Below are 57671 nucleotides of genomic sequence, written 5' to 3'. Positions count from 1 at the left end.
ATGGTTTTAGTGGAACAACCACAGATATGATTCAAAAAGAAGCGGGCGTTTCAAAAGCGACCATGTATGGTTGTTTTAAAAATAAAGAAGCGATGTTTGCTGCGGTCATTGAACGCCAATGTACCAACATGCAAAAACAAATTATGTCGGTTGAGACAAAAGCCAAAAATTTACGTTCAGCCTTAACCGAAATTGGGAAAACTTATCTGTGCTTTATCTTATCGCATTCAGGTTTGGCTTTTTTTAGAGTCTGTATTGCAGAAGCTGTAAGGTTCCCGGAATTATCCGAAAAGTTCTTTGAAGTGGGACCACAACGTCTAGCAAATATTATTGCAGGTTATCTTGAAAAGTCGGTTAAACAAGGAGAAATTGAATTAACGTCTTCTTCGGAAGTCGCAGCAAATATATTTTTATCGCTTTTAAGAAGTGATGCCCACCTAAAATGTTTGACTCATCCTGATTATTTAATCTCAGCTGATGAAATTAGTACTTGGGTTGAATACGCTGTTGATTTATTTTTAAAAAATATTAATTACAAACTAGATTGATATTAAGGAACTTATACCTCCTTAAAAAACCTAAATGTAGAAGTAAAAAAGAGACCAACTTGTGGCCTCTTTTTATTTTTAGATCGCGTTTCTAGTCATCTCACCATTAACCAGTCTTAAAATCTGCAACGGGTTGCTATCTTTTAAAGCCTCTGGCAATAAATTTTGCGGATAGTTCTGGTAACACACAGGGCGCAAGTAACGGTCAATGGCCAAGGTTCCAACTGAAGTACCTCGTGCATCTGAAGTGGCTGGGTATGGTCCACCATGAACCATGGCATCACAGACTTCAACACCTGTTGGGTAGCCATTTATAAGTAATCGACCAGCTTTTTCCTCTAGCACAGGAACTACATCTGCAAACTCAGTTAAGTCAGCTTCATCGGCAATTAAAGTCGCAGTCAGTTGCCCATTCATGCTTTGTAGTGCCTGAATGAGTTGAGCTTTATCTTCAACTTCAATGATGACTGTAGTTGGCCCAAAGATTTCTTCCTGTAAAAGCTGGTCACCCGCCAGTAAAAGCTCAACATCAGCTTTAAACAGTTGCGGCTGCGCCTGATTGCCTTGTTGAGTTTGACCTGCCAAATGCTTAATGCCTTGATGCTGAGTTAAGTGCTCAAGTCCAGCGGTATAGCTTTTTAAGGTGCCGGCATTGAGCATAGTTTGTGCAGACTTAGCCCCCATAATTTCAGTCAGGTTGCTAATGAGCTGACTAAATTCAGCTGATTTAATACCTAAAATTAAACCCGGATTGGTACAGAACTGACCACAGCCTAAAACCACTGAATCTGCCAAGTCCTGTGCAATTTTTTCACCACGGTTTTTTAAGGCTTTGGGCAACATCAGCATCGGGTTAATACTGCTCATTTCAGCAAACACCGGAATCGGTTGTGGACGGGCTGCGGCCATATCACATAAAGCACGACCCCCACGTAATGAACCTGTAAAACCCACAGCCTGAATTAAAGGATGCTTCACTAATGGTTCACCCACGCCATTACCATAGATCATGTTAAATACACCTTTTGGCATATTTGATTTTTCTACGGCACGCTCAATTGCCTGTGCTACAAAGTCTGCTGTGGCCATGTGTCCACTATGGGCTTTCACCACTACAGAGCAACCTGCTGCCAGTGCCGAAGCAGTGTCACCACCCGCGGTTGAGAATGCTAAAGGAAAGTTACTTGCCCCAAAGACTGCCACAGGGCCAACACCGATTTTAATCTGGCGCAGGTCTGGGCGAGGTAAAGGCTGACGCTCAGGCAAAGCGGTATCAATACGGGCACCTAAAAAGTCGCCACGGCGCAACACTTTAGCAAATAAACGCATTTGCCCACTGGTCCGGGCACGTTCACCTTGTAAACGTGCAAGTGGCAAAGCGGTTTCCTGTGAGACAATTTCAAGAAAATCTGTACCTAAAGCATCGAGTTCATCTGCAATGTTTTCTAAAAAAACAGCACGCTGTTCAGGAGATGTATGGCGATAAGTCTTAAACGCTTGACTGGCTGCTTCACAGGCCTGATTCACTTCTTGCTCGGTTGCATGGTGAAACTCATAAGGCAAAGTTTCACCAGTCGTAGCATGAATGCTTTTTAATAAGATTGTACCTTGTGCGCTGCGTGAACCGCCAATAAAGTTGTGTCCGATAATGGTCATAACAAATATCCTGAAATTAATGAGAGTGTCTTGGAAGGTTGTCTTGGTTTACGACTCGCATATATAAAGTTGCGGGTTCCAAACAACCACCAGTAGATAATTGACCTACCATGTTGCGATACATTTCTTGCCAAGGTGTTTGAGATGGAGATACCGTCGGTTTCCATTCACGGCGGCGTTGTTCTAACTCTTCGTCAGAAATGAGCACGTTGACAGAACGTTTATTTAAATCAATACGTAAACGGTCATTGGTTTTAAGTAAGGCAATTCCACCGCCTACAGCCGCTTCGGGTGACATATTTAAAATAGAAGGGCTGGCAGAAGTTCCACTTTGGCGGCCATCTCCTAAGCAAGGCAGTGAATCAATCCCTTTTTTAATTAACTCCGCTGGAGGAGCCATATTGACGACTTCAGCACTACCCGGATAACCCACCGTACCTGCGCCACGAATGACTAAAATACAATGTTCATCAATGTTTAAGGCAGGGTCATTGATACGTGCGTGATAGTCTTCGGGACCTTCAAAAACGATTGCACGTGCTTCGAAACTATTTTCATTGTTTGGATCTGATAAATAGGTTTTTTTAAATGCTTCGCCCACTACAGACATTTTCATAATGGCGCTGTCAAAGAAGTTGCCACTGAGCACAATGAAACCGGCACCATGTTTAAGAGGTTGTTCATAAGGGAAAATGACATCTACATTTGAAGTTTTTGCATTTTTGGCAATTTCCCCAATTGTTTTACCGCTAACCGATGCACAATCTTCGTGTAATACACCAGCTTTTTGTAATTCGTGTAAAACGGCAGGAACACCACCCGCACGATGGAAACCTTCACCCAAATATTTACCCGCCGGCATACAGTTCACAATAAGCGGAATGTTTTCACCCACACGTTGCCAGTCTTCTAAACTCAGCTCAATACCCATATGACGGGCAATTGCAATGAGGTGAGGAGGACAGTTACTCGATGCACCTAAAGCTGAGGCTACTGCGATTGCATTTTCAAAAGATTGTTTGGTCATAATTTTAGAAGGACGTAAATCTTCTAAAACCATTTCACATATTCTTTTGCCAGTCATATAGGCCATTTGCCCACGTTCACGATATGGTGCTGGAATACTTGCACATGTCGGTAAAGACATACCTAACGCTTCTGCCAAAGCATTCATGGAAAGTGCAGTGCCCATGGTGTTGCAATGCCCGACTGAAGGTGAAGCAGAAGTGGTCATTTCCATGAACCCTTCATAGTCAATTTCACCAGTCGCAAGTAAGTTTCTTGCATGCCAAAGCACAGTGCCGGAACCAATTAACTCACCTTTAAAATGACCATCTAGCATTGGCCCACCAGACAACACAATTGCAGGTATATCTGTTGTGGCTGCTGCCATTAAACATGCAGGGGTAGTTTTGTCACAGCCAGTAGTCAGCACTACACCATCAAGCGGATAACCATGCAAGATTTCAACCAAACCTAAATAGGCCAAGTTGCGGTCAAGTGCAGCAGTTGGACGACGGGTTTGTTCTGCAATCGGGTGGACGGGGAATTCCATTGGAATACCACCCGCGTCTCGAATACCCGCTTTAACGCGTTCAGCAAGTTCTTTGTGATGACGGTTACATGGGGTCAAATCACTACCGGTTTGTGCAATTCCAATAATCGGGCGACCTGATTGTAACTCGGCGCGGGTCAAACCATAATTCATGTAGCGCTCAACATATAAAGCGGTCATGTCGGCATGTTCAGGATCATCAAACCATTCTTGGCTACGTAAAAAAATCCGTTTATTTTGATCATTCATTTTTTGATCCTTTCACTCATACTTTTTGAAATTTAGTTTATTTACGGGATGAATCTTGCAATTCAACCGATCGATAATACGTGAAAATTATAGTAATTCACGCTGCTTCAAATTACGCATCAAAGCATTTATTCCAAAATTCCACGGTGTTGCTTTATCACTGGTCATAACCGTGTTGTACAAAGTACCAAGTTTAGGTGAATGAATACGGACGACATCTCCGACTTTATGGGTAAAGCCAGCCCCAGCTTGTTCTCGATCTTGAGTCGGTGCAAATAAAGTACCCAAGAACAAAACAAAACCGTCTGGATATTGATGGTTTTCATTAAGAGTTTGTTGAATTAAATCTTCAGGATCTCGGCTAATTTGCGACATAGAACTTACCCCATTTAACACAAAGTTATCGGTGCCTTGAATTTGCAGTTCAACATCGCAAGTACGAATATCATTTAAAGTAAAAGTATGATCAAAAATGCGAATAAATGGGCCAATTGCACAAGATGCGTTGTTATCTTTCGCTTTACTCAACAGTAAAGCGCTACGTCCTTCAAAGTCTCGTAAATTCACATCGTTACCTAAAGTCGCGCCTAAAATTTTACCTTGGCTGTTGGCAACTAATACGACTTCCGGCTCTGGATTATTCCACTCAGACTTTGGGTGAATACCAATATTTTGTCCTGTGCCTACAGCCGCTAAAACAGGGGCTTTAGTAAAAATCTCGGCATCTGTACCAATACCCACCTCAAGATATTGAGACCACATTTTTTGTTCGATTAAATATTCTTTGAGTTGTAGCGCTTTTTCAGAACCGGGTTCGATTGTTTTTAAATTATCACCGATTACGCCTTGTACAACTTCACGAATCGATTGAGCTTTTTGTGCATCGCCACCGGCTTGTTCTTCAATCACTCGTTCTAACATGCTTGCAGCAAAGGTAACACCTGCCGCTTTAATTACTTGTAAATCAATTGGGGCTAAAAAATATGCCTTGTTGTTATCTGGCTCGGCGATAGTATTGGCAAATAATTCATCAATTGAACCAACTCGTCTTCCTTCAATTTCAGATAAAGCTTTTAAAGGATCCGCACTTTCAAGTAACTCGGAAATAGTATGAAATTTTTCCGAGATATCAAAAACTTGATTGCCTCTTAAAATAATAGGGGATGGACCCGAAATTTGACTTGGAATCCACGCACGGCCAATTAAACATCCTTGAGTTGCATCATCTGGTAATGAGTTCTGGGAATTTAACGTAAAGTTCATTTAAAGCTTCCTTCTTTTATTTGAAATCATGATATGTTTCTTATTTAATAAACACCAATCGTAATAATTTAATTATTAATAACCAGTGGTTATCAAAAAGGAATTTTAAAAATGGCAGATTTGACTTACTCAAGTTTAAATAACTGGCTTAAATTCAAGCATTTGGTTTTATTAGAGACGTTAGCTCGAACCAATAACATGCATTTGGCTGCCGAGCAGATGAATTTAAGTCAACCTGCCGTAAGTAAAATGCTAAAGGAAATTGAGGGCCTTCTTGGGTTTCAGGTCTTTGAGCGGCTGCCCCGAAATATGCCTGTAACGGCATTGGGTGAACATGTCATTCGTTATGCACAACGTGTTTTGAATGACGCAAAGCATTTTGTCGAAGACATCGAGATTTTACGGTTGGGTGGACATGGATTTTTAAAAGTAGGGGGAATATTTGCAGCGACCGCCGTGGTAATTCCAAACTCAATTATCGAAATTAAGAAACAATGGCCGCTACTTTCTATAGATGTTGTTGAACAGACCAGTGACCATTTAATGGAAATGTTGAGTGAACATACTCTAGATTTAGCCATAGGTCGCTTTACCGATGTGACGCAAAGTCAGTTTTTCGATTTCCAGCCGTTAGGCCCTGAACCCTTCTGTATTGTTGTCAATAATGCGCACCCATGTGCCCAGAAAAAGTTTTGTACATTAGAAGAATTATTAAAATGGCCGTGGGTACTTTATCCTAAAGGCACACCCATTCGGGAGCGTATGGAAGGTGCATTTGCCCGAGCTAAAGTCAAAATTCCTTTAAATACGGTAAATACCATGTCGATGCAGACCTTTTTACAGATCTTAAAAGGCGCACCTATGGTGGGCATGTTGCCAGAAGCAATGGTGATTGATCAGGTGAAAGAAGGACAACTACAGATTTTAGAAACAGACCTGATTTTAGATGCCCAAGATTATGGAATTTTGACACGTAAAGATGAACCAGTGTCTGATATAGCCGCAGCATTTATTAATATTTTACTTAAAAATGCAAAACGTAAGTAAAGTCCTCAGCCTCAAGTCATAGAAGACTTGGGGCTTTTAAATTAAAAGAAAGCCTATTTAATTTAGTCAAAGTTTCATCATAAAACTGATATTAAAAAGTTATCAATATTTAGAAATTATTCATTGGAAATTATTGCAGGGACTCCTTATCGTTTAATTCATGATGATTAAAAATCTTTAAGTGAATAAGAATTAGGAAAGGATCCCTGTATGAATGTGTTAATTACTGGCGGCACGGGTTTTATTGGAAAGCAAATCGCCAAAGAGATTTTAAAAACCGGAAGCCTGACTTTAGATGGTAAACAAGCTAAGCCCATCGATAAAATTATTTTGTTTGATGCGTTTGCTGGTGATGATTTACCGCAAGACCCAAAAATTGAAGTGGTGATTGGCGATATTACCGACAAAACCATAGTGGCAAATATTACAGAAAAAATTGATGTTGTTTGGCACTTAGCCGCCGTGGTGAGTTCGGCAGCAGAGGCTGATTTTGACTTGGGAATGGATGTAAACCTTTATGGTCTTTTAAATTTATTAGAAGAATTAAGAAAAAAACAAACAATGCCTCGAGTCATTTTTGCGAGTGGCTGCGCTGTATTTGGTGGTCAATTACCAGAAGTTGTAACAGATGATACGGTGGTTACACCAAAGTCCTCTTACGGTATGCAAAAAGCAGTAGGAGAATTGCTCGTTTCAGATTATTCACGTAAAGGCTTTATTGATGGCCGTGTTTTAAGATTACCGACTATTGTGGTTCGTCCGGGTAAGCCTAATAAAGCCGCATCTACATTTTTTAGCTCAATTATCCGCGAGCCTTTAAAAGGTGAAACGGCGATTTGTCCAGTCCCGCCAGATACTCCGGTTTTCATTACTTCACCACGACGCTGTGTTGAGTCAATGATTAAGGCTGCGTCAATTTCTTCAGAGGCACTCCAAGATAACCGAATTATTCCCTTACCGGGATTGACCGTTACCGTTAAGCAAATGCTTGAGGCTCTTGAAAAAGTTGCCGGTAAACAAGCAACTGATTTAGTGCAGTGGCAAGAAGATAAAACGATTCAAAGGATTGTTCAAAGTTGGCCGGTTCAAGTGAAAGCTGAATATGCCGAATCTTTAGGTTTCCAAGCAGATGAGAATTTTGAAAGCATCATTCAGGCACATATAGAAGATACCCAAAATTAATGGCAGTGATCGCCAATTCATGTGAGAGTTATTATGGAAGATATCAAAAATGTCACAGCTCTCGAAGAGCAGACAATTAAGCGTATTTCGAGTCGAATCATCCCGTTTCTTATTATTTTATTCATTATGGCCTTTCTAGACAGAACCAATATTGGTTTTGCTGCGCTACATATGAATGATGCAATTGGAATTACCCAAACTATTTTTGGTTTAGGTGCGGGTGTATTTTTCTTGGGATACTTTATTGCAGAAGTACCGAGTAATATTTTACTTCATCGGTTTGGTGCACGGATCTGGATTGCCCGAATCATGATTACTTGGGGAATTATTGCCGGACTTATGGGATTTATCCATAGTGGGACTCAATTTATTATTTTACGGTTTTTACTGGGTATTGCAGAAGCGGGTTTTTTTCCGGGGGTTATTTTTTATTTAACCTTATGGTTTCCTGCTAAATATCGTGCCCGTGTCTTCGCGACATTCTATTTAGGGTTACCAATTGCTCAGATTATTGGAGCGCCAATTTCGGTCGGCCTTATGCAATGGGGCAATACCATTGGCTATGAAGGCTGGCGTTTGATGTATGTTTTAGAAGGGATTCCTTCCATTATTTTAGGATTAATCTGTCTAAAATATTTAACCAATAACCCGAAAGAAGCACAGTGGTTAACAACTGAGCAGCGCCAATGGCTCATGAATACGCTAGAGTGCGAAGAAAGAGAAAAAGAGCAATCTGCCGATGCAGCTTTAACAAAAGGTGAACTCATTAAACAAGTGTTTAAAAATCCTTTAGTGTGGATTATGGCAATTGTTTATTTTGGAATTACGTCTGGTTCAAATGCGATGTTCTTCTTCTTACCAAGTGTTTTAGAGTCGTTCCGTAACACCTTTGGTATGCAAATTAGCCTTATCCAAAATGGTTTACTCACCGCTATTCCATATGCATTTGCGGCGGTTGGTATGGTTTTATGGAGCCGCCGTTCTGACCGTAAACAAGAGCGTTATAAACACGGTGCTTGTGCAGCACTTATGGCGGCTTTCGCAATTGCGATTGCTTTGATTGTGAATCAACCGTGGGCAATTATTGTGGGCTTTATTTTGCTCGCAATTGGTGTATTTAGTGCGATTAACATCTTCTGGACTATTCCTGGGCAAACTTTAACAGGAGTGGGTGCCGCAGCCGGTATTGGCTTAATTAACTCTGTAGGTAATTTAAGTGGTTTTACTGGTCCATATTTAACAGGCTATTTATATACCACCACGGGCACCTATACAGTAGCGTTCCTTGCTATTGCAGGATTTGTCGCCATGGGCGGTTTAGGGTTACTGCTTTTGGCAAAGTTAAAGTCTGATAGCCTAAAAGTAGAACAACAGCGACTTAAAGTGCGGACTGCTACGGAGATGAAATAATGGCTCGGATTGGTTTTGTTGGAACTGGCATTATGGGAATGCCAATGGCCATGAACTTATTAAAAGCTGGTCATCAAGTTAAGGTCTGGAATCGAACTTCATCTAAAGCAGAAAGTTTAAAAGAGGCGGGTGCTCATGTTTGTAGTGAATTTGAACAAGTCGGAAAAGATGTAGAGTTTCTGATTTGTATGCTCAGTGATGGAAAAACCTGTGATGAAATTCTATTTCAAGAACGTGGTGCAATTTCACAGCTAAAACCTGAAAGCACGGTCATAGTGATGAGTTCGATACCTGTTGAATTTGCAAAGACACAAAGTGAAAAATGTAAAGAAAGAGGACTTAGATATTTAGATGCACCTGTTTCTGGCGGTGAAAAAGGTGCTCAAAATGCAAGTCTGGCGATTATGGTTGGCGGCGATGCTCAAACATTTTCACATGCTGAACATGTTCTATCTGCCATGGGGCGACCAGTTTTAGTCGGAGATGCCGGCTGTGGAATGTTGGCAAAACTCGTCAATCAAATGATAGTCGCATCCACCATTGCAACCGTGAGTGAAGGTTTATTGCTTGCCAGTAAAGCAGGAGCAGACCTGATAAAACTAAAACAAGCATTAACAGGCGGTTTTGCAGATTCCCCGATTTTGCAACAGCATGGCGAACGTATGTTAAATCGAGATTTTAAACCGGGAGGTACAGCTCGAAACCAGCATAAAGATATTCATACAGCCGTTAGCTATGCTAAATCGCTTGAGTTGAATTTACCTATAGCCCAAAAAGTCAGTCAATTGTTCGAAAATATGCTTGCTGCTGGAGACGGTGAGCTTGATCATTCTGGTTTAATTCGTGAGCTTGAACGAATGAATCATGTGTAATATTGCTTTAATTTTAGCGGTACTTGATGAATAGACATAATCAAGTACCGCTTTTTTTCTGGTATTAATTTTTTAATAGTCCGCGTTTATTGCTTTTATATATTCTTAATATCTACTGACGGAGAAACCCCAAAAAAACGTTTATATTCTCTGGAAAATTGGGACAAGCTTTCATAACCGACTTGCATACTGGTAGATGAAATATCGTATTCTTCGGTCATTAATAAACGCCGTGCCTCGGTCAACCTCATTCTCTTTTGATACTGTAAGGGACTCATTGAGGTTATATCCCTAAAATGTTGATGAAAACTTGATGCACTCATCCCCATTGTGCTTGCCAATTCTTCAATACTAAATGGTTTCGCAAAATTTGTTTTCAGCCATTCAATCGCCTTCACAATTCGATGACCTGTAGTGCCTGCCGCTACAATACGTTTAAGTCGATCGCCTTGCGGGCTCATCAATAAACGATAAAAAATTTCCTTAATAATAAGAGGAGACAAGATGGGAATGTCTTGTGGCGTATCTAGTAATTTTATTAACCGTATAAACGCATCATTCAGCTCTGAATTGACTACTCCAACAGCCATTCCTTTTTTCTCAGTATTTACATCTTTAAAGGGAATATGGGCCTCAAGCATGATTTGAGCAAGTAAATATGGGTCTAGCCTTAGCACAATTGAGAGATAGGGTTGTTCAACAGAAGCTTCAAGCACTTGAGCAATTACAGGCAGGTCAATTGCAGTAAAAAGGAAATGGTTAGAGTCATAAGTATAAGTCTCTTCGCTAAGAATCACCTGTTTTTTGCCTTGAGCAATCATACATAGACTCGCATCCATCATACTGCTACTTGGTTTGGTCAATGTCTCTGCACGATATAAAGTCAGTCCCGTAATAGCTGTTTCGAATGTGCCTTTTTCTCGTGTCCATTGATCGACAAGTTGGGCCAATTCTTGATTATGGTTGGACCTATTCGCCATTCAGATTCTACCGATTACCCTCTGTATTTTTATTGTAGACATTTCAAATAAGAAAAATAGTGAGAAGTGCAACAATTCGGAGGATTAGGCAAATCTGTGAGAGGAATAGAACAACACCTTACAACTTTCATTTTTATACTGTTTGAACAACGCTTAATCCTGCATCCCTCATTTTGTTGGCGCTGAATCAACAGATTTATGCAGCTACCCATATGGTCCAGCTTCCTTTATCTCAAAAGAAGGAAATAACGCAAATGCAAAATTCTTTATCCGAACAGCAACAGGCAATCATACCGATTGCTGCCTATGCTGCAAATGGTGACCTAGCTAAACTCAGTCAATCATTAAAAGATGGTTTAGATTTAGGGTTAACCATTGCAGAAATTAAGGAAGTTTTAGTTCAAACCTATGCCTATGCAGGTTTTCCTCGAAGTTTGAATGCCCTTACAACATTTATGCAGGTGCTAGAGCAGCGTAAAGAAAGCGGTATTCGTGACATAGAGGGTAAGACTAACAGCACTCTACCGAAAGATTATCAGGCACTTTTACAAGGTACTCAGAATCAAACTCAGTTGGTGGGTCAACCTGTAAAAGGTGCACTTTTTGAGTTTGTTCCAGCTATAGATGAGTATTTAAAGGCTCATCTTTTTGGCGATATTTTTTCAAGGGATGTGCTGAATTGGCAAGATCGTGAGATTGCTACTTTGAGCATGCTTTCGGCTCTAGAAGGTGTAGATAGCCAACTTCAATCCCATCTTAATATTGCAAAGACTCAAGGTGTTAGTTCTCATCAATTTGAAAATATACAGAAAATACTTGCTGAAAAAGTAAGTCTGCAAGTGGGTCAAAGGTTCCAAAATGTATTGACCAGTTTTCACAATCAATCGCTCTAAATGAGCTCCCAGCGAAAAAATCGTCTTTATTTACATTAAGCATGAGAGAAAAAAATATGACAACTGAAGTTTTAGGTTATGCCGCGCTGTCATCAGAAACTCCTTTAGTTCCGTTTAAATTTGAACGTAGAACCCCACGTGAAGATGATGTTGTCATTCAAATTGAGTATTGTGGTGTTTGTCACTCTGATCTACATCAAGCTAAAAACGATTGGGGATTTAGTGCTTATCCATTAGTTCCGGGCCATGAAATTGTTGGACGTGTTACCTCAATCGGTCCTAAAGTCACAAAGTATAAAGTTGGTGATTTAGTGGGCATTGGCTGTATGGTCGATTCATGCCGTACTTGTTCTGCTTGTCATTTAGGGCTAGAGCAATATTGTGAAGAAGGTAACATCCAGACTTATGGCGGCGTAGATCGCCATGACCAACGCCCAACTTATGGTGGATATTCACAAAGCATTACCTGTAGTCAAGATTTTGTATTAAAAGTACCTGAAAATCTGGATGCTCAAGCTGTACCACCACTACTTTGTGCGGGTATTACCACATGGTCACCGCTACGTCACTGGAATGTTGGAAAGGGCAGTAAAGTTGCTGTCGTTGGTTTAGGTGGTTTAGGACACATGGCAATTAAACTTGCCAATGCTCTAGGCGCTGAAGTGACACTATTTACTCGCTCAGCAAACAAAGAACAAGATGCAAAACAACTTGGCGCACATCATGTAGTCTTATCAACAGATGAGAATCAAATGAAGTCGGTATTAAATCAATTTGATTTAATTGTTGATACTGTGCCTTATAACCATGATTTGAAGCCTTATATTCCAACTTTAGCTTTAAATGGAACCATTGTATTAGTTGGATATTTAGGTGAAATTAGCGCAAATTCAGTACCTATGATTTTAGGTAGAAAATCAATTGCAGGCTCGGTTATTGGTGGAATTAAAGAAACACAAGAACTACTCGATTTTTGTGGTGAGCATAATATCGTTTCTGAAGTAGAGATGATTAATATGCAAAACATTAATGAAGCTTTTGAACGTATGCTAAAGAGCGACGTGAAGTATCGTTTTGTGATTGATATGAAAACATTGTCTGAAGATTAATTCAGACATTATTTGAGCTGTGCATACTATAGCTATGTGTGCACAGCCCATCAGGTTAATTAATGCAAGCGCTATGATTTAGAAGGTATATATTTACGCATAGCAAAGATAAATAGCTTAAATAAAATACTAAATCCAAAAACAGGTATGCTGAGTCCTAACACGAGGCTCACCGCTATAAACATGATTAAATTATTTGACTCGCTTTTATAGACTTTTTGCCCAATCATTAAATAGTTTTTATTAGTTGGTAAATTTGGCGTTTTTTTTGCTTACTATCTAAGGCGTTATCTAACATACTTAATTTGATTGTTGTATAAATGATGATTCAAACCGTCTTGCTCTCTTATGGTGTTTTTTTCACATGAAAAATGCACTAAATAAACACATCTTTTTATTTTGCACTCTATTTGTGCACGGGGTGCCATAATGAAGTTATTGGCTTCATTACTCACTTTACTCATTTTATGTGGATGTTCCTCATCTGAGCAAAATAGAAAAACTCAAGAAAACTCAACCTCTCATTCAATATGTGTCTTTGATAGTACAAATACAAAAGTCTGTGTAGCCAAACCTGCCCAAAGAATTGTCTCTTTGTTTGAGTCGGGTTTAGATGGCCTCTATATGCTAGGGCAAGGTGACAAAGTAATTGGTATACCTGCTGAAGTATACATTCAACCTTTATTATTTAATGCCTATTCAAAAATAGATAAACGCATTGCTAATAAGCAGCTTGCAGCACCTTCACAAGGAGCCAATGCAACTAATATTGAAAGTCTCGTGTTGTTAAAACCTGATCTGGTGATTGTAGGGAGCGGACAGACTCAAACGATTGAACTGTTACGGCAGTTTGGCATCGCTGTATATGTAATGGAGTCAGGCACCTATAAACAGGTGAAAGAAGAGCTATCTGAAATTGCCGTTCTTAGTGGTGCCCAAAAGCGCGCTCAAGAAATTTTAAGTTTCTCTGATGAAATTGTGGCAGAAGTCGCAGCCAAAACTGCACGTCAGCCAAATAAACAATCGATTTACTATGCATGGTCAGGAGGGCGAATTTTTTCTACTTCAGGACGGGAGTCGATTACCAATGATTTTATTGAGCTGGCTGGTGCTTACAACATTGTTCAGACTGCTGCTAATCAGCCCAACGTAAACCCCGAGACTTTAATTGAATGGAACCCTGACAATATTGTGCTTTGGAATACCAATCCCAAACTGATTTATGAACGAAAAGAATTACAGGGTTTAAGCGCCGTACAAAACCAAAAGGTATTTAATTTGAGTCCTGCATTTATATATAACCCACACACCATCAAAATTATTATTACGGCGATTTATCTAAATCACAGTATTTATCCTGAACAGTCCGATTTACCAGTAAGTGCTTTACAACAGCGTATTTTAACCAAGTTGTATGGTGAGCAACTTGCCAAAGCGTTGGTGTCATGAATATGGAAAAGCTGAAATATTACTGGTTTTACCCTTTACCTTTCCTCATGATTTTTATCTCTTTGCTCATTGGGCCAACTCAAACATTGAGTGCATGGGATTATTTGTTTTGGGGTGTACAAGCGGTCTTTGGTACACCATATTTTGATGCGGAACAATTTAGATTGATGCAAAACATTTTAGTAAATGTCAGGCTGCCTAGAATTTTACTGACCTTTATGGTGGGAGCTGCCTTAGCAACCGCGGGTAATGGCTTGCAAGCATTGTTTCGTAATCCCTTGGTCGATTCTTATGTACTCGGTATTTCATCTGGTGCCGCGTTCGGTGCAGCTTTAGCGCTTTCATTAAGTTGGCTTTCGCCAAATCTATCAGCCTTTATCTTTGGTGTATGCGCTGTTGGCTTAACCTATTTATTTGCACATCAGAAACATGAGAGTCAGACGTCTTTAGTCATGGTAATTTTATCAGGCATGATTGTTTCTGGACTGTTCTTGGCAGGACTTACCGTTATTCAATACTTAAGTGATCCATTTAAACTGCAAGCGATTGTGCAATGGACCATGGGAAACTTACATCAGGCGTCTTGGCAAAAAGTTCAATACGCTGTGTTACCAATCTGTATTGGCCTTGCCGGATTATTTGCGATGCGTTGGCGCCTAAACTTAATGGCACTCGGTGCTGAAGAAGCGCAGGCAGTTGGTGTTAACCCAAGGTGGGAACAGCTTCTTTTAATTGTACTAGTGACTGTATGTACTTCCACATCTGTGGCTGCTGCTGGCATTATTAGTTTATATGGGCTGTTTATGCCGCATATTGTAAGAATGTTGGTTGGGCCAGATCACTGCTACAGTATTCCTGCAAATATGGTGCTGGGCGGCAGTTTTCTACTGTTGATTGATAACTTTTCTCGGGTTTTACTGACGTTTGAAATACCGATTGGCATTTTTACCATGTTACTTGGCGCGCCATTTTTCTTATTATTAATGAAAACACAGAGGACTCATTGGGCATGATTCAAATTGATCAGTTAAATTATGCCTATGGGCACGAGCAGGTCCTTAAAAATATTCATCTGGAGTTTCCCGAAAATCAGTTTTCAGTGATTTTAGGGCGTAATGGCTGTGGTAAATCGACACTTTTTAAATTGATGGCTGGCCTAGAGCCCATAAAAGATGGCTTGATTCGTTACTCTGGAAAACCATTATCGGACTTTAAAGGGAAAGATCGGGCTGCGTTGCTTGGCTTTTTACCGCAGTTTCATAAAACCGTATTTCCATTTTTGGTTAAAGATGTGGTGATTACAGGGCGTGCTGCTTTTAGCAGATATAGACCTTCAAAATCAGACTGGGAACGTGTAGACCAAGCTTTGCTTGATTTAGACATTGAGCATTTACGCGATCGTCCTTATACCGAGTTGTCGGGTGGTGAACGGCAATTGGTTATGATTGCCCGTATTTTAGTGCAAGCTCCAAAAGTTATTTTGCTCGATGAGCCAACCAATCATCTCGATGTTTATTACCAGTCTTATTTAATGAAAAAGTTGCGTCAGTTGTCGCGGCAAAATTTTACGGTGATTGCGATTATGCATGATCCTAATTTAGCTTTTTTATTTGCAGACCATTTGTTTTTTATGCGCCAACATGAGGTGGTTAAGCCTGAGTCTAAAACACGTATCACCGATCCGAAGTTTTTAAAAAGTGTCTACGATGTTGAGTTCCATGAAGCCATGATTCAAGACAAAACCATTGTGATTCCTGATCATTCTTGGCTGTGAATATGTTGAATTATCAGTTAGTAGACAAATCAGACTATGTGTCTGCGGTAGAGTTTGCGCTTTATACAAGAGAGCTGTTATTCCCAGAAATTTATCATGGGCAAGTCCCCAAAGATTTACAAAATTTTGAGCAGCATTATGTCCATGATCCACTGGGCTGCTTCATTACAGTAAAAGACCAAAACCGCATTATTGGCACCATTGCATATCGGGCTTATGACCATCGTTTTGATTTAAATTTACCGTCTAATACGGTTGAGGTGGTTAAGTTATTTGTATTGCCTGAATACCGCCGTAAGGGCATCGCGACCCAGCTATGTGACATGTTGTTTAGCCATGCCAAAAACAGTGAAATTACGACTTTGTATTTGCATACTCATCCATTTTTACCGGCGGCTGAAGAGTTTTGGACTCTACAAGGTTTTGAGGTTATTCAACGCGAATGGATCGATACGTATGACACGATTCATATGAGTAAATCTTTATAGCGTCTTATTATACGCATGAAATCTTTTTTGAAAATGGGTAGGCGGATAACCCATAATTTTACTGAACATTGCGGTAAAAGCTGTCGAGTGTTCATAGCCCAAATTAAAAGCAATTTCCGTAATTGAGATATTCTCTTTTAAGGCATTTAAAGCATAAATAATGCAGACTCGATTACGCCAAGCCTGAAAGGACATACCTGTTTCTGACTTAAACCAACGATGAAAAGTTCGTTCACTTTTATTGTGGTCATTTGCCCAATCTTTAGGGCTGCTATGAATATCAGGATGCTCCATAAACTCAGCACATTGTTTAGATAACAATGTGTTGTGAGGCAAAGGAATAAACAGAGGTAGGGCTGGTGCAGCTTCTAGCTCATATAACAATAAATCGATAAGAGCACCATCACGGCCTGCACGTTGGTAGTCTATAGGCAGTTGATTTGCCTGAATGAGCAATTGATGTAACAAAGGCGAGACTTGTATAACCTCGCAATATGTTGCCTGTCTTGGTGCACTATTCGCTTCTATGTACAAACTATAAGTACTGACTTTAGATAGCCATACCCGATGTGGTTTACCTGCGGGTATCCATACACCGCTGTACGGTAACACGAGCCATTGTCCATCTTCAGTTTCAACTTTCATGAGGCCTTCGGGTGCATATAAGAACTGTGCACGGCGATGGCTATGCGTATCTAATAAGGTATCAGCAGGATAATCTGACCCTAACGCTAGAACTGCTTGTGGTAGATGGTCTACCTCGTTAATTGGAATATTACGCATATATTTTTGGCTGAAACAAATAAAAAATGGCTTTTCTACGTTAGTTTGCCATAGAGCTATTTTATATCATGCCTCTATAAACGTGAGGAAGATGATGATGCTATATGAGCTATTTTTATTTGGACTACTTTCAGGCATAACCACTTGGTTATTTGGTTTTGGCGGCGGTTTTGTGGCTGTACCTTTGCTTTATACAGTCATTATTCAAAAGTGGAGTAATGAAAGTAATATCGGCATACATGCCATGCAAATCGCCGTAGCTACATCAGCTTTTGTGATGCTGTGTTCGGCAAGTTTTGCAACTTTTCGACACTATCGTTCTGGACATATAGATTGGCAAAAAATCCGCTTTTTAGGGGGTGGTATTGCACATGGTGGAATTGTCGGTGCGGTAATGGCCTCATTGTTTAATGGAAATTGGCTTCGCTGGATATTTATGGGCTATGTGTTCATAACCATTCTAGATTGTTATTACCGACCAGGGTTTATAGTGACCTCAAGGCAAAAGCAACACTATGGTCAAAACAGTGAACTCATTAAAGGGGGCATTATTGGTTGGGTTGCAGCACTTTTAGGTGTTGGAGGAAGTGTAATGACGGTTCCTTTATTACGGCGGCGGGGCAGTTCTATGGCAGAGGCTGCCGCTATTGCAAATATTCTCACGCTGCCTTTGTCTTTAACTGCAACGCTGACCTATTGCGTATTGTCACTTTGGCAATCTACATGGACACCCAACGGATTTATCGGACTAATCTGGTTTGAAGCTGCTTTATTCTTGGTTGCTGGAACATGGATCGGACTATATTTTTCAGAAAAATTTATTTCAAAACTACCTGATTTATGGCGGGCAAAGTTATATCCGCTACTTTTAATAATAGTTCTACTCGTCATGCTTTTTGTAAATTAACTTTTTATTTCAATTAATTGAAGAATAATCTCTCTTAAATATCGAATTTCTAAATGCTCTAAAACTGCAAATTTTATGTCTTAAAGGGCGTTGAAAAAAGTTTAAAAATTAGACTTGAAATATATAGTGGCTTTGTGCCACTATATATTCATCGAAGGTCATCAGACAAAAAGAGGATGATATGGCTATCCAGCTTTTAGATGCGGCAAGAAACGAAATTCCAGTGAAATTTACGCAGTTTTCTGGTGGCGAGCGTCATGTTCAAATTGATGAAACAACGTTAGGTTCATTATCTGGCAACGTATTGGTCCGCGCGCAAATGACCTCAAGTCACGATGTGATGGACTATTTGCTACTTGAAAATATATTGCTGAATCAGGGTTTAACCATTGACCTAGAAGTTCCGTATTTTCCATATGCACGTCAGGACCGTATTTGTGCAGTAGGCCAAGCGTTCTCGCTTGATGTGATGACCAAGTTACTCAACATCAATGCTGACAAAAAAGCGGGCAAACAAGGCAAGATCACTGTATGGGACTGCCATAGTGAAGTAACAACAGCCTTACTTGCTGCCAATACTTCTTTTAGTGAAGTTGTAAACATCAGTTCAGTCGACATCATCGCAAAGAGTGAAGCGCTAAGCACATTGTTAAAAGATGAAAAAACAGTACTGGTTTGCCCAGACAAAGGCGCAAAAGCGCGTACACAAATGGTCGCAGATGCTTTTAATTCTGAGCGCAAACAACCAATCACTATTGTTCAGTGCGATAAAAAACGTGATCCGGTGACTGGCAAAATTTTAGGTACACATGTACATGCGACTGATTTATCAGGCCTCACAGCGGTCATTACCGATGACATTTGCGACGGCGGTGCAACCTTTATTGGTATTGCCAAAGAACTGCGTCGCCTCAATTGCCATAAGGTCGTTCTATATGTGACCCACGGTATTTTCAGTAAAGGAACAGAGGTTTTTGATGGACTGTTAGATCAACTGTTTACCTCAGACAGCTTTCCACAACAACCATCAGACAAAATTTCAGTAATTGCTTTTGCAGCAGAATAAAGAGAACAAAGATGACGATTAAACTTAATCCATTAAACGCTATCGATTTTTATAAAGCCGATCACAGACGTCAGTATCCAGCAGGTACAGAGTACGTGTACGCAAACTTTACGCCGCGTTCATCTCGACTCGCAAAAATGTTGCCTGACTTCGATGATAAAGTTGTGTTCTTTGGTCTTCAGGGTTTTATCAAACATTTTTTAATTGATACATGGAATGAAGGCTTTTTTAAGCAACCTAAAGACAAAGTGGTAGCTGCTTATAAACGCCGTATGGATAGTTCATTAGGTGAAGGTGCTGTACCAGTCGATCATATTGAAGCATTACATGACTTGGGCTATTTACCATTACGCATTAAAGCTTTGCCAGAAGGCAGTCGCGTCAATATGCGTGTACCCGTGCTTACCGTAATTAATACCGACCCGCGTTTCTTTTGGCTAACCAACTATATTGAAACTGTGTTAAGTGCTGAACTTTGGAAAAGCTGTACTACGGCCACAATTGCCTATGAGTACAAACGTTTATTAACTCAATATGCCGTAAAAACTGGCGCACCACTCGATTTTGTACCTGTGCAAGGACATGATTTTAGTAGCCGTGGCATGAGTGGAATGTATGATGCTGCACAATCAGGAGTAGGCCACTTAACCAGTTTTATTGGAACAGACTCGGTTGCTTCAATTGACTACGCAGAAGAATATTACAATGCCACAGGTGTGATTGGGGTATCTGTACCAGCGACCGAACACAGTGTGATGTGTATGGGTACAGAAGACAGTGAGCTAGAAACATTTAAACGTTTAATTTGCGAGCTTTATCCGTCGGGTGTTGTTAGTATTGTGTCTGATACTTGGGACTTTTGGCGAGTCATTACAGAATTTACGGTGGCTTTAAAACCTGAAATTTTGGCGCGACAACCCAATGCTTTAGGTTTGGCTAAATTGGTTTTCCGACCAGACTCTGGTGACCCAGTTAAAATTATTTGTGGTGACCCAGACGCCGAAGTCGGTAGCCCAGCATATAAAGGCGCAGTTGAATGTTTATGGGAAGTGTTTGGTGGTACAACAACTGACCAAGGCTATAAAGTACTCAATGAACGTGTTGGTTTAATTTACGGCGACTCGATTACTCTAGACCGTGCACAGCGTATTTTAGAAGGATTAGAAGCCAAAGGTTTTGCTTCAAACAACTTGGTGTTTGGTATAGGCAGCTTTACCTATAACTATTTAACTCGCGATACCTTTGGGTTTGCTGTAAAAGCGACTTGGGGACAGGTGAATGGTGTAGGCCGAGAGTTGTTTAAAGACCCCATTACTGACTCCGGCGTAAAAAAATCTGCGAAAGGTCTGTTACGCATTGAAGAAAGTGAAAATGGCTTTACCTTGTTTGATGAGCAAACAGCCGAACAAGAACAAGGCGGAGCACTAAAAACAGTCTTTGAAAATGGTAAACTTCAATATGAATGTACTTTGGATCAAATACGTGAGCGTTTATCCATCGCATAACTGAGTTTAGATGAGCCGTTGCATGAGTATCGGCTCATCATTTTCACTGAGAGACTGAACGTGACTATTCAAACTGAACAAGAATTCCTTGCCAGTTATGATCGCCGAGATTATGACGCACCTTTACTCACGGTCGATATGGCTATTTTCTCGGTATTTAATGGTCAGTTGCAGGTATTACTCATTAAGCGACCCAACTTTCCAGCCAAAGACCAATGGGCCTTACCGGGTGGTTTTGCCGATTTAAAGCACGATCAAGATTTGATGGCTACGGCTTATCGTAAGCTTGTCGAAAAAACAGGAATTAGTTCACCTTATTTGGAACAAGTTGCCTCTGTGGGCAATGCCAAACGTGACCCGCGTGGCTGGGCCGTGACTATTTTGTATTTTGCATTAATTGATTTTAATGCCTATCAACATCAAGCATTGGCTGAATACAGTGAATGGGTGCCTGTAGCAAAAGCAAAAGATTTAGCATTGGCGTTTGATCATAATGAACTGCTCAGCTTAGCTTTAGAGCGTTTAACCAATAAAACTCGCTATACCGCATTGCCAGCCAGTCTCATGCCTGAGTTGTTTACACTTACTGAGCTACAGACTATTTATGAAATTATTCTTGGGCAATCCTTAGATAAAAAAGCGTTTAGACGCCGTATGATAGAAGCAGGCGCAGTTGAAGAAACCAACCACAGTAAAATTGTAGGCAAACGGCCAGCTCAGCTTTACCGCTATGCACTCGATTCTTTTGATTTTATATTTCCTCGTTCACTCGAATTACCTAGAAATAAAGAGGGTGAAGATAAGCAAAACAATGAGCTTTCTGACTAGCGCATCTTGATGCACTTTTGATTTATAATGCCGCGCTTATGATTGATGTCATGTTTTGATCAGCACTTTGCCTATGTCACACGTTTCTCCCTGCTTCCAGCAAAACCAGTTTTTTGTGTTGGTGGAGTACCTCACTTCACTACATGAAATTTATCCTGTAAGACATGAGTTTGCAGGATATCCGGCTGCAATGACATTGGCAGATCGTGTACATTCAGATCATGATATCGCGCCGCTGGAAGCCAGCAAAAGTTACCCTGACTCAATAGAGAAAGTCTTACACTTTTCAGGTAAAGCGAGAGACATACAAGACTTTGAGCGCTTTTTAGAACAAGCCAAGTCTGCCAATATTCAAAACTTGTTATTGCTTACAGGCGACAAACTCAAAGAACATCATAATGGACGAGATGGGCAGCCTCGTAGTCGTTACCTAGAGTCGGTAAACGCCGTAATGGCTGCCAAGCAACACGGCGGGTTTCGTATTGGGGTTGCTTTTAATCCGTTTAAATATGTCGAAGCTGAGCGTGATGCACAGTATTTAAAACTGCATAAGAAGATTAAAGCAGGTGCTGACTTTATCATTACCCAATTGGGCTATGACATTGAAGCCTTAAAACAAGCCAAATCATTTTTAACCAAGCATGATTATTCGCAGCAAATACTAGCTTGCGTCATGCCACTGACTTTAGGCCGTGCCAACTTCATGGTAAAGCATAAAGTTGCGGGTATTGTGATTACTCCACACATGCTAAAAGTCTTGGCAGGGGAAAAACAGGCAGGGCATACAGACCGTGTTTATTTGCGCTGCGCTTTACAGATTTTAATATGTAAACACTTAGGATTTGCGGGTATTCATTTATCTGCTTGTCATAAGCCAGAAGAGCAAATGCTGCTTGAAAGTTACATCGAGCAATACAGACATCTTAACCTTAAGGCCTTAGAAGAGCTTTGGAGTTCACTTTGGCAAGTCAAGACAGGCAAAGAGTTTACCCCTGAAATTGCTCGTTTTTCACGTCAGCCAACATCTAAACAATTAATTAAATATCGTCAGCTACATGTTATGCATGAAGCAATGTTTGGATCAAAAATTGCCAAAGGCGTCGGACGTTTTATTTTCAAAGCATCTTTTTGGGAAAACGCTTTGATCGCCAAACTCTTACTTAAAACGGAAGTACTGAGTAAACATAGCCTAGTCGGCTGTGAAAGCTGTGGTCAGTGCCGTTTAGGTGACACTTTATATATTTGCCCTGAAACATGTCCAAAAGGCTTAGCCAATGGTCCTTGTGGTGGAACAACTTTAGACCGCTGTGAATTTGGTGATCGTGAATGTATTCATTCTGTCAAAGCAAGACTAGCCAAAGCGGTTAAACAAACCGAAATATTAAAAGAGAAACTGATTCCAACGGTGCCTCTTGAAACGAGAGGAACCAGTTCTTGGAAAAACTGGTATTTAGCGACTGAGGCTTAAGTTTTGTATTAACCCTTGATTTGAACTTGTTAAACAATCAAATGATAGGCTAAATAACAGCAATAATTTAAAAATAACAATTAGTTGCCTTAATTATGTCCAGTCAAAATGGCTACCGAGGAGTATACTTAAAGCGAATATTTTGCGTTAAAAGAAGGTTGTCTCAATGAAAAAATTGGTTGCTGTACTTTCTGTAATTGTTGTTTTAACTGGATGTGTTTATGACCCTGTTAATTACGACAAAATACACGACCAAGAGTTCCAAGATCACCTCAGGCAAAACGGTTAGCAATAAAAAAGCCCACTCAATGAGTGGGTTTCATTTGGAATAACTTTAGAAGAAATTTTTAAGAGTTTAATTAATAAACAAAACCACTTAAATTACTATTTTTAAAGGTTTGTTCGCCTTTTAATAATAAGTTTAAACTTATTTGTAAGTTTGTTTTATCTAAAAATAATAAGCTACTTTACTTATTTTAGTAGCTTATTTATTAAATAATCATTACTTATAAGATTAAACATTCTGTCAGTTTTACTATTGTTAATTTAAAGAAATATAATATTTATAGCTTATATATCTTATTCGTATAACTATAACAATTTAGATTGTTAACCAATTTTGAAATTACATATTATTTTAATTAATAATACTTAAATATTACATAATTAAACTTATATTTAATAATATTGCAATAAAAGGTTATTTAGTAAATTTAAAAAACCATGCCTACCAAGTAGTAATTCATTTGTAAAACAATTATTTATATTCGATTCTTTAAAATAAATTTATATAGAAAATTTAGACAAATTCGAATTACATAATTTTTAAACATAGTTTATATAATATGATTAATTGACATAAATAGAAGAAATATATGTCAAAGAGGTCAATGATATTTAATTCACTTAAGAACCATAATTTGCACCAAATTTTACGCTGTCACGATTCATTGAATAAAACCAAGTGAAAAGTTACGTAAAAAAGAAACCAATAATTTTATTGGCTTAAATAAAAAATCGAATATTACAAATAAGCGGAATGATTATGGATAACGTAGCTCAGCTAGAAACTGATACTAATTTCCAAAGCCGAAAGAAAATAACTTGGGGTGTTTTTAGTGTCCTACTGTTATTTTTAGTTGCTGGCATCTTATATTATTTTTTTGTATACCGATTCTATCAATCTACTGATAATGCTTATGTACAAGCCGATGTCACTTGGGTAATGCCAAAGATTTCAGGCGAAGTGATGGAGTTATTAATTAACGATAATCAGTTTGTAAAAAAAGGGGAAACTTTAGCGGTATTAGACCATCGTGACTACCAAGCTCGTTATGACCAAGCCCGTTCTGTGGTCAGCTTAAAAGAAGCAGCGCTTGGTGTACAACAACAAAATGAAAAGTCTGCTAAGTCGTCAATTATTGAAGCTAATAGTGGCGTAGTGGCAGCACAAGCAGATCTAGCGCGTTTGAAAAAAGAATTCGAGCGTTATCAAGATTTATTAAAAGATGGCGTAATTACCCGACAAAATTTTGAAGGGATTCAGTCTCAATATTTAACGGCTCAGGCACAGCTCAGCAAAGCGCAAGCCGCCGTAAATGCAGCAGAAGCTCAGTTGGGGAGTTTACAAGCGAGTCGAGCGCAGCTTTTAGCAGATATTCAAAGTGCCCATGCAAACTTAAACCTGTATCAGGTCGATTTGGCTTCATCAAAAGTGGTTAGTCCTGTAAGCGGTAAAATCGGTAGTCTGGCAATTCAAAAAGGCTCACGTGTTTCTCCACAAACCCGCTTAATGGCGATCATTCCTGAAAATAGTTTGTATGTACAGGCGAACTTCAAAGAAACTCAAATTGAAAAAATGCATATTGGTCAGAAAGTTAAATTAAAACTTGATGCCTATCCGAGCCTCAACTTTACCGGAAAAATTGAGAGTTTTTCTCCCGCTTCAGGCGCGACTTTCTCACTTATGCCACCAGACAATGCCACAGGCAACTTTAACAAGGTTGTACAGCGTATTCCTGTACGTATCGCTATAGATTCAAGCCCGCATATTGATTTGATAAAACCTGGAATGTCGGTGAGCGCCACCGTTGACCTAAGAACTTAATAATAAAATTTTAGGTAATCATAAATGAATAAGCATGTTGAAGCCGAGTGGAGGTTTCCCGCAAAAACTGCATGGGCAATTTTTGCTGCCATGATTTTTGGCAACTTCATGGCGATTCTTGATATTCAGATCGTGGCAAGTTCTCTAAACGAAGTTCAAGCTGGTATGAGTGCAAGCCGTTATGAAGTCACTTGGGTACAAACGGTTTATTTAATTGCCGAGATTATTGCGATTCCAATGTCGAGTATTGTCTCGCGAGTGCTTTCAACACGGGTGTATTACACCATGTGTGCAATCGGCTTTACGGTGAGTTCTTTACTTTGTGCTTTGTCATGGAACTTGGAAAGTTTACTGGTGTTCCGTGGCATTCAAGGCTTTATGGGTGGCGGGATGATTCCGACTTCCATGACGGCGTTGTACTTACTTTTTCCAGAACCAAAACGCTCATTACCTTTGGTCATGTTTGGCATGATCAGTACTTTAGGTCCAGCAATTGGCCCAACCATTGGCGGTTGGCTCACCAATAACTTCTCATGGCACTGGATGTTCCTGATCAATATTATTCCGGGCATTATCATTGCTACGGTCATCTACTCAGGTCCAAATATTGACCGTGCAAACTATTCACTCATCAAAAGTATGGACTGGTTCAGCCTCGTTGGTATGGCGATGTTTTTGGGTGGGCTGGAATATTTTCTTGATGAAGGCGCACGACATGACTGGCTTGCAGATACAGGTGTCCGGGTTGCTTTTATGGTCTGCGTTGTAGGCGGCATGATCTTCTTCTCTAGAAGTTTTACCCAGCCTAAGCCTTTGCTCGATTTATCGGTATTTAAAAATAAAAACTTTACCTTAAGTGCCATTACAACGTTTGTGATTGGTATGGCGCTGTATGGCTTGGGTTACATGATTCCTGTCTTTCTTGGGCAAGTCCGTGAAATGAACAGTAGCCAAATTGGTCACGTCATGATGGTGACAGGTATTGTCATGTTCTGCTTTGCGCCGTTTCTTGCGTGGCTCATTCCTAATTTTGATACCCGCAAAACCGTATTTGTTGGAATGGTCCTGGCTGGTTTTGGTGTTTGGCTCAATTCGCACCTCAGCATTCATAGTGATTATGACTTTATGTTTTGGCCGCAAATTTACCGTGGTATTGGCCTCATGATTTGCCTGATTGTGGTGTCGCATTTGGCTATGAGTACATTGCCACTCAGTAAAGTGGCCGATGCCAGCGGTATTTATAACCTCATGCGCAATATCGGCGGTGCTGTGGGGTTAGCACTTATCAATTCATCCTTAGATTGGCTGACCGCCATGCATGTTACCCAGATTAATCAGTCGATGACACCGCAAAACTGGATATTTACAGAAAGACTCGACCAGCTTACGGCGCAATATCAGGAAGTTGGTGCAAATGCCCAGCAAATCGCACTGAGTGTGATTTATCGTGACATTCACTTTCAAGCACTGACATCGAGTTTCAATGACTTATTACGCATGCTCGCAATCATTATGTTTGTGACCGCCTTTTTAACCATATTTATGGATCGGGGGAAGAAAATGAATATGTAGCGATTTAGAAATAAAAGGCAGCTTTCAAAGAATGAAAACAATAGGGCATATCAAAACATATCCCTTCATAGAAAAAGAACATTGATATGAGTTTCGAATATCGCTGTATGAGATAGGGGAACTCACAGATCTGGATGTGGGAGATTAAAGTATTATGATTAATACAACATATAAACTGATTTCAAAATTGAACCTGAAAAACGCAACTTATGGGCAATATTTTGAAAAAGAGCAAATCGATACTGAACGATTAAAAGTGATGTATTCCATTTACGAGCAGTATTATGAAAATACCAGATTTTCTATTTTCGTAGATGATTTTAAAAATAAAAGCGGTGCGATCTTAATTTTTGACTCAGAAACAGATGAGATTGTCGGTTTCTCGACGGTAGTTGTGCAGCATTTCTACTTAAACGGTAAAGACTACACTGTGCTCTTTAGTGGTGATACGGTCATTTTGAAAAAGTTTTGGGGCACGCGTACATTGCAAAGTACCATGCTCAAACTCATGATCAAACTTCGAATTAAATATCCTTTTAATGAACTTTATTGGCTTCTCATTTCTAAAGGCTATAAGACTTATCTCTTACTTGCCAATAACTATTATGTGTATTACCCAAACATTAAAGATGAAAACCAACATCTTTCGGAAGTTGTTGAACATTACTGTGAAAAATTCTTTGGCGAATACTACGACAAAGAAGCCGGCTTACTCAACTTTGGTGATGACTATCAACCATTAAAAGGCGAAGTCGCACCGATTACTGCCGAAATGAGAGAAAAGAACCCAAATATTCATTTCTTTGAACAGAAAAATCCAACTTGGAGAGCCGGTACAGAACTGCCATGTATTGGTCGACTTGGTTGGAAAGATATTGCCCGTTTCCCTGTAAAACTGATGACGAAGCCGACAAGCAAAGGAAAATTTGAAGCGCAGTTAAGCCATAAAACAAAACGTAGAGAGGCTATCCAATGAAATCTAATCAATGGTTGACTCTCGGCTCGCATCTTATTTTAAAAAAATGGTGTGATGCATCTGACCGTAACTTCCAAAAACAGTTTAATGCTCTAGAGACCACACAACGTCAAATTTTGCATTCGATTTTACAGACCTCTACTTTGGCCAAAGATAAAAAGGTTCAAAGCTATGAGCAGTTTGTAAAAGCTTTTCCTGCAACTCGCTATAGCGCTTGGCGAGAAGACATTCAGCGTTACCGTGAACAAAAGCTTTCACTCTCGAGCAGTAAACTGGTTCGTTTCCAGCCGACCAGTGGTTCGAGTGAACAAATCAAGTTTATTCCATACACCAAGCTGTTTTTAGATGAACTTGACCATGCAATTGCACCGTGGATGGCAAGTTTATACCGCAAATGCCCACAGTTGAGTTCGGGTACACATTATTGGTCGGTGTCATGGTTACCTGAAAGTCAGCGTGAAGTTTTAAAAGATAAAAATTTAAATGATGACAGTGCGCTACTCGGTATAGGTAAACGCATACTGTCTAAGTTTACCCAAGCGGTTCCAAGTAACGTTGCATTTGCGGCCAATGCTGACGATGCATTGTTTGCCACCATTTGCTATTTGGTCGCAAACCGTAGCTTAGCCATGATTTCGGTGTGGAGTCCAACGTTTGCGTTGCAATTACTTGAACGTTTAGAGGCATTGCAAAAAGACGTGGTTGAGGTTTTGCAAAGTGGTAAATGGGGCAGTCGTCAGGCTTCTTTAAAAGAAGTCACTGCACCGCATAGCCCTGAAAGTGCTCAAGCCTTAATTGCAAGTTCAAACGGCGAACAGATCGACTTTAAAAAACTTTGGCCAAAGTTAAGTCTAGTATCGAGTTGGGATACTGCAGGTTCAAAAGCGTGGGCCGAAAAATTAAAAGAGAAATTGCCCAATGTTCAGTTTGAAGGTAAAGGCTTATGGGCGACGGAAGGTGTAGTCACCATTCCCTATAATGATCAATACCCGCTCGCATACCAAAGTCACTTCTATGAGTTTGAATATTTAGAGGGTGAGAAACAAGGTCAAATCGTTCCTTCATGGCAACTTAAACAAGGTGACGTGGTCAGCCCACTGATGACTTCGGGTAATGGCTTACTGCGTTACTGTCTGGATGATTGCTTAAAAGTGACTGGCTTTATAGAGCAAATTCCGTGTTTTGAGTTCCAAGGCCGCCGTTTTGGGGTCGATCTGGTTGGTGAGAAACTCGCGCCTGAAACTGCTCAACAGTTGTTGTCTCAGTTAAACGAAACCGAGTCAAAAGCGATTTCTTTACTGGCGATTGATACCCAACAACAAGTAAAACCATTTTATTGCGTGCTTTTTGAAGGTGAAATTCATCACAGCATTAACAATGAATATATCGACAGTATCTTACGTCAAAACTTCCACTATGAACTTGCACGAAACTTGGGGCAGCTCGACCAGCCTCAAATTCGCCAAGCCAATAATGGCTGGAATGCGTACAAGAAACTAGTCATGTTTGATGGCATTATCGAAGGCAATATCAAGCCTGAGCCACTCAAAAAAGTCACCCTGAATAGTTTGGAACAACTATGAAAGGGATGAAGCCATTTAATACTCGGTTTTTAACACTTCGACACGCCTTGTTTCTAGGCGTGTTGTTAGTGTCGAATACACATGCCATGACTTTAGATGAGGCTTTGTCAGCTAGTTTAAAACATGAAAGCCAGCTTGAAGTGAGCCGTTTAAGTGTGAACCAGTTCACCGCTATGCTTGAACAGGCCAAGCAACGTGATGGACTCAAAGTTAATTTAGTCGGGCAACTTGACTATGAAAGAATAAATACGCCTTCACACGTCTTGTTTCCAACCGAAGGAAACCGTAAAGGCCGAAGTTTGCAATTGCAGGCAGATTATCCGATTTATACCTCTGGGCGACACCGTTTAGGGATAGATATTGCCGAAAGTCAGCTTTCTGCCCAACACCAAGGCTTATCAGATCAAAGATCGGAAACCATTTTAAATACCGTGATGGTCTATACCGACGTATTAAAAAAGAAAGCCATTTTAGAACTCAGACAAAAGACTATGGCAAATCTGCAACGGTCTTTATATGAGTCAAAGCGCCGTTTTGATGTTGGTATGATTACCCGTGCAGATTTGGCTCAGGTTTTAGCTCAAGTCGCACAAGGTCAAGCCGATATTACACAGGCGCAATCTAACTTGACCGTAAGCGAAGCACAGTTTTATCAAGTGACAGGTATAACGCCTGATAACCTTGTTCCAATCAATCAATTACCTACTATTCCCGCTAACCTAGATGAAATATTGGCGCAAACCAAGAACCATCCGGCTTTAATGCGGGCTAAATATGAAAAGCAAGCCGCCGAGAAACAATACGCTTTAACTAAACGAGAACTCTGGCCAACGGTCATGCTGACCAGCCGTGCCGGAAAGCAAGATGAAGCGAGTTATATTGGTTCTGAAAGTAATAACTATATGGTTGGGGTGCAGCTCAATGTACCGCTTTATGACGATGGTTTAAATCGGGCCAATGTCAAAAAAGCACAGGCCGATATAGATTTGGCTACGCAAAAAATTCGAAGTCTTGAGCTAGACTTGAACAAGCGTACCCGTACCACCTATGCGCAGCTTCAAACCATTCGACAAAATAAAGATGCATTGGCAAATGCCATAGAGGCAGCGTCTATTGCCTTTGTCTATACCCGTAAAGAGTTTGATGTCGGCACCAAAACCACCTTTGATTTGCTTAATACCGAGCAGAAACTACTTGATGCGCAAACCCAGAAAACCGTGAATGATCAAGACGAAGTGGTGTTTGTTTATCAGCTACTCGACCAAATGGGGCGCTTAAATAGTTTGGTTCCTACACAGACCGCACAACAGGTGAATAATGAATAAAACAAATACACCACTTGCTAACACACTCATTACCCGTGAAGCGACTTTGGCAGATGACGATGCTTTACGAGAGTTAATTGCGGTGCCCATGACCACCAAAGGTATACAAATTAGCTTTCAGCGTGAACCGAGTTATTTTAGGGCGTCTGACATTCTCTATCGGCATAAATTGCATGTCGTGATTGAAGATACCGAGAGTCAAAAGAAAGTGGCCTGTTATAGCAATGGTTACCGTCCGTGTTATATCAATCGGAACATTCAAAACTTACGCTATGCTGGAGATTTACGGGTAGATCACAGCTATCGGGGTAAATCATTGGTGAAGGTCTTAGGCAAACATGTAAAACAGACTATGTATGAACCAAGCTATAGCCAAATGATTATTTTTGATGATAACCACGCGGCGCGTGCTGCCATCCAAACAGGCAAAACGGGAATGCCCGATTATTATGATGAAGGGCTTATAGAGACACTTAGTCTGACGAGCACTGGCGCAAAAAGAAAAATCACGGCTTTTCTAAAGCAGAATTCTCAGCAGAGTAACCTTCAAGAGATTCATACTTGTACAGCGGAAGAAGAACATGTACCAACCATGAACCAGTTTATTAGCGACATGGCAGAGTTTTACAACTTTATTCCAGCCTATAACTTTGAAGAACTTGCCCAAGGTCATCAGTATTTTTCAGGAATAAAACTCTCGGACTTTTCACTTTATTTTAAAGGTGAGAAACTGGTGGGTATGTTTGGTTTGTGGGATCAGCATAGTATTAAGCAGACCAAGATTCTAAATTATAACTCGGCCATAGCTGTGCTTAGACCCGTCTATAACTTATTGACGCCAATTACCAAAGGCATGCGTTTGCCTAAACTTGGTGACTCTATTCAGTACCATGTGCTACATACGCTTATGTGCCATCCAGAAGATTTGGCTTTACACCATAAAATGCTCGAAGATGCCTATAACCAGTCAAAAAAGCAGGGCGTTGGCGTAGTGAGTTTTACGCTTTCCCATAAAGACCCGCGATATCAGTTAAATCAGTTCTATAAAGGTGAACGTTTAACGGGTATGCATGGTTTTATTAGTTATGAGGGCGACCCACGACCAAATTTTGATAAAAAGCTGATTCCATACTTAGAGGTTGGACGTATTTAACTTAAAGCTTGAAGTAATTTTAATGAAGCCCACGAAAGTGGGTTTTTGATATATTTATACTTAGTCACTAAACATACATATACCACCACTACCATACAAACCGAAATTTAATAACATGGTAGTTAAGTGATGAAAAAGAGTTTATTGGGCGGCCTTATTCTGTCTTTGTGTACGACTCCAGCTTTTGCATTAAATATTTTATTGGTTAACGATGACGGCCTAACCAGCAATATCAAAGCACTTTATGACGAATTAAAAGCAAATGGGCATAACGTGGTTGTGTCTGTACCGTGTTCACCACAAAGTGGTCGCGGTGGCGCAATTGTGATGTACAGCTCAACAACAATTACCGCGGATAATGATAAGCAAATTGCGGCTGAAAATGGTTGTCACAACGGCGCAGCACCAATTGGCGCACCTGCCGCTGGATCTTTTACCAAAGCGGGTTATACCAATGGCGACTGGAACTACACGCATGGCACACCAGTCATGGCAACAGTTTATGGACTAGACGTGGTTGCACCAAAACGCTGGGGTAAAGCACCAGACCTAGTTTTATCTGGCCCGAATGAAGGCCAAAATGTCGGAAAAGTCGTTGTACACTCTGGCACCATTGGCAATGTACAGTTTTCGGCAGGTCGTGGCATTCCGTCTATTGCATTAAGCGCCGATACCAACACGGTAGATGACAAAACTTTAAACAACCCTAACTCTGCAATTGTGGCAAAGCAAACTGTAGTGTTATTAAAAGAATTACAAGCTAAGGCAGGCAAGGGCCAATTGTTGCCAAAAGGCATTACCCTCAATGTGAATTTTCCTAAAAATTTAACAACCAGCACGCCGTTTGCATTTTCAAAAATTGGGTCTTATGACTTATATAAGCTGAAATTCCAAGTGACTAAAGACAATAAAGGCAATAACCAGTTTGGTCTAGGAATCGATGCGGCACCATCGGCCCCAACTGCCGCTCAAATGTCGGATGAAAGCGCTGTAATGCAAAGTAAGATTGCTGTGACTGCAATGCAAGTTGCTTATGACCAACGACCAGCAGGTCAAGAATGGCTTAAAATCCGTTTAAAAAGCTTATTTAACAAGTAAGGAGCAAGACCATGAAACGTTGTTTATTGGTTTTACTCCTTGGGCTTGGATTGGCGGCTTGTAATGACAATGATCATGATGACCAAGTCTCGACTGGAAAACCTGCACTAGCACCGAGCTTAGATGTCGGAACTTATATTATTAGTACCGAAACTGATCAAGAATTACCTATGGCGGGTAAATACTATTCTGGTGCAGATGGTTCTAAATTATTGGTTTTAGATGATGACGAAAACCGTGCCAAGATTGTGATGAGCTACGATGCCAAAAATAAATCTTGGCAAAGCAACCAGTCTAATCAGGCGATGACAGTCGAATTAGCACATTATGAAAAAATTGCTGATCAAAAACTTTTGCTTAATCAATTGGTTGGCACCTACGATTTATCGTTTCCAGATGGAACGACGGTAAATGCCGAGGTGAATGCACAAGGTAAAATTGTCTCGAAAGACCCAAATTGTGTGTTTACGGGTGTTATTACTGAAAGTGCATTAGCCAATACAGCAAACTATCAACTGACCGATAATCAGTGTGATACGCTAAAAAATAACTCGAAAGGTTATGTTGTGGTAGATGAAGACTTAGAGCCTATGAGTTTTAGACTCGTATCTGACACGGTTGCATCAAAAGACATTTGGGCTTTTGCACAATCTTAAAAATAAAAAAGGCAACGGATTTATTTCGTTGTCTTTCACTCCAACCTATCTTGCGCCGTTGAAACAATCAACATGGTTTGAAGGTAATAATCTACACGTGATTGATTATTTTCTTTATGTGAATTATGCGCATTAAAGGCTGCGTCATGAAGTTTCACGACTCGAGCAATTGGATTCAAACCACAACGAATCAAATATTCTTCGCGTGTTTCAGTTTCTCGTTTAGTTAATGCATCTACTGCATCACGGACTTCTTTTCCAAATAAGCTTTCGATTTTGTCTAGGGTAAGAGGTGTATCTTCAACACTATCGTGGAGAAGGGCTGTAATAATATAGACTTCTGAAAATCGGTGCTCAATTAATGAATTGACCACACCTTTAATATGGTAATCAAAGTAATCATGAGAACCATACTTTTGACCTTGATGAGATTCTTTTGACAATTTCTCTGCTAATTCAACTTTATTTTGAGTCATTTTTTGCTCTTATTACTTTAAGTATATGACATGGCCTAATGGGTGAGATGGGGCGCTTAAGTCATAATTTTATACTGGATAAGCTACTTTGTTGTGAATACTCTCGTTTGTTTGGTGAATCTCCACAATGTAATATTCAACATATGAGAACGGATAAATAAATTATTGCTATCTATAAATATGAGATGCGCAAAAATTTGCTCACTTTTATCTAAAATAAATCAAATTGAGCAAATATATTCACAAAAACTTATTTTTATAGTATTTTTGAGAAAATAATTGCTCATTTGTACTAATGAAAAAATTAACGATACAAGCTTTACTAAATAAAAACTGGATAGATATAGCAGAGCTAAAACTGCTGGAACCTAAGTTGGGTTCGGCTAGCGCCAGTGAACTAGAGTATGAGTTGAATTATGCAATTCAATATTTAGACAGACGAGATGAGCACGCCTGTAGTTTATCACTTCCTGTACAAATTCTTATCAAACACGAATCGGACACATGGTTTGGCTTTTTAGATGATATTGTTCCATCTGGCGCTGCACGCCGTTATTGGGTGAATTATCTAGATTTACAACGCTTAACCTATGCGGAACAAGAAAGTATTCTATTAGAAAAAGGTGGGATGGCACCTGTTGGTAATTTACGAATTAAAGAAGCATTGCCTCCACTAAACCCAGAGTCAACCTTGCACTTACGTTATTTTAGTAAGGAAGATGTAGCTGAGCGTAATATTGATTTTCTGGAATATGCTCAACAAATGGGAGCAATTAGTGGTGGTGCAACTGGTGCAGGCGGTGAAGCTCCCAAGTTGCTTATTCGTGTTTCACCAGAACAAAAAGTCTGGATTGACACCTACCAAGAACAATTTGATCAGCCAGATCAGCATTATTTAGTTAAATTTCCGCGAAATAAACGTAGCGAGATTGATTGCGATATTCTCAGAGCTGAATATTATTACTATCAAATACTCAATGAGTTAGGTTTCAATACGATAGAGACGACTCAAATGCAGCTTATTGAAGGTACAAAATATCCGTCATTGTGGCTTCCAAGATTCGATACAGAATGGTGTGATCAATATTGGCACCGCTATGGTCTAGAGTCTGTGTATTCTGTACTAAATAAGTCTTCTGGTAGTCATCTTAATCATTTCGAAGTCATTGAAGATCTATGTAGATTACTCACAAGCATTGACTCAGATTTTGATGTACCACAATTTGTTTGTGAGTGGTTACAACGAGATTTACTCAATATCATTTTTGGTAATTCAGATAACCATGGGCGTAATACATCGTTTATAAAAAAATCTGGAAAAATTTATCTTTCGCCTATTTATGACTTTGCACCTATGAAAGCCGATCCGGAAGTTGTGACCAGATCGACGACTTGGGGAAGTCCGTACGAGGAAGGTGGTGAATACCGGTGGGCGCAAATTACACAAAAACTTGCTCCTTGGTGCGATCCCGATTTATCTCTAGCAACATTAAGGACTTTGGCGAATAACCTGCTTGGCTTAAAGCAACGATTAGTTGATAAAGGTGTACCCAAACAAATTATTGAAATGCCAGCACTGTCATTTGATTACATAGAAGCTAAATTGAAAAGATGGGAACTGCTATGAATGTAAAAAATCAAACCCAAGACCGTCAGCAGATTCTTATAGATTTATATAAACAATATTTGTTGAGTGAGATTACTTTGGGGCAATTGCTATCGTATTTACGCAAAAATGTGTTGGGTTTGTCGCAAGAACAATATGCTAATTTGGTGGGTATAAGCCGTCGGACTTTAACGGACATTGAGCAGGATAAAGGTAAACTCACTCAGTCTGTGTTAGATAAAGTGTTTAAACCACTTGGTTTAAAAGCAGGGCTTGTACCTACGCATGAACATATTGTTAGCAAAATTATAAAGCCAAACGAGTAAGTAACTACTTAAACGTTCACAAGGGTACGCTTGTGAACACCAAAATGATAATTTTTGAACCAATCTAATATATAAATTTTTGCAACTTTAAAATTTAACTTAATGATATAAAAGCAGATTGTAAATATTACTTAAGAATATCCTTAATTATGTAATTAAATGAAAAATAATAATTATTTAAATATTTTCTAGCCAATTTCACATTGACACTTCAAATATTGAAGATTACCATTTGCGGGCTGGCCTACATTGCCAGACGGTTTTAGCAGACCGTATACGACCGCATCAGAATATATTCCTTCTGAGGGATAGTTCTATGTGTACCTCTCGTCTCTTTCCCGTAGCGGTAGGACGGGAGAGGGACACCTTCGGGTGTGCTGGTTGTCGTACCAGTCTGCTAACCCTCTTTCGTTCTGCCACCATAAATCTAATGTCTTGGCAGAACTCCATAAATAAGGAGTTAGCTTTGCGCATCCATCATTTCTTGGCACCCATTGCCAAAAGCTATAACAATACAGCTTAAAAACATTTAACGCAGCTTGATCGCCGTAAGGCTTATTCAGGCTTTAGCTCGTTATTACTTAAAACTTCGAACAACTAAAACTTGAGATGTGCTGGGCACAGTCTTTAGGGCTTTGCTATGCCTTTTTTTCTCCCAAAAAAGTCAGCAGTTTTTTATATCTCATTTATATACAACAAAAATTTAATTTATAACGGTAAAAATATGCCAAATTTAACTCTCCCAACACGTGCATTAAAAGTTGTAAATACATCAATTGAGTTATTTCACCGCCGCGGTTTTCATATTGTGGGCGTCGACAGACTTGTGAAAGAGTCTGAAATACCAAAAATGACATTTTATAACTACTTTCAATCTAAAGAACGGTTAATTGAAATCTGCCTAATGGTGCAAAAAGAACGACTCCAAGAAAAAGTGGTTGCTATGGTCGAATACGACCACCACACAAACGCAATCGATAAACTCAAAAAACTCTATGTTCTACATACCGATGTAGACGGGCTGTACTACCTGTTATTTAAAGCTATTTTTGAAATCAAAAATACCTACCCAAACGCATATACAACCACCGTGAGATATAGAACATGGTTAATGAATGAAATCTATAGCCAACTTAGAGCACTTAAACCCGATGCTTCCTTTACCGATGCCAAACTCTTTTTATATATGATCGAAGGCGCCGTCATTCAGCGATTAAGTTCCGATGAAGTTGATGAAAGGGTGTTGGAGGTGTTTTTGAGGGGGATGTCGGCAACTAAGATTTAAGTTGTAGAGCGGATCTTTGATTATTTGATATAAAATGAAGCGATACGATTTTAAAATGACAATTAAAAAACAAGAGGAAAAATGAATCAAATATTGACAATTTCTACATTTATCATAGGGTTATTGACTTTTGTTATTGCCTATATAGTTTATTTTAATAATTCTAAAGGAGATGTGGTTGTATATGCTAAAGTTGATATGAGCAGACAGGGTATTATTTTATTAATTATTCACAATATTGGTAAGGGTATTGCTCAAGATATAAAGTTTTCTGGTACTGATTATCTTCTAAAAAATTCATCAGACATTGATATAGGTGCCTTTAAGGTAGGGACTCCCATACTTTTTCCTGATGAAAAGTTAATTTATTGCTTGGGTACATACCCTACATTAAAGAAATCATTACCGGATTATCCTTTAAAGATTTCTATTACATTCCATAGTAAGATCGCCTTATATCCTTATAAAAGAAAAATTAAGAAAGTGGTAACAGTAGATATGAATGCTTTTAGTGGTGTTGATATTGGTGAATCAACTTTTGAAAGAGAAGTAAGAAATTCATTAAAGGAAATAGCTTCCTCATTACGAAAGATGTCCTCGTAAGAGAATATTGTTGACTGAATTAGAGATTGTCTTAGTACAGAATTTAGAAATGGGGCTTTTTTATAAGCCCCAAGATTTTATTTTACAGCTTCTAAATTTTTTCGACTTGCAAGTAGATGGATATCCTTAGAATTAGGAATTAGAGAAAGTTTCCTTAAAATATTATGTTGAGTTTCAGGAGTCCAATAAATTTTCAAATTTTGACGAGCTCTAGTAATAGCTGTATAAAAAATACTATGAGTTATTTCATCTTCATTAGCATCAGTAATAACCACTTTCACTGAATCATATTCGAGTCCTTGAGCTTTATGAATAGAAACAGCATAAGCTACTTGGAAGGGAATAGTGGAATATGAAGAATCATCATCTTCATCACTAGAAATTGCATTGAAAACAGAAAAGCGAATAATTGAATCTTTTACCCAATACAGTTCCGTGCCCCAAACACTAGATTCATCCAAAGATCTATCTAGTTCTATGTCAAATTGAATACCTTCAGCAATTTCAATAATATCTATAATTTTTCCTTTAAGATTATTATAAATCACAGGTTTAAATCTTTCTGTTTCTGAAAATAATATTGGATCACCTACTTTATAAGTTGATATACCCCAAGAAACAGCTTTTCCTTGATTACTACTTTGAAGAAATCGATTAATGTTATTTATCCCATATAACCCATCGTAATTGAGACAGAGAATAATTTCATCTTCGAATTTTTTTTCAAATAATGCATTATCTAATATAGTTGTATAATTGTTACGAACCATTATCTCAGCAATATCATCTTCAATATATCTAACCTTATGCCAAAAATTTAATAAATTTTTATTAGATGTTCTATAAGGATTAGTTAGCTCAAATACAGATTTTTTAGGTATAAATGATTTAATTATATTAAACCAGTTACCAAATTGTATTGATTTAATTTGATATATATCGCCTATAAAAACTATTAATTTGCAAGATGTTTTTTCTAAAACATTTAAGATATCAGTGTTACTTACAGTACTACATTCATCAATGATCATAAGATCATATTCAGCAGAGTTATATCTACTAATATGACTTTTAATAGTACGAAAATCTGAGTTTTGTGCACTTATTTTACGTTTGAGATTATCTATAGCAGGATTTGTGTGAGCGAGAAAAAGTTTTTGTTTATCATTAAAGTAGTGCGCTATATGGTCAACCATAGTAGATTTACCTGTACCAGCTGCACCATAAATTATAGCTATTTTAGAATCACTGAATAATTGTTTTATAGCAATAATTTTGAGAGGATCATCAATTATTATCGAAGAGGAGTTTAACCAGAGCTCTACAGCATGTGAGTATCCAGCTATACCTGAATCAGAATAACTCTGTAACTTTTTAATGATTTTATAAGTATCATTTTCATATTGATTGATAAATATATGGCCTTTATCAAAAACTAATTTTCTATTTTCTTTATGTGAGTGATAGAGTTGGTTGTTATATTTGTCGATTAGTTTTTGAGTTGATCCAAAATACTCTACTTCTGCTAATGGTGTATAAAGAATACCATTTTGCTCAATATTGTTTTTTATACGCCGAGCTAAAAATTCCTGATTTCTTTCCTCAGAATTAATACATTCTAATAAATCTCTTAATTTAGGATTGTGTCCTCTTAATGATGTACAGAAAGGCATTTCCTCAAATGGGATACAACTATATGAAAGTTTTAAATTCGAAAGATATGAACAACCTCTGGAATCATACTGTGCTTTGATAACTTGATTATTCATTTTTAAAAGCAAATACCTAAGAATATTATAACCACGTGATTTGGTCTTATTTAAATTTCTGATCGTATCTAATATTTTAAATATTTGGATGTTGCTCAAGTCATTGTTAACCGAAAATCTTTTAATATTTAAATATAAGTTTTCTTCCATGTCAATTAACTCGAGTAAACTTCCTGATCTTTCAGTTAGCCAACCCATTAAAAAGTTATACTCAGTTGATTTTGTATTAACCTGTATTTTAAGGTCTAATATTTTTGCAAAATTATTAAATTCACATTGTCTAATTGCTATTTTCCAGTTTCGGATAATAATAATTGGCATATGATAACCTAAAACTTCAATAGAGGCGTTTTGCAAAGTTAAAGTACAAGCATAATTTTTAGATATATCTATATTAGTAAAAGCAATTATTCGATCATGTTTATTGACTTTATTGATAGCCCTATAAAATGTAACTTCATAGTAAATGTAACCTCCAATAAAAAAAGGGCGAGTCTTATGAATATAATATCTTTCAGTCTTATAATTTTGAGAATCGCTGTGGTTTATATTATTAATTTTATTTGCAATTTTTTCATGATACTCACGTAAAGAAGGATCTAGGTCAATAGGGAAAGACTCTAGATTAGATAATATTGAAATATTAAAATCATTTTTTAATAAGTTTCGTATTCTGTATAAATACTCATAATACTTTAACATTAATCGCTCAGATGAATCACCATCTAAGGTATAATGGGAAGAACTTATCTGTATTAACTTATGAAATCTTCCAATAAAATTATACTTTGATTTGCTTTTGATAAAGGATAAACCAGACTCAATAAGATGATAATTAAATTCTATGTTTAATTGATTAGTCTCTAATAGAACTGCTACACCTTCTATTAGGTTACGTAATTGAGAAAGAATATTTTGTGAAAGGATTTCTCTTTTTTCTGTAAATACTTCAATATTCTGTGAAATAACATTACTTGCATTCTGAATTTGCGAATAAACGGTTGTCATTTAATTACCCCATTTTTCTAAAATATTTATCAAAGGATTTATCTAAAAAATAGTATATGTTGTTCTTTTTACAATACATACATAAATTTATTAATTTAGATTAATTCAAAGAACACACTGCTTGCTACATTTAAGAAATGTGAATGACTAACATGACTTAAACTTGCTCACTTTGAATAGCCACTAATTTTTTAGATACCGTTATGTTAGATAATATAGCTAATTAACTAGGTGTTTTATAAGTGGCAAAAGATATACCGATAAGTTCAAGATTGAGAGTGTTCGGCAATTAACAAAGAAAGGGGAAAAGAATTGCAATGTTAATGGTCACCGGCAGAGCTTTAATAGATCTAAAAAAAATGTTTTCACATATATAGCAAGATTGGATTTGTCCGCGTGGGTGAAATTACAAATTTTGCATTAAGTTCAAACGGAAACTATAACGGCACCACTATTTATTATAAAAGGCTGGTTTGAAACTAGAAATAACTATCCAAAGACGCATAAACAACTACCGTGAAATATAGAATGTGGCTCATAAGCTCGAATAACGTTGATGAGATGGTTTTGGAGGTATTTTTTAGTGGGATAGGGTGAGTTGTAACGTAGATATTTCTTTTTACGTAAAGAATTAAAAAAGCCCTGAATATTCGGGGCTTTTCATTTAAATTTACTTTAATGATTCTGGTACATAATTTGGTGAATCAGTACCATAAAGTGATTCAATATCTGCATCATACAAAGACTTATATCTATCTTTTGATGCGACATCTTTAGTCTCATCAATAAATTTCTGTATTTTAGCTTTATAGTCAGTGTGACCAGCTTTATACATTTCAGTTAAATATACAAATTCGGCATCTCTGTACTGGGGATCATTTTTGCTTGATGATTTACTCAATTCGGTTTGTATGAGTTGGGCAGAAGCTTCGTGACACTGTTGAATTTTTACTTTGACCTCATTTAATTTTTCAAGCAATGTACATCTAAACATTATTCGTTGAGGTAAGGGTTTCTCTTTGATTTGTTGCTCATTTAACTCATAAGCCTCTTTATACATACCAGACAGCATATAAATATTCATCAATGCCATTTCTCTTTGTTTCTTGGCAGTAACTTTCTTAATTTCAGGTATTAAAGGTGCTAAAGTTTGTTTTATCTTTTCATCTTCACTAGAAGTCACAACATCATTTGTGATTGTTTCATATCTATCTAAAATCGCTTTATCACTTGCTGATAATTCCGTTTTTACGTTTTGAGAACTGTTTTTCGCAGTAGTATCTACCTTTGTTTGTTCATTTGATGCCTTGCTACAAGCAGTAACTCCAAATACAGAAATGAGAACAATAGTACTGATTAATTTTCTATTCATGATTTACGTCTTGATGCTGAATTTAAAGTAAAAGAGAAGCGAGTGTGAGGTGGGTTTGGTCGAACAGTACCGCCATCAAATTTTGCGGTGTAACCCATAGTTAAAGTTGCTTCTATAGTTGATAAATCAGGTTTAGGTAGAGTTACCTTACACTGACCTACAGGCTCCTTAGAGTTTTCTGTTGACCAAACGCCTTTTCCCTTTTCCAAACGTGTTTTTCCTAAACTCTGATTGTTATGCACAAGATCAAGTGTTGCGTATGGAAAAATTGTAGCATCACCGCTTAATGTTGGAGGAAGCATAGAAACTGTCACGAAAAGTTCTTGCCCTTTTAGAATATAAGTAACTATGAAGGTGCATACACCTGAAACAGCCTGACTAATTGCCCCAAAAATATTTTTCTTATCTTCATCGTACGGGAAAATACCATTTGTAAATTTTACATATTTCGTTGTGTTTTGCTCGATGTAGTAGTTCTCATATTTATCTTTAACAAAGCTGTCTGTGGCTGGTTGTTTCTGTGAAATTGGAGCTGATGAAGATTTTGCAGCCGATGATGCAGCGCCACCACCGTTATCCTGAACAACTAAGTTTTGCTTAGGCAGTAATTTGCAACCACAAGAGAGTGAATCATTAACACGAGCAGCGGCTTTACCAAAGATCTGCATGTTTGGATCACCAGAGACAATTGTTGCGACAACTTTATGAGTTGGGCATGTAGCTTTATCACCGACACAGGCAACGGGAATACCGTCAATGAGGAACATACTGTTCCCCGAAATTACTTGGCCACCACCAGAGGTCGGGCAGCCTATTGTTATATATGGTGTTGCCAAATCTATTCCTTCTTATTTTCATGAAGTGGTGGAATGATAGCAAAGAGGGGTAGACAGTGCTGTATAGTTTTATTTATCAGGATGCACAGCCCATACGATCAATAATAATATGATTTAAAAAGATAGGCATAGGTTCTTTAAAATAAATTTTTATGTCATTCTCTTTAGAGATTAAATGTTTATTCGAGTAACTTTATGAGGATGGTCGTTAAAAATGAAGTCTTTCCTTATATATGATTCATTGATAAAAAGATATGTTTTATTAACTGTAGGGCTAATTGTTATTGCCTTTATGATAGCTATCTTTTTTAAAGGGGAACTTGAAATTGATTTTGCGATTGGGGCTGTTTGCGGCTATTTAAATATTTTTCTATTGTTAAAGAATTATAGATTTCCACTTATTCCCGAAGTTAAAGAAGATAGTGATGACCTTGTTATGTATACAAGGGTTAGTCTTCTTATTTTTTTTGTTTTGATAGAGTTTGGTTTTTTACTTGTCGCATTATTTTAAATTTTTATGAATGTATGATTAAGAATGAATTAGAAATGATTAGAGTTTTGCTGCTAATTAAATAGACACGGATATCTCAACAACATCCGTGTCCGAAAAGACCTAAAATGAATTATGGTTTTTCTCTGCCAAGAACATGGTCTGTTTAAGCTGTTTACGGTTGAAACCTAAAAACTCAATCACATTTCTAAACAGTACGGGTGCTTTAGCAATCGGAGTATTTATTTTAGGTACAACAGTCATATCTTTACGCCGTTCTATGCTTTCAACTACACCCGAGACAACTTCATCAATAGTTATATATTTCCAAATACCCGAGTTACCTTTCCACACAGCTTTACCTGCTGGGTCATTTTGAATATTGTCCATTAATGGTGTTTTAAAGAAAGTTGGATGAAGGCTACCAACGCCTACATTCAAATATTTTAATTCTAGTCGAAGGCTATCGCATAAAGCCCAGACGCCTGCTTTACTCGAAGTATAGTGAGTGTTTAATGGGGAGTGGACGAAAGCTGCCATTGAGGACACAGCCAGTAAGTATCCCTGAGTTTGTTTTACATACGGTATAGCTGCGCGAAAAGTACGAAATACCCCTGTAAGGTTAATATCGATGGTTCGCTCAAAAGTTTCTGGTGCCATATGTTCTAGTGCTTCGGTTGAAGCTATGCCAGCATTTGCAATCACCACATCAATTTTACCGAAGTGTTGAGCTGCATTTGCCATAGCCGTTTCTAGGCTTTCCAAAGAGCGTACATCGGCTACCCAACCTGCGGCAATGCTTTGCCCACCTAGCTGTTTTGCCTAACTTTCAACTTTGTTAAGGTCTAAGTCTAGGAGTGCTAATTTTGCGCCTTTGGCTTGTAATGCTTGGGCAATCACAAGTCCTAGTCCACCTGTTGAACCTGTAATTACGACAACTTTATCTTTTAATTTGTATTTAGACATATCAGATTTCCAGACATTTTTATAAATGAGCTTTAAGGCAATGGATTATTTCTGGACAGTTTTAGATTCACTTTCAAGTTGTTGAAGTAATCCCTGCAATTTCTTGTGGCGGATAACCATTGCATCACTAGCTGCACTAAACATTCCGCGTAATATCGAGAACGGAACCCAGCGCACTGGAGCAAAAATCCGTGGCTGTCGGCGCTGTACACCTTTTACAATTGCTTGCGCCATATATTCCGGAGAAATAGGCTTGCGCAACCATGCTGGAAATGCTGCTTCAATCATCTTCGTTACAGTTGCATTACCCCCAAAGGCAACCTTAGCGATTGGTGTTGCTGTCCAACCCGGATAGACAACACTAGCGGTTGCGCCAGTATATGCAATCTCTGTACGGAGACAGCGTCCGAGCATTTCTACTGCTGCCTTTGAAGCCGCATATGGAGCGTTTGCCATTCCATTGACGAAGCAATAAACAGAAGAGGTTATGAGGATTTGTCCTTCGTTGCGAGTCACCTCTGGTAAGGCAGCACGAACTGTGCGCCAGACACCAAGTAAATCAACTTCAACAATCTTATCGAACTCAGCTTCATCACAGCTAGCAATTGTCGAAGCACCATCACGCCATGAGATACCTGCATTGGCGAAAGCTATATCAAGGTGTCCAAAGTGTTTTATTGTTTTCTGGACTACATCTTTTGTGGCTACTGCATCACTAACGTCTAGCGCTAAAGGTAAAACACGAGACGCCTCAAATTCAGATGCAAGTTTATCTACAGCTTCCTGTTGCATATCGGTGAGTACCAAGTTTGCACCTAATGCATAAAATTCACGGGCTGTTGCTGCACCAATTCCTCCAGCGGCTCCTGTAATTAAAACAACTTTTTTGTTCAGGTCATATTTCATGGACTTTCTCCAAATGTTTTAAATTTACTGTTACTTGACTGGAACGATGCGTTTAAGAAAGTCGATCTGATCACGAACAACACGCTCAAAAGCTTCTCCAACGTAAATTTCAAAATGACCATCGGCGTAGTGCTTAATTTCATGATTGGGTGTATGGCTCGCATGACGCAATGTTGTTTTTGAGGGGGCAACAGAGTCGGTATCACAGACACAAAACAACACAGGCGCTTGAATACGTGATGTCTTACGGCCTGGGTAATAGCGTATGATGTCGAGTACAAAACGGGCAGCGACATGGTTTGGAATATTTGAACCTGAAGGCATGAGCGCGAGATAGCCTGAATAAGCATCAGGTGCATTCATTAATGCTGTATGTCCTGATGGTGCTGCAAGAGGTACCATGACTGGCTTGGCGCCGAGTATTGATCCAATCTTGTCTTTTAAAGCGAGTCCCGTGAGCTTGAGGGTCGTTATTGGGTTCATTGCCATGCTAGATGAGAAACCATCAGTGAAGGGGCATTGTGATATAACAGCAGCAAGTCGGTTATCATCAGCAGCTGTTGCCAGCACATGGCCTCCACCGAAAGAAGTTCCCCATATAACTACGCGGTTTGGGTCAATTTTGTCTAGGCTACGTGCATAGGCAATGGCGGCTTTCCAGTCTTCGAGCTGACTTTTTATATCTAGTAATTGTCGAGGTTGTCCTTCGCTATCACCAAAATAGCGATAATCAAACACTAAACAAGCATAACCCTCTGCCACAAAGCGCTCTGCAAAAGCAGTTAAACGCATTCTTCGAGTACCACCCAGACCGTGTGCCATCACAATAATTGGTGTAGTGGCCTCAGTCGCAGGACGATATAAATAGGCACTGCATTTCATGCCATTTGAATTAAACTGAATATCTAGTGGCGCTTGGGGCACATTATTTAGACTTTTACCCATCGTATTTTTCTCAATATTGGCTATAACCCTATCTTCTGAAAAATAATGAGATAGGGCTTGATGAAAGCTGCCATATTGCTTGACACTTTGCGCCAAAATTTGGATTGAGCAGGTGTGTTTAGTCATTTGCTTTTGTTTAAAAGCTTTAAGTACACTAATTGATAATTGGCGCCAAATTAGAACTATACGGAATGAATGGATTGAATAAGCCGTTGTATAGAAGAAGGATTTCTGAAATCTATGTTCAGTTATTATTTGAATATCTAGAAAAACTAGGACATAACCCAGAAAAGGTGCTGGGTGAACCATGGCCTAAAGCAGATTCAAATCATTTAGAAGGCGTAGATATCGACCATTGGGAAAATCTTCTCATTATTGCTAAAGATTATTTAAATGACCCGTTCATTGGTTTACATGTGGGGCAAACCATTACAGCTCAGCATCTGGGTGTATTAGGGTCAGTATTTCTTGCTTGTGAAAATCTGGGGGCAGTTTTAGAAAGGTTTGAGCGATATCAGCGGCTTGTCTATGATGTTTATCCAGCCACTGTTCGTATTTATACTGAATATGTAGAGCTTTCATGGGATACAAAAGGTGAGCAAGTCGGCCCTTTATCGGACGAAACTGGCCGTACCGTTATAGTTCAATTTTGCCGTAGTCTCATTAGAGGAAAAGAAAGACTTAAAGAAATACATTTTATTCATGAACGGCCTGAAAATGTTCAGCCTTATGAGGAGTATTTTGGTTGTCCTGTGCTTTTTGAGCAACCCGTGGCACTGATGCGTTTCGATAAGGAAATCTTAAGTCTACCGCTTAAAAACTCCGACGCGGCCTTAGTTGCCATACTAGAAAAACATGCTGACAAGTTACTGGCAAGTCTGCCACATATTGATGAAATTACAGACCAAGTCCGTAAACAGATTGCTTACTTACTTCATCAAGGCGAACCCACTATTGAACAGCTTGCAGAGCGATTAAATTATTCACGTAGAACCTTGCAACGCCGTTTAACCGAGGCAGGTACGAATTTTCGGAAAGAATTAAATACTGTCCGTTACGAATTAGCAAAATCGTATTTAAAAGATCTAAGGCTACAAATTGTAGAAATAGCTTTACTGTTAGGTTATGCCGAGCACAGTCCATTTACACGGGCTTATAAAGAGTGGTCGGGTAAAACACCACAACAAGCTAGAGAAGAAATGAATGAGTTAAGGTAGAACTTCCATACTATAAGTTCTACCTTTTAGCTCTATACAAATGCTTTAAAAAAGATATGCAGATGTTTTGAGTGTTCATTCATCGTTTAATGCACATTCAAAATTACTTGGGTTTTCTTTACATCTTACTTTTTTCAAAAAGTTCATCATTTTTGGGTCGTAGATACCTGCTTTGGTTAGCTGTATACGAGCCTCGCGCATCATTTTCATATAGTTTAATTGTTCATTTTTAGGAATATCCATCCAATATTTTGAAGGAATATCACTTTCATATTTGGCAATAATACCAAATGTTCTATTGAGTTGGCTGGCTACCCAAGTTCGAGACTTTTGCCCAAAACCTGCTGGAAACTGATCTTTACGAATAATGAAATTTGCCGAAATTTGAGTCAAAGGAAAACGAACAATTGCTCCTTTCTCACCTAAACCTTTGTAGAGTTCAAAAGGTTTAAATGCCACAATAGGAGCGGGCACAATATCAATTTCATGGTTATTAAATTTTGCACCGGCATTGGTAACGTCTACCGATACAGCCTGACCACCGACATGTTGAACAAGCTTTGGCTGGGCTTCATCGTATTTAAATACCCCAATTTTTTTACCGGCAGCCTTCGCGAGAGTATTTATACTTCGATCATTTACAAATAAATAGGCAGGACCAATTGTGCCTAAACCTGCAATTTCATAAGGACCTACCACCATGTTTTTTGCGGCCATGGGTGAGGACAACAGCTTATAAGCATTAATTGCCGTTTTCATATTTGTTAATGCACCAACAGCATCTAAAGATCCTGTATATTTATTAAACTGACGGCCACGTAAACCGCTAATAATAGCGCCATCACATTTTCCAACTTTCAAATCTTCAGCAGCTACACGTTCATCAACATATGCTTTTAAAGATAGATCAGCTCCCCAATTTTTGGCTTCAAGTGCATAATCTTTGGCTAAAGCGAAAGCATCTCCCGATTTACCAATTGGGTCAAATACACAGACGACTTGTTGTTTTGCATAAAGAGTTGTTGTTAAACATGTACTTGTAATAAGTAAAATAGCTTTAAAACGATCCATATCTAGTTATCCATTATTTAAATTATAAAAATTATTTTATAAATCTTGGTAAGGTTTGATATGGCATTTCAATAAAAATTTTAAGTGAAAAAGTCAAAAGACAGCTTGGGATCAGGAAGTCATTTAGTTATTCATAGAAATTTTTATGGTGAAAACACTTTTCGAGCCTTGATTGCTATATTGAATAGTGCCTTTCAGTGCCATAACAATTGCATGTACAACAGCAAGACCTAAACCTGTGCCGCCAAATTCTTTATTCCTTGATTCTTCTAATCTAAAGAAAGGCTTAAATAAATCGTCTTGGAACTCGGTTGCAATGCCGGGGCCTTCATCTTCAATTTTTAATATCCAGTTTTGTGATGCTACTTCCGAGGAAATTTTAAGTTTACCTGCATTTGAATAGCGAATCGCATTATCAATTAAAGCAATTAAAACTTGCTCAATACGACGGTGGTCGCAATATACAGGAGTGGACGTTAGGTCAAGTTCTGGTACTAGCTTAGCTTGATCCAAACGATGTTCAAATGCTTTAAGAACTTTTTCAACTACCGCCTTCAAGTCAAACAATTCATAATTTAACCGGAGTTGCTGGTTCTCTACTAAGCTTAAAGTCCGTAAGTCTTCGACTAAGTGAGATAAACCTTCAACTTGATTTAAAAGACTTTTAAATAGAACTTCATCAGGTTTAAAAACGCCGTCGATGATGCCTTGTAAACGGCCTTGTAAAATTGTAATAGGCGTTCTTAGTTCATGAGCTATAGCTGCATTCCAAACCTGCGCATTTTTAACGGAAACCTCTAGCTTTTGAGCCATATCATTAAAATTATATAAAAGCTCCGACATTTCGGCGGAGTGAATTCTATTATCGTAAGCTCTAGCAGAGAGGTCGCCGTGACTAATTTTTTTTGCTGCTTCGGCTAAGAAATTAATTGGCACAATAAAACGCTTTGCAAGGCGCATGCCAATCACCAATGAAATAATACAGCCGCAAAAGATAACAGTGGCTAACCAGATCCAGTCTACAAAATGAAAACTGGTCCAATCTTCTTGTTGAAATGAGCTTAAACTAATCCAGCCTTTTTCAATCGCATAGTTATAAATCACATACCCCAGTACTACAGAAAATAGCGTAACGCTTAAATTCACAATAGTTAAGGCAATAAAAAGTTGCTTACTAATTCCTAACTTACTTTTCATAAAATATTCCCTAGCTATTTTTTAATATTATTTAGGCATCATCTTTTACAGCTAGGGGATTATCTAGTCTATATCCCACGCCACGCACATTAATTAACATTTGAAATATGCCTTGTTCTTCTAGTTTTTTTCTCAGCTTACTTACATGGCTATCTACGGTTCTCTCTAGTGCATCGCTATCATTCATGCAGTGATTCATAAGTTCTCCGCGCGTAAAAACTTTATGAGGCTGATCAATCATGAATGAAATAATTTTATATTCAGTCAGCGTCAGATTAAGCAAGATCTTCTTATTCTCAGAGTGTATATAAACGCTATGAGTGTCGGTATCAATTTCAATATTTTTATAGAGTTTATTTTTATTAGTTGCCTTGTTTGCAAACTGAGTACGTCTTAAGACTGCCTGAACTCTAGCGATGACTTCATTTGGGTTAAAAGGCTTCACCACAAAGTCATCTGCACCTATGCGTAATGCCATAACTTTATCAATATCTTGATCTAGCGCCGTCAACATGATCACGGGAGTCTGAGCTTTTTGGCGTATTTTATTTAATACTTCCCAACCGTTTAATTCGGGTAATTTAATATCAAGTAAGATTAAATCGATGGGTTGGCTCGCATGCAATTCAATCGCTTGCTTTCCATTCATGGCCCGAATAACACTCATGCCTTCACGTTTTAAATAATTTTCAATAATGTCGCCAATATCGTAGTCATCTTCTACCACAAGAATAACTTTATCTTGGCAATCAAAAGAAAAAGAATGATCAAACATAGAAAATCTGGCTATAGAAAGTGCTTCAACTCATCATACGCTAAATTATCCGTATTTCTCCACACTTACTCCATACTTTAGTGATTATCCCTACACACTCATCAAAAATAATACGAACATCAAAAACTCACTAGGTTTGGGCAGTATGCAAAAGCATCTTTTACTTCCTTTATTTTTATCTATTGGGCTGATATTACAGGGGTGTGATTCAAAAGAAGTCGCTCAAGCTGAGCCACCACCGGCTAAAGTCAGTGTATTAAGCATTCAACCGCAATCGGTAAATTTTAGTGAAAATCTTCCTGCACGTGTACATGCGTTCCGTACGGCGGAAATCCGTCCGCAAGTCGGAGGTATCATTGAAAAGGTTCTATTTAAACAAGGTAGTGAAGTTAGAGCAGGGCAAGCCTTATATAAAATTAATTCCGAGACTTTTGAGGCAGATGTAAATAGCAATAGAGCTTCTCTCAATAAAGCTGAAGCTGAGGTGGCAAGACTCAAAGTTCAGTTAGAACGTTATGAGCAACTTTTACCAAGTAATGCAATTAGTAAGCAAGAAGTGAGTAATGCCCAAGCTCAATATCGTCAGGCTCTAGCCGATGTGGCTCAAATGAAAGCATTGCTGGCCAGACAAAACCTGAATTTGCAATATGCAACAGTTCGAGCGCCTATTTCTGGGCGTATTGGGCAATCTTTTGTCACTGAAGGTGCATTGGTCGGTCAGGGCGATACCAATACGATGGCAACTATTCAACAGATTGATAAAGTCTATGTTGATGTAAAGCAATCAGTTAGTGAGTATGAGCGCTTACAAGCTGCGCTACAAAGCGGAGAATTATCAGCAAATAATGACAAAACCGTTCGTATTACCAATAGTCACGGGCAACCTTATAACGTCACAGCAAAAATGTTGTTTGAAGATATTAATGTTGATCCGGAAACGGGCGATGTCACATTCCGTATTGAAGTTAATAACACTGAACGAAAATTACTTCCGGGTATGTATGTGCGTGTCAATATTGATCGTGCTTCTATTCCTCAAGCGCTATTGGTTCCGGCGCAAGCCATCCAACGTAATATCAGTGGCGAGCCTCAGGTATATGTCATCAATGCCCAAGGGACAGCGGAAATTCGTCCTATCGAAATTGGACAGCAATATGAGCAGTTCTATATCGCTAACAAAGGCTTAAAAGTCGGTGATAAAGTCGTTGTTGAAGGTATTGAGCGTATTAAGCCAAATCAAAAATTGGCATTGGCAGCATGGAAAGCACCAGCCGTGGCAAATCATGCTTCACGTGTAGAAACCAAAACTTCTATAGCTGAAGGGGTACAACCATGATGTCACAATTTTTTATTCGTCGTCCCGTTTTTGCTTGGGTTATTGCGATCTTTATTATTATATTTGGATTGCTGAGTATTCCTAAACTGCCAATTGCACGTTTTCCAAGTGTGGCCCCGCCACAGGTGAATATTAGTGCGACTTATCCTGGTGCTACAGCTAAAACCATTAACGATAGCGTTGTAACCTTAATTGAGCGCGAATTATCGGGTGTAAAAAATCTACTCTACTATAGTGCGACAACAGATACCTCCGGTACAGCAGAGATTACCGCTACATTTAAACCGGGCACAGATGTGGAAATGGCTCAGGTCGACGTTCAAAATAAAATCAAGGCTGTAGAAGCTCGCTTACCGCAAGTTGTACGTCAGCAAGGCTTACAGGTTGAGGCTTCATCGTCCGGATTTTTAATGCTGGTCGGGATTAACTCTCCAAATAATCAATATTCCGAAGTTGATTTGAGTGATTATTTGGTTCGAAATGTTGTAGAAGAGCTAAAACGTGTCGAAGGTGTAGGGAAGGTTCAATCTTTCGGTGCCGAGAAAGCTATGCGTATTTGGGTCGACCCGAATAAGCTTGTTTCTTACGGTTTATCGATTAGTGATGTGAATAATGCCATTCGTGAAAATAATATCGAAATTGCACCCGGCCGACTTGGTGATTTACCAGCTGAAAAAGGCCAGCTCATTACGGTTCCATTGTCAGCGCAAGGTCAGTTATCAAGTGTTGAGCAATTTAGGAATATCAGCTTAAAAAGCAAAACCAACGGAAGTGTAATTCGTCTGTCCGATGTTGCCAATGTAGAAATAGGTTCACAAGCATATAACTTTGCCATTTTGGAAAATGGTAAGCCTGCTACCGCGGCTGCAATTCAATTAAGCCCGGGTGCTAACGCCGTGAAAACTGCCGAAGGTGTTCGAGCAAAAATTGAAGAATTGAAGCTAAATTTACCGGAAGGCATGGAATTTAGTATTCCTTACGACACCGCGCCGTTTGTCAAAATTTCAATTGAAAAGGTAATTCATACATTACTTGAAGCCATGGTTCTGGTTTTCATTGTGATGTATCTATTTTTACATAATGTCCGCTATACGCTTATTCCAGCAATTGTGGCGCCTATTGCCTTACTCGGTACTTTTACCGTGATGTTGCTTGCCGGCTTTTCAATTAACGTACTCACCATGTTTGGTATGGTGCTTGCCATCGGGATTATTGTCGACGATGCCATTGTCGTGGTTGAAAACGTAGAAAGGATTATGGCGACTGAAGGATTAAATCCTAAAGATGCAACCTCTAAAGCAATGAAAGAGATTACCAGCCCGATTATTGGTATTACGCTGGTCTTGGCTGCAGTATTTTTACCTATGGCATTTGCGAGTGGTTCTGTAGGGGTAATCTATAAACAGTTTACCTTGACCATGTCGGTATCTATTTTATTTTCAGCGCTATTGGCACTCATTTTAACACCGGCACTTTGTGCCACAATTTTAAAGCCAATCGATGGGCATCATCAGAAGAAGGGGTTCTTTGCATGGTTTGACCGTAGTTTCGATAGAGTCACTAAAAAGTATGAATTGATGCTGCTTAAAATCATCAAACATACAGTTCCAATGATGGTGATCTTTTTAGTAATTACCGGTATTACCTTTGCCGGAATGAAATATTGGCCAACAGCATTTATGCCAGAGGAAGATCAAGGTTGGTTCATGACTTCGTTCCAACTACCTTCAGATGCAACCGCTGAGCGTACTCGGAATGTAGTCAATCAATTTGAAAATAATTTGAAAGATAATCCCGATGTAAAAAGTAATACCACCATTTTGGGATGGGGTTTTAGTGGCGCAGGACAAAACGTAGCTGTGGCTTTTACGACACTTAAAGACTTCAAAGAGCGGACTAGCTCTGCATCTAAGATGACAAGCGACGTTAATACTTCCATGGCGAATAGTACGGAAGGCGAGACTATGGCCGTATTACCACCCGCTATTGATGAGTTAGGTACTTTTTCAGGTTTCAGTCTACGTTTACAAGACCGCGCTAACTTAGGTATGCCTGCTTTACTGGCTGCTCAAGATGAACTTATGGCAATGGCAGCCAAGAATAAAAAGTTCTATATGGTTTGGAATGAAGGGTTGCCACAAGGTGACAATATTTCTTTAAAAATTGACCGTGAAAAGCTGAGTGCACTCGGTGTTAAGTTTTCTGATGTTTCAGACATCATTTCTACATCAATGGGTTCAATGTATATCAATGACTTCCCTAATCAAGGACGTATGCAACAAGTCATTGTACAAGTTGAGGCTAAATCACGTATGCAATTGAAAGATATCTTGAATCTGAAAGTCATGGGTTCAAGCGGTCAATTAGTCTCGTTATCAGAAGTTGTAACGCCACAATGGAATAAGGCACCACAACAATATAATCGTTATAACGGACGACCATCTTTGAGTATTGCTGGTATTCCTAACTTCGATACGTCATCGGGTGAAGCAATGCGTGAAATGGAACAGCTGATTGCGAAATTACCGAAAGGTATTGGCTACGAGTGGACAGGTATTTCCTTACAGGAAAAGCAGTCTGAATCACAAATGGCCTTTTTACTTGGTTTATCCATGTTAGTTGTCTTCCTTGTATTGGCTGCACTCTATGAAAGCTGGGCAATTCCACTTTCTGTGATGCTAGTTGTGCCACTCGGTATTTTTGGAGCAATCATTGCCATTATGTCTAGAGGGTTAATGAATGATGTGTTCTTCAAAATCGGGCTAATTACCATTATTGGTCTATCGGCAAAGAATGCAATTTTGATTGTTGAATTTGCGAAAATGCTGAAAGAAGAAGGCATGAGTTTGATTGAAGCCACTGTTGCCGCAGCCAAACTTCGCTTACGGCCAATTCTGATGACATCACTTGCATTTACGTGTGGTGTAATTCCATTGGTAATTGCCTCTGGTGCAAGTTCTGAAACTCAACATGCTTTAGGTACAGGAGTTTTTGGCGGCATGATTTCAGCAACCATTCTGGCTATTTTCTTTGTTCCCGTGTTTTTTATCTTCATTCTGGGTGCAGTAGAAAAGCTATTTCCCTCTAAGAAAAAAATCTCATCTTAAGTTCAATGCATCAGGGGAAATACTCAATTTCCTCTGATGCATTTTTACTGATCTGAATGAGAGAATATTACTAACTAATAAATGTCAGCCATTTATAGTCTTTGGGGTTTTAAATTTATATAAAAAGTCAGACTAGCCTATATTTTTTTACAGCTCTAAATATTTTTTCAAATAATAACCTGTTAAAGATTTTTCTGCTGAAAGCAAACCGCCAACAGTTCCTGAGAATACCAATTCACCACCTTTGTCACCCGCCAAAGGACCAATATCAACAATCCAGTCGGCTTGACTTATGATGTCTAAGTTGTGTTCAATCACAATGATTGTGTTGCCTTTCTCAACTAAGTTATTTAATAAACTAATTAGTTTTTCAGTATCAGAAGGGTGTAGACCTGTACTCGGTTCATCCAATACAAAAATATTATCTGTTTCATTAATTTGTTTTGTGAGTTTTAACCTTTGACGCTCACCACCCGAAAATGTATTTAAGCGTTGGCCGATTGCAATGTAGTCTAGCCCCAAACTCATCAAAGAATTAAATTGTTGCTGTAAAATTCGATCTTCAAAAAAGTTGCTTGCTTCTGCAACCGTCATTTTTAAAATTTCAGCAATATTTTTATCTTTATAAAGATATTTTAAAACTTCAGGTGCATATCCAGAACCATGACAAACATCACATGTCATTTCAACATCATCTAAAAATGCAAGTTCAATCCTTTCGATACCAGATCCTTTACATTGAGGGCAAGCACCTTCACTATTAAAACTAAAGAGCTTGGCACTTACTTTATTTGTTTTTGCAAATAGCTGACGAATCGGATCAAGAAGGTCAAGATAGGTCAATAAATTTGAGCGAATACTTGCAGTAATTGCAGATTGATCAACAACTTTTGTTTCAGGATATTGTTGTGGTAATACTTTACTTATTAATGTGCTTTTTCCTGAACCAGCGACTCCTGTAATAACGGTTAGACAGTTCTTAGGAATGTCGACATCAATATTTTTTAAATTGAATAAATGAGCATTTTTAATTGAAATCCATTCATTGCCCATACGTGGTTCTTTCTTATAGGTATTTGGCCTTCTAAAAAACGCACCTGTTAAACCTGATGAATTTTTTAATTCTTCAAAAGTTCCTTGGTAAATAATTTCACCGCCGTTGATACCAGAAAGAGGCCCCATATCAACGACATGATCAGCTGTCCTAATAAGATCAGGATCATGCTCAACCAATAAAACACTATTTCCCTTATCTCTAATTTTTTGAATAATTTTAATAATATTATCTAAATCTTTGGGGTGCAGGCCAATACTTGGTTCATCAAAAATATAGAGTAGGTCAACCAGACTATTACCCAAATGTTTAACCATTTTAATTCGTTGTGATTCTCCTCCCGACAATGTATTGCTGACGCGGTTAAGGTTTAAATAGCTGAGTCCAACGAGATTTAAATTATTGAGTTTATTTTTTATTTCGTGCAAAACGGTTTCAAATTTTTCACTTTTTATCGATTCGAGAAACTCTAAAAGACTTGATACGGATAGGGCCGTACATTCCGCAATATTTTTACCATTAATTTTACAAGATAAGGATTTTTGATTTAGCCGTTGTCCCTTACATAAGGAGCATTCTTTGATTGTAATAATTCGCTCAAGTTTATTTCTATAACGATTTCTTTCCTGTGCTTCACCTTTTAAAAAGTTACGCTCAAATCTGGGAATTAGTCCTTCATAAAGTGCGGTTTTTCTCCATTTACTTGTCGGGTTTAAAGGTTTGTGCTGAGGAGCATACAAAAATAAGTCCCATTCTTTTTCACTATAATCTTTTAATTTTTTATCTAAATCAAAGTAACCTGAATCTGCATATCGCGTCCAACGCCATGCTGTAGGTTGATAAGTAGGGAAGTCTATAGCACCTTCTTCATTTAAGGATTTATCTAAATCTAATATTTTGTAAATATCAATTGTTTGCTCGATTCCAATACCTTCGCATTGTGGACACATGCCATTTGGGTGATTAAAAGAAAAGACATTGGAGTATCCAACAAACGGCTCACCCATACGTGAAAATAACAAGCGAAGATTGGCATAAATATCCGTAATTGTTGCAACAGTTGAGCGAATATTGCCCGTTAAAGGTTTTTGATTAATAATCACAGGTACATTTAAATTTTCAATTTTATCAACGTCAGTAACACCAAAATGTTGCAAGCGATTACGTACAAAACTATCTTGAGTTTCATTAATTTGTCTTTGAGCTTCTGCGCCAATAGTCTCGAAAACTAAAGAAGATTTACCTGAACCAGAGACTCCAGTAAAGACAACGATTTTATGTTTAGGAATCTTCAATGAAATATTTTTAAGGTTATTTTGTCTGGCACCATAAATATTTATTGTTCTTTTAGTCATGTGTGATCACTTGAAATCAAAGATTTAACGTAAAGATAAGGTAAAATTGATGAGAAGGATGTATATGTTTCTTAAGAAAATAGTTTAAATATTTAACTTATAAGCCTTTCTATATATCAATAAGCAATAAGGGCACTGAAGAACAAGTTTTATAAATAAACACATTGTATAAAGTTCATGTTGTCAGATTTTGCTAACAGATAAGATTAAATTAATAGGGTTAAGGTTGACCCAAACAAGTAATAGAGAATTTCTTAAATTTGTTATGAATTAAATTAAATAAAGTTTTGCTGCATGTCTAGGAGTGAACTTATACCTAATCAATTTGTGGTGGATTACAGTAAAGGTCAAATGTAGCTAGAGCAACAACACAGAGTAAGCAAAGCCTTATATATGGTAGGTTTCCAAATCCTTTATTTAACATAATATACATTATACGAACAATTATTGTAACTCCAAAATAGAAATG

The 57671-nt window shown here is 38.5% G+C and carries 48 protein-coding genes and 3 pseudogenes (1 of these 51 running past the window's edge); 34 read left to right on the top strand and 17 right to left on the bottom strand.

The genetic code is table 11. The features are described 5' to 3' along the window. Positions 1 to 548, top strand: partial view of a TetR/AcrR family transcriptional regulator gene (locus RFX69_RS05625; protein ID WP_001278392.1) — the 3' portion only. Its footprint begins 73 nt before the window's first position; 548 of the gene's 621 nt are visible here — the last part of the coding sequence; its start codon lies off the left edge, out of view; the stop codon is at positions 546 to 548. Between the two features lie 78 nt (positions 549 to 626). Here RFX69_RS05625 and RFX69_RS05620 read toward each other — a convergent pair whose 3' ends face one another. From RFX69_RS05620 to RFX69_RS05610, 3 genes are all read right to left on the bottom strand, one after another. Further along, positions 627 to 2204 carry an aldehyde dehydrogenase (NADP(+)) gene (locus tag RFX69_RS05620; protein ID WP_289332724.1) on the bottom strand — a complete coding sequence of 526 codons (1578 nt, stop codon included), beginning with the start codon at positions 2202 to 2204 and terminating at the stop codon, positions 627 to 629. A gap of 16 nt (positions 2205 to 2220) precedes the next feature. Next, a complete protein-coding gene (locus RFX69_RS05615) occupies positions 2221 to 4008 on the bottom strand; it encodes an IlvD/Edd family dehydratase (protein WP_289332725.1) in 1788 nt (595 codons plus the stop codon). Positions 4009 to 4095: 87 nt separating this feature from the next. Beyond that, entirely contained in the window at positions 4096 to 5271 is a 1176-nt protein-coding gene (locus RFX69_RS05610; RefSeq protein WP_289332726.1) for a fumarylacetoacetate hydrolase family protein, read from the bottom strand. 111 nt (positions 5272 to 5382) lie between these two features. Here RFX69_RS05610 and RFX69_RS05605 point away from each other — a divergent pair, with 111 nt between their 5' ends. The 4 genes from RFX69_RS05605 to RFX69_RS05590 all read left to right on the top strand — a co-directional run bounded on the left by RFX69_RS05605 (position 5383) and on the right by RFX69_RS05590 (position 9782). Continuing rightward, positions 5383 to 6318, top strand: a complete 936-nt coding sequence (locus RFX69_RS05605; RefSeq protein ID WP_000774594.1) for a LysR family transcriptional regulator — start codon at positions 5383 to 5385, stop codon at positions 6316 to 6318. 210 nt (positions 6319 to 6528) lie between these two features. After that, complete coding sequence (gene denD / locus RFX69_RS05600) at positions 6529 to 7500, top strand: D-erythronate dehydrogenase (protein WP_289332727.1); 972 nt, start codon at positions 6529 to 6531, stop codon at positions 7498 to 7500. 33 nt (positions 7501 to 7533) lie between these two features. Continuing rightward, positions 7534 to 8910 carry an MFS transporter gene (locus tag RFX69_RS05595; RefSeq protein ID WP_289332728.1) on the top strand — a complete coding sequence of 459 codons (1377 nt, stop codon included), beginning with the start codon at positions 7534 to 7536 and terminating at the stop codon, positions 8908 to 8910. Further along, positions 8910 to 9782, top strand: a complete 873-nt coding sequence (locus tag RFX69_RS05590; protein ID WP_289332729.1) for an NAD(P)-dependent oxidoreductase — start codon at positions 8910 to 8912, stop codon at positions 9780 to 9782. Before RFX69_RS05595 ends, RFX69_RS05590 begins: the two co-directional genes overlap by 1 nt. A 95-nt stretch (positions 9783 to 9877) precedes the next feature. On the opposite strand, the gene RFX69_RS05585 is transcribed toward RFX69_RS05590, so the two are convergent. Beyond that, on the bottom strand, positions 9878 to 10762 hold the full coding sequence (locus tag RFX69_RS05585; RefSeq protein WP_000013631.1) for an AraC family transcriptional regulator: 885 nt from the start codon (positions 10760 to 10762) through the stop codon (positions 9878 to 9880). 254 nt (positions 10763 to 11016) lie between these two features. Between RFX69_RS05585 and RFX69_RS05580 the strand changes: the two genes are divergently transcribed. After that, entirely contained in the window at positions 11017 to 11655 is a 639-nt protein-coding gene (locus RFX69_RS05580) for a carboxymuconolactone decarboxylase family protein (RefSeq protein WP_065709731.1), read from the top strand. A 56-nt stretch (positions 11656 to 11711) separates the two neighbouring features. Continuing rightward, entirely contained in the window at positions 11712 to 12764 is a 1053-nt protein-coding gene (locus tag RFX69_RS05575; protein ID WP_289332730.1) for an NAD(P)-dependent alcohol dehydrogenase, read from the top strand. Positions 12765 to 12835: 71 nt separating this feature from the next. Here the strand turns inward: RFX69_RS05575 and RFX69_RS05570 are convergent. Then, positions 12836 to 12937 (bottom strand): annotated as a pseudogene (locus RFX69_RS05570) (hypothetical protein); the annotation flags it as partial. 256 nt (positions 12938 to 13193) lie between these two features. Here RFX69_RS05570 and RFX69_RS05565 point away from each other — a divergent pair. The 4 genes from RFX69_RS05565 to RFX69_RS05550 are packed head-to-tail and all read left to right on the top strand — an operon-like array spanning position 13194 to position 16475. Beyond that, positions 13194 to 14213: an ABC transporter substrate-binding protein gene (locus tag RFX69_RS05565; protein WP_031963474.1), complete on the top strand. Its 1020-nt coding sequence runs from the start codon at positions 13194 to 13196 to the stop codon at positions 14211 to 14213. 2 nt (positions 14214 to 14215) lie between these two features. After that, positions 14216 to 15226 (top strand): iron ABC transporter permease, encoded by a 1011-nt coding sequence (locus tag RFX69_RS05560; protein WP_153559923.1) that lies wholly within the window; start codon positions 14216 to 14218, stop codon positions 15224 to 15226. Continuing rightward, entirely contained in the window at positions 15223 to 15987 is a 765-nt protein-coding gene (locus tag RFX69_RS05555; protein WP_289332731.1) for an ABC transporter ATP-binding protein, read from the top strand. The genes RFX69_RS05560 and RFX69_RS05555 overlap by 4 nt, the downstream gene beginning before the upstream one ends. Beyond that, positions 15984 to 16475, top strand: a complete 492-nt coding sequence (locus RFX69_RS05550; protein WP_031945552.1) for a GNAT family N-acetyltransferase — start codon at positions 15984 to 15986, stop codon at positions 16473 to 16475. The genes RFX69_RS05555 and RFX69_RS05550 overlap by 4 nt, the downstream gene beginning before the upstream one ends. Here the strand turns inward: RFX69_RS05550 and RFX69_RS05545 are convergent. Then, positions 16470 to 17258 carry a helix-turn-helix domain-containing protein gene (locus tag RFX69_RS05545; protein WP_016654060.1) on the bottom strand — a complete coding sequence of 263 codons (789 nt, stop codon included), beginning with the start codon at positions 17256 to 17258 and terminating at the stop codon, positions 16470 to 16472. The two genes, RFX69_RS05550 and RFX69_RS05545, sit on opposite strands and share 6 nt — an antisense overlap. 97 nt (positions 17259 to 17355) lie before the next feature. Here RFX69_RS05545 and RFX69_RS05540 point away from each other — a divergent pair, with 97 nt between their 5' ends. The 14 genes from RFX69_RS05540 (at position 17356) to RFX69_RS05475 (ending at position 33502) form a co-directional block, all read left to right on the top strand. Then, positions 17356 to 18165 (top strand): sulfite exporter TauE/SafE family protein, encoded by an 810-nt coding sequence (locus RFX69_RS05540; protein ID WP_133239165.1) that lies wholly within the window; start codon positions 17356 to 17358, stop codon positions 18163 to 18165. A 181-nt stretch (positions 18166 to 18346) separates the two neighbouring features. After that, entirely contained in the window at positions 18347 to 19231 is an 885-nt protein-coding gene (locus tag RFX69_RS05535) for a phosphoribosyltransferase family protein (protein ID WP_001007517.1), read from the top strand. An 11-nt stretch (positions 19232 to 19242) separates the two neighbouring features. Then, a complete protein-coding gene (locus RFX69_RS05530; RefSeq protein ID WP_016654064.1) occupies positions 19243 to 20736 on the top strand; it encodes a nicotinate phosphoribosyltransferase in 1494 nt (497 codons plus the stop codon). Between the two features lie 60 nt (positions 20737 to 20796). Next, entirely contained in the window at positions 20797 to 21564 is a 768-nt protein-coding gene (locus RFX69_RS05525) for an NUDIX domain-containing protein (RefSeq protein WP_016654065.1), read from the top strand. A gap of 73 nt (positions 21565 to 21637) precedes the next feature. Further along, positions 21638 to 23032 (top strand): methylenetetrahydrofolate reductase C-terminal domain-containing protein, encoded by a 1395-nt coding sequence (locus RFX69_RS05520; RefSeq protein WP_002067708.1) that lies wholly within the window; start codon positions 21638 to 21640, stop codon positions 23030 to 23032. Between the two features lie 166 nt (positions 23033 to 23198). Beyond that, complete coding sequence (locus RFX69_RS05515) at positions 23199 to 23321, top strand: hypothetical protein (protein WP_000737384.1); 123 nt, start codon at positions 23199 to 23201, stop codon at positions 23319 to 23321. Between the two features lie 756 nt (positions 23322 to 24077). Continuing rightward, positions 24078 to 25139 (top strand): HlyD family secretion protein, encoded by a 1062-nt coding sequence (locus tag RFX69_RS05510; RefSeq protein ID WP_000370767.1) that lies wholly within the window; start codon positions 24078 to 24080, stop codon positions 25137 to 25139. 24 nt (positions 25140 to 25163) lie between these two features. Then, positions 25164 to 26711: a DHA2 family efflux MFS transporter permease subunit gene (locus RFX69_RS05505; protein ID WP_001032999.1), complete on the top strand. Its 1548-nt coding sequence runs from the start codon at positions 25164 to 25166 to the stop codon at positions 26709 to 26711. Between the two features lie 187 nt (positions 26712 to 26898). Continuing rightward, the gene (locus RFX69_RS05500; RefSeq protein WP_075874782.1) at positions 26899 to 27687 is read left to right on the top strand and encodes a hypothetical protein; all 789 of its coding nucleotides are present in this window, start codon (positions 26899 to 26901) and stop codon (positions 27685 to 27687) included. Then, a complete protein-coding gene (locus RFX69_RS05495; RefSeq protein WP_289332732.1) occupies positions 27684 to 29270 on the top strand; it encodes a GH3 auxin-responsive promoter family protein in 1587 nt (528 codons plus the stop codon). The genes RFX69_RS05500 and RFX69_RS05495 overlap by 4 nt, the downstream gene beginning before the upstream one ends. Beyond that, positions 29267 to 30595, top strand: coding sequence for a TolC family protein (locus RFX69_RS05490; protein ID WP_289332733.1), 1329 nt, complete (start codon positions 29267 to 29269; stop codon positions 30593 to 30595). The genes RFX69_RS05495 and RFX69_RS05490 overlap by 4 nt, the downstream gene beginning before the upstream one ends. Then, the gene (locus RFX69_RS05485) at positions 30588 to 31748 is read left to right on the top strand and encodes a hypothetical protein (protein WP_289332734.1); all 1161 of its coding nucleotides are present in this window, start codon (positions 30588 to 30590) and stop codon (positions 31746 to 31748) included. Before RFX69_RS05490 ends, RFX69_RS05485 begins: the two co-directional genes overlap by 8 nt. Before the next feature lie 126 nt (positions 31749 to 31874). Further along, complete coding sequence (gene surE / locus RFX69_RS05480) at positions 31875 to 32846, top strand: 5'/3'-nucleotidase SurE (RefSeq protein ID WP_094081187.1); 972 nt, start codon at positions 31875 to 31877, stop codon at positions 32844 to 32846. Positions 32847 to 32857: 11 nt separating this feature from the next. Next, entirely contained in the window at positions 32858 to 33502 is a 645-nt protein-coding gene (locus RFX69_RS05475) for a hypothetical protein (protein ID WP_289332735.1), read from the top strand. Between the two features lie 35 nt (positions 33503 to 33537). Here the strand turns inward: RFX69_RS05475 and RFX69_RS05470 are convergent, their stop codons facing one another. Then, a complete protein-coding gene (locus tag RFX69_RS05470) occupies positions 33538 to 33978 on the bottom strand; it encodes an HD domain-containing protein (protein ID WP_000193138.1) in 441 nt (146 codons plus the stop codon). 295 nt (positions 33979 to 34273) lie between these two features. Here RFX69_RS05470 and RFX69_RS05465 point away from each other — a divergent pair, with 295 nt between their 5' ends. From RFX69_RS05465 to RFX69_RS05450, 4 genes are all read left to right on the top strand, one after another. Next, positions 34274 to 35605, top strand: coding sequence for a type II toxin-antitoxin system HipA family toxin (locus RFX69_RS05465; protein ID WP_000737060.1), 1332 nt, complete (start codon positions 34274 to 34276; stop codon positions 35603 to 35605). Continuing rightward, a complete protein-coding gene (locus tag RFX69_RS05460) occupies positions 35602 to 35910 on the top strand; it encodes a helix-turn-helix domain-containing protein (protein WP_001101310.1) in 309 nt (102 codons plus the stop codon). Before RFX69_RS05465 ends, RFX69_RS05460 begins: the two co-directional genes overlap by 4 nt. A gap of 724 nt (positions 35911 to 36634) precedes the next feature. Next, positions 36635 to 37195: a TetR/AcrR family transcriptional regulator gene (locus tag RFX69_RS05455; protein ID WP_289332736.1), complete on the top strand. Its 561-nt coding sequence runs from the start codon at positions 36635 to 36637 to the stop codon at positions 37193 to 37195. An 81-nt stretch (positions 37196 to 37276) separates the two neighbouring features. Beyond that, a complete protein-coding gene (locus RFX69_RS05450; protein WP_001071843.1) occupies positions 37277 to 37798 on the top strand; it encodes a hypothetical protein in 522 nt (173 codons plus the stop codon). A 77-nt stretch (positions 37799 to 37875) separates the two neighbouring features. On the opposite strand, the gene RFX69_RS05445 is transcribed toward RFX69_RS05450, so the two are convergent. Then, a complete protein-coding gene (locus RFX69_RS05445) occupies positions 37876 to 40575 on the bottom strand; it encodes an ATP-dependent RecD-like DNA helicase (RefSeq protein WP_272294560.1) in 2700 nt (899 codons plus the stop codon). 369 nt (positions 40576 to 40944) lie between these two features. Here RFX69_RS05445 and RFX69_RS05440 point away from each other — a divergent pair. Continuing rightward, positions 40945 to 41052 (top strand): annotated as a pseudogene (locus RFX69_RS05440) (GNAT family N-acetyltransferase); the annotation flags it as partial. 193 nt (positions 41053 to 41245) lie between these two features. On the opposite strand, the gene RFX69_RS05435 reads toward RFX69_RS05440, so the two are convergent. Further along, positions 41246 to 41947 carry a hypothetical protein gene (locus RFX69_RS05435; RefSeq protein ID WP_001080410.1) on the bottom strand — a complete coding sequence of 234 codons (702 nt, stop codon included), beginning with the start codon at positions 41945 to 41947 and terminating at the stop codon, positions 41246 to 41248. Then, positions 41944 to 42783, bottom strand: a complete 840-nt coding sequence (locus tag RFX69_RS05430; RefSeq protein ID WP_000235271.1) for a PAAR domain-containing protein — start codon at positions 42781 to 42783, stop codon at positions 41944 to 41946. Before RFX69_RS05430 ends, RFX69_RS05435 begins: the two co-directional genes overlap by 4 nt. A gap of 214 nt (positions 42784 to 42997) precedes the next feature. Between RFX69_RS05430 and RFX69_RS05425 the strand changes: the two genes are divergently transcribed. Further along, the gene (locus tag RFX69_RS05425) at positions 42998 to 43294 is read left to right on the top strand and encodes a hypothetical protein (RefSeq protein WP_000834645.1); all 297 of its coding nucleotides are present in this window, start codon (positions 42998 to 43000) and stop codon (positions 43292 to 43294) included. Between the two features lie 102 nt (positions 43295 to 43396). On the opposite strand, the pseudogene RFX69_RS05420 reads toward RFX69_RS05425, so the two are convergent. The 3 genes and pseudogenes from RFX69_RS05420 to RFX69_RS05410 all read right to left on the bottom strand — a co-directional run bounded on the left by RFX69_RS05420 (position 43397) and on the right by RFX69_RS05410 (position 46090). Then, positions 43397 to 44239, bottom strand: a pseudogene (locus RFX69_RS05420) (SDR family NAD(P)-dependent oxidoreductase). A gap of 45 nt (positions 44240 to 44284) precedes the next feature. After that, the gene (locus RFX69_RS05415) at positions 44285 to 45145 is read right to left on the bottom strand and encodes an SDR family NAD(P)-dependent oxidoreductase (protein ID WP_000872848.1); all 861 of its coding nucleotides are present in this window, start codon (positions 45143 to 45145) and stop codon (positions 44285 to 44287) included. 30 nt (positions 45146 to 45175) lie between these two features. Next, entirely contained in the window at positions 45176 to 46090 is a 915-nt protein-coding gene (locus tag RFX69_RS05410; RefSeq protein WP_272294578.1) for an alpha/beta hydrolase, read from the bottom strand. 191 nt (positions 46091 to 46281) lie between these two features. On the opposite strand from RFX69_RS05410, the gene RFX69_RS05405 reads away from it, so the two are divergent. Then, positions 46282 to 47307: an AraC family transcriptional regulator gene (locus RFX69_RS05405; RefSeq protein WP_001013808.1), complete on the top strand. Its 1026-nt coding sequence runs from the start codon at positions 46282 to 46284 to the stop codon at positions 47305 to 47307. A 75-nt stretch (positions 47308 to 47382) separates the two neighbouring features. On the opposite strand, the gene adeT1 is transcribed toward RFX69_RS05405, so the two are convergent. The 3 genes from adeT1 to adeR all read right to left on the bottom strand — a co-directional run bounded on the left by adeT1 (position 47383) and on the right by adeR (position 50350). Beyond that, complete coding sequence (gene adeT1, locus RFX69_RS05400) at positions 47383 to 48378, bottom strand: putative multidrug efflux protein AdeT1 (protein WP_000373596.1); 996 nt, start codon at positions 48376 to 48378, stop codon at positions 47383 to 47385. Positions 48379 to 48501: 123 nt separating this feature from the next. After that, the gene (gene adeS, locus RFX69_RS05395) at positions 48502 to 49575 is read right to left on the bottom strand and encodes a two-component sensor histidine kinase AdeS (RefSeq protein WP_289332737.1); all 1074 of its coding nucleotides are present in this window, start codon (positions 49573 to 49575) and stop codon (positions 48502 to 48504) included. Between the two features lie 31 nt (positions 49576 to 49606). Further along, positions 49607 to 50350 carry an efflux system response regulator transcription factor AdeR gene (gene adeR, locus RFX69_RS05390; protein ID WP_000459540.1) on the bottom strand — a complete coding sequence of 248 codons (744 nt, stop codon included), beginning with the start codon at positions 50348 to 50350 and terminating at the stop codon, positions 49607 to 49609. A gap of 145 nt (positions 50351 to 50495) precedes the next feature. Here adeR and adeA point away from each other — a divergent pair, with 145 nt between their 5' ends. Further along, positions 50496 to 51686, top strand: coding sequence for a multidrug efflux RND transporter periplasmic adaptor subunit AdeA (adeA, locus tag RFX69_RS05385; RefSeq protein WP_289332738.1), 1191 nt, complete (start codon positions 50496 to 50498; stop codon positions 51684 to 51686). Next, on the top strand, positions 51683 to 54793 hold the full coding sequence (gene adeB / locus RFX69_RS05380; RefSeq protein WP_289332739.1) for a multidrug efflux RND transporter permease subunit AdeB: 3111 nt from the start codon (positions 51683 to 51685) through the stop codon (positions 54791 to 54793). Before adeA ends, adeB begins: the two co-directional genes overlap by 4 nt. Before the next feature lie 147 nt (positions 54794 to 54940). On the opposite strand, the gene RFX69_RS05375 is transcribed toward adeB, so the two are convergent. Further along, positions 54941 to 57202: an excinuclease ABC subunit UvrA gene (locus RFX69_RS05375; RefSeq protein WP_279977473.1), complete on the bottom strand. Its 2262-nt coding sequence runs from the start codon at positions 57200 to 57202 to the stop codon at positions 54941 to 54943. Positions 57203 to 57671 lie beyond the last annotated feature (469 nt).

It is taken from the genome of Acinetobacter sp. 148 (genome assembly GCF_031196675.1).
Classification (GTDB): domain Bacteria; phylum Pseudomonadota; class Gammaproteobacteria; order Pseudomonadales; family Moraxellaceae; genus Acinetobacter; species Acinetobacter baumannii.
The sequence above is the reverse complement of the archived record's forward strand: the minus strand, read 5'-3'. Positions and strand labels throughout refer to the sequence as shown.

What these genes read in the sequence shown, in the direction of transcription:
- RFX69_RS05485 (WP_289332734.1), top strand. Translation starts at nt 30,588, where the DNA reads ATGAATAAAACAAATACACCACTTGCTAACACACTCATTACCCGTGAA.
- RFX69_RS05490 (WP_289332733.1), top strand. Translation starts at nt 29,267, where the DNA reads ATGAAAGGGATGAAGCCATTTAATACTCGGTTTTTAACACTTCGACAC.
- RFX69_RS05510 (WP_000370767.1), top strand. Translation starts at nt 24,078, where the DNA reads ATGGATAACGTAGCTCAGCTAGAAACTGATACTAATTTCCAAAGCCGA.
- RFX69_RS05450 (WP_001071843.1), top strand. Translation starts at nt 37,277, where the DNA reads ATGAATCAAATATTGACAATTTCTACATTTATCATAGGGTTATTGACT.
- RFX69_RS05610 (WP_289332726.1), bottom strand. Translation starts at nt 5,271, where the DNA reads ATGAACTTTACGTTAAATTCCCAGAACTCATTACCAGATGATGCAACT.
- RFX69_RS05545 (WP_016654060.1), bottom strand. Translation starts at nt 17,258, where the DNA reads ATGCGTAATATTCCAATTAACGAGGTAGACCATCTACCACAAGCAGTT.
- RFX69_RS05470 (WP_000193138.1), bottom strand. Translation starts at nt 33,978, where the DNA reads ATGACTCAAAATAAAGTTGAATTAGCAGAGAAATTGTCAAAAGAATCT.
- RFX69_RS05535 (WP_001007517.1), top strand. Translation starts at nt 18,347, where the DNA reads ATGGCTATCCAGCTTTTAGATGCGGCAAGAAACGAAATTCCAGTGAAA.
- RFX69_RS05620 (WP_289332724.1), bottom strand. Translation starts at nt 2,204, where the DNA reads ATGACCATTATCGGACACAACTTTATTGGCGGTTCACGCAGCGCACAA.
- RFX69_RS05555 (WP_289332731.1), top strand. Translation starts at nt 15,223, where the DNA reads ATGATTCAAATTGATCAGTTAAATTATGCCTATGGGCACGAGCAGGTC.
- RFX69_RS05520 (WP_002067708.1), top strand. Translation starts at nt 21,638, where the DNA reads ATGTCACACGTTTCTCCCTGCTTCCAGCAAAACCAGTTTTTTGTGTTG.
- RFX69_RS05560 (WP_153559923.1), top strand. Translation starts at nt 14,216, where the DNA reads ATGGAAAAGCTGAAATATTACTGGTTTTACCCTTTACCTTTCCTCATG.
- RFX69_RS05495 (WP_289332732.1), top strand. Translation starts at nt 27,684, where the DNA reads ATGAAATCTAATCAATGGTTGACTCTCGGCTCGCATCTTATTTTAAAA.
- adeR (WP_000459540.1), bottom strand. Translation starts at nt 50,350, where the DNA reads ATGTTTGATCATTCTTTTTCTTTTGATTGCCAAGATAAAGTTATTCTT.
- RFX69_RS05505 (WP_001032999.1), top strand. Translation starts at nt 25,164, where the DNA reads ATGAATAAGCATGTTGAAGCCGAGTGGAGGTTTCCCGCAAAAACTGCA.
- RFX69_RS05445 (WP_272294560.1), bottom strand. Translation starts at nt 40,575, where the DNA reads ATGACAACCGTTTATTCGCAAATTCAGAATGCAAGTAATGTTATTTCA.
- RFX69_RS05405 (WP_001013808.1), top strand. Translation starts at nt 46,282, where the DNA reads ATGAATGGATTGAATAAGCCGTTGTATAGAAGAAGGATTTCTGAAATC.
- RFX69_RS05565 (WP_031963474.1), top strand. Translation starts at nt 13,194, where the DNA reads ATGAAGTTATTGGCTTCATTACTCACTTTACTCATTTTATGTGGATGT.
- RFX69_RS05465 (WP_000737060.1), top strand. Translation starts at nt 34,274, where the DNA reads ATGAAAAAATTAACGATACAAGCTTTACTAAATAAAAACTGGATAGAT.
- RFX69_RS05595 (WP_289332728.1), top strand. Translation starts at nt 7,534, where the DNA reads ATGGAAGATATCAAAAATGTCACAGCTCTCGAAGAGCAGACAATTAAG.
- RFX69_RS05515 (WP_000737384.1), top strand. Translation starts at nt 23,199, where the DNA reads ATGAAAAAATTGGTTGCTGTACTTTCTGTAATTGTTGTTTTAACTGGA.
- denD (WP_289332727.1), top strand. Translation starts at nt 6,529, where the DNA reads ATGAATGTGTTAATTACTGGCGGCACGGGTTTTATTGGAAAGCAAATC.
- RFX69_RS05580 (WP_065709731.1), top strand. Translation starts at nt 11,017, where the DNA reads ATGCAAAATTCTTTATCCGAACAGCAACAGGCAATCATACCGATTGCT.
- RFX69_RS05425 (WP_000834645.1), top strand. Translation starts at nt 42,998, where the DNA reads ATGAAGTCTTTCCTTATATATGATTCATTGATAAAAAGATATGTTTTA.
- RFX69_RS05475 (WP_289332735.1), top strand. Translation starts at nt 32,858, where the DNA reads ATGAAACGTTGTTTATTGGTTTTACTCCTTGGGCTTGGATTGGCGGCT.
- RFX69_RS05435 (WP_001080410.1), bottom strand. Translation starts at nt 41,947, where the DNA reads ATGAATAGAAAATTAATCAGTACTATTGTTCTCATTTCTGTATTTGGA.
- RFX69_RS05615 (WP_289332725.1), bottom strand. Translation starts at nt 4,008, where the DNA reads ATGAATGATCAAAATAAACGGATTTTTTTACGTAGCCAAGAATGGTTT.
- RFX69_RS05460 (WP_001101310.1), top strand. Translation starts at nt 35,602, where the DNA reads ATGAATGTAAAAAATCAAACCCAAGACCGTCAGCAGATTCTTATAGAT.
- RFX69_RS05410 (WP_272294578.1), bottom strand. Translation starts at nt 46,090, where the DNA reads ATGGGTAAAAGTCTAAATAATGTGCCCCAAGCGCCACTAGATATTCAG.
- adeB (WP_289332739.1), top strand. Translation starts at nt 51,683, where the DNA reads ATGATGTCACAATTTTTTATTCGTCGTCCCGTTTTTGCTTGGGTTATT.
- RFX69_RS05590 (WP_289332729.1), top strand. Translation starts at nt 8,910, where the DNA reads ATGGCTCGGATTGGTTTTGTTGGAACTGGCATTATGGGAATGCCAATG.
- RFX69_RS05575 (WP_289332730.1), top strand. Translation starts at nt 11,712, where the DNA reads ATGACAACTGAAGTTTTAGGTTATGCCGCGCTGTCATCAGAAACTCCT.
- RFX69_RS05455 (WP_289332736.1), top strand. Translation starts at nt 36,635, where the DNA reads ATGCCAAATTTAACTCTCCCAACACGTGCATTAAAAGTTGTAAATACA.
- RFX69_RS05540 (WP_133239165.1), top strand. Translation starts at nt 17,356, where the DNA reads ATGCTATATGAGCTATTTTTATTTGGACTACTTTCAGGCATAACCACT.
- adeT1 (WP_000373596.1), bottom strand. Translation starts at nt 48,378, where the DNA reads ATGGATCGTTTTAAAGCTATTTTACTTATTACAAGTACATGTTTAACA.
- adeA (WP_289332738.1), top strand. Translation starts at nt 50,496, where the DNA reads ATGCAAAAGCATCTTTTACTTCCTTTATTTTTATCTATTGGGCTGATA.
- adeS (WP_289332737.1), bottom strand. Translation starts at nt 49,575, where the DNA reads ATGAAAAGTAAGTTAGGAATTAGTAAGCAACTTTTTATTGCCTTAACT.
- RFX69_RS05415 (WP_000872848.1), bottom strand. Translation starts at nt 45,145, where the DNA reads ATGAAATATGACCTGAACAAAAAAGTTGTTTTAATTACAGGAGCCGCT.
- RFX69_RS05375 (WP_279977473.1), bottom strand. Translation starts at nt 57,202, where the DNA reads ATGACTAAAAGAACAATAAATATTTATGGTGCCAGACAAAATAACCTT.
- RFX69_RS05585 (WP_000013631.1), bottom strand. Translation starts at nt 10,762, where the DNA reads ATGGCGAATAGGTCCAACCATAATCAAGAATTGGCCCAACTTGTCGAT.
- RFX69_RS05530 (WP_016654064.1), top strand. Translation starts at nt 19,243, where the DNA reads ATGACGATTAAACTTAATCCATTAAACGCTATCGATTTTTATAAAGCC.
- RFX69_RS05605 (WP_000774594.1), top strand. Translation starts at nt 5,383, where the DNA reads ATGGCAGATTTGACTTACTCAAGTTTAAATAACTGGCTTAAATTCAAG.